Genomic DNA, 51,757 nt, shown 5'->3' on the forward strand with positions numbered 1-51,757 from the left:
GGGGGGGGGGGGGGGAGGGGGGGGGGGGGGGGGGGTGGGGGGGGGGGGGGGGGGGGGGGGGGGGGGGGGGGGGGGGGGGGGGGGGGGGGGGGGTGCGTGGGTGCGTGGGCGAGGGGATGAGGAAGGTGAGGGGGATGAATTTTGAATTTTGTTCGCGTAGCGTCTCCAGAGGAGAAATTTTGAACTACTGTCTTCTCCAGTTCCCCATTTCCTCATTTCCTCATCACTAGTTAAGAGCTGCGGGTCTACAGGGTTTCCGAGCACATCATCTAATCTGGTCAAATTCCCTTGCAGGGTTTGCAGGGTGCTGGCGAAGCGTACCAGATTGTTCACCGGGCGCTGGAAGCTGACCATGAGGAGTTGAAAGGCGACCAGCATGCCGATGGTGAGGTCGCCGTTGATGACGCGCCAGCCGCCTACGACGAGCAGAGCGAGGCTGGAGAGGGCCGAGAGCAAGCCGGGCAGCAGGCCGAGGGTTTGGTTGGTGAGGCCGAGGTCTTGCTGGGCGTTGATTGATTTGGCGTAGTAGCCGGCCCAGCGGGCAAAAAAGTCGGATTCTAGCCCCGAGGCTTTGAGGGTTTCGATGGTTTGCAGCCCGGCGATCGCGACCCCTGCAGCCTTGCCCGTCTCCTGGGACAGGCGCAAATTGGCATCGACTCGCTGGCGGGCAATCCACTGTAAGGTGGCGACGTTGACGGCGGCAAAACCGGCTGCGATCGCAGTCAGCAGCAGGTCGTACTGGGCCATGGCCAGGGCGTAGAACAGCACCAGCACCAGGCTAATCAGAGTGCTGGTGAGGCGACCCGAGAGCACGGTGGCGACTTCGTCGTTGAGGCGAATGCGGCTGGCAATTTCGCCCGCAAAGCGCTGGGCGTAGAAGCCCACGGGCAGCCGCAGCACGTGCCAGACAAAGCGGCTGGTGGTGCCCACGGCGAGTTTGATTTGCAGCGATCGCAAGTACCTGAGCTGCAGCGCCGTCAGCCAGCCCTGCACCACCGCCGTCAGCAGCAGTCCTACCAGCAGGTAGGGCAGCCAGTCGAGCCGTCCTTCCAGCAATACCGAATCGACAAAAATGCGGCTCAGGGCGGGCAGCACCAGGGCGGGCAGCACCAAAAACAAACCAGCGAGCAGGGCCAGCAGCAAAATGCCCCAGGAGCGGTGGAGGCGCTGCCAGAGCGATCGCGTTAAACTCGGCCGCCGCCCACCCCGCTCAAACTCTGGCCCTGGGGCAAAGGTGAGGGCAATGCCGGTATAGCCCTCGTCAAACTCAGCCGCCGTGGTGCGGCGCGGGCCAGTGGCCGGGTCGTTGAGGTAAACCCAGCGAGCGTCTCGGCCTTCCACCACCAAAAAATGGTTGAAGTGCCAGAACACAATGAAGGGTGGCTCCAGCTCCAGCACCCGCTCCAGGCTTTTTTTGAAGCCCTTGGCCACCATGCCGTAGCTGCGGGCCGCCTTGAGCAAACTGGCCGCCGTCACCCCATCACGCGAGACGCCGCAGGCCTGGCGCAGTTCGGCCAGAGGCACAATTTTGCCGTGATAGCCCAGCACTTTACCCAAAGCTGCTGCACCACATTCCACCGCCTCCATTTGCAGCACAGTGGGGGTTTTGACCCGTTTAAGCCGGGGCCGAGCTGGGGGAATGAGAAAAACCATTACCGATCCAAAAACGGCAGCACAAACACAATTGGCGGCTTTTGGGCCAGGGTGACGCGACCCTCGATCGCCACCCCCGGCACAATGGTGTTGGGCGGCATCGCCTGCACCATGGGGGCCAGGTGGGCCAATACCTCCAGTCCGCCCGCGTAGGGGTCCTCGCCCTGGCGCGCCTGGGTGAGGGTAAGGGGGCTGGGTTCGACTACCTCAACCACCTCGGCCAGCACCCCCGGCTCGCCGTAGGGCACCAGCGTTTCGGGCATCAGCACCACATCCATACCGGCTCGCAGCTGACCCCGGTAGCGGTTGTCGAAAATCAGCAGAGCGACCAGCTGGGGAGAATCGTCGGCCTGCACCAGCAGCCCTCGGCCATGGGTGGTAACGGGGATGCGCCCCAAAATACTCCAGCCCAGGCCCAGACCCAGCAGTGCGGCCAGGGTGCCCAGGGGCAGCCAGGTCTTGAGGGTGACCAGCTTCATCAGCTCGTCGAGCCGCTCGGGGGACGACAGCCGCTCGAGCGATTCCTGGCGAAACAGGTTTTCGCGCTCAGCCACGACCGTTCACCCCCAGCTGAGCCAGCATCCAGCTAAACTTTTTGGCCCCCTCAGAGACCTGATTCAGGTCGTCCATATCGAGTTCGTCGTCCAGGTTGGCTTCTGCACCGGGCTCCATCAGCCGCATACCCACGGTCTGCAGCTGCTCCATAATTTGCATGGCAACCACTCGGTAAAAGCGAGAGGCAAAGCTGTCGTCCACCTGAAGTTTGGTGGCCAGGGTGAAGCGGGGTACGGCAAACACCAGGGCTTCACCCAGCGATCGCACCGTCACGGGCAGAGGCCGAAAGTCTAGAAATGAAATAATCCCCGGCATGCTGCCCTGGGAGAGAGTGGCAAAGGCCGACTGGCCGCGCGTGCTGTGCTCTAGCCCCAAAAAGCACAGGGCCAGGGGGTTAAAGGTGTCCTGGGGGGCAGACATCGCCAGTTGACCATCCAGCAAAATGGTCAGCGACTCGACCGGACGCCCCGCCTGCAGCAGCACTCGCCCCGCCGGAATAGTCTCAATCTGGCCGAAGGAGGTGAGCCAGTCGATATCGCTGTCGCGCAGTTCGCCAAACACCGTCAGCACGTCATTGCCGGTGCGTTCGTTCGCCCACCGCACCCGGTCGGGCTGCTCAAAAATACGGCGCAGTCGGTCGGCCAGCTGCAGCGCGATCGCGTGGTAAAAATGGGCCGCAAACGCCACATCTTCCGCCAGCTTGAGCTGCACCTGGGCAATGGGCAGCGACAGCATCAGCGTCGATTTCAGCGCCTTAACCGCCGTCAGGTTGGGGGCATTGAGCAGCGGGCTAACGCCCACCAGTTCCCCCTGGCCCAGTTCATCGATTAGCACCGCCTCATCCACTGCGCCCTGGGTGGCAGCACTTTCGCCCAGGCTGCCGTCAATGACAAGAGAAATGCGATCGGGCACCCGGTGGGGATGCAGCACGCTCTGGCCCGTTGTCAGCGGCTGATGTTCTCCGTGGGCAATCATCCAGTCCAGGTCGGCATTACTGAGCACTCGCAGCAGGGTGTCTGTCATTGACCATATGGATGCAACAAACCCATCCTAGAGTTCGCTTAGACAGAGGTCATTACTTTACAAAAATAAAAGATTTTATCCGGCATTCCTAACCGTAAAACCCATTTTCTGCCGTTAGCATGCACTTCTTTGCCACCTCGTTCTTCTAAAGAGAAGCCACTGCTTGTTTAGATCAATCGTTCTTGAGAACGAAAGAATAATTTACGAACTTTTCTGAATTGAAAAGCACAAGAACAAAAATAATTGCAGTCATTAATGTGGCTTTAATTCGCCTCTCATGGGTTTCTCAGAAAGCGTTAAATCACTTCTTTTCTTAAGCGCCGATTTTTTCAGGCAGACAAATTGAGTTGGTGAGTTTTAGGATGGGTGTGCAAGCCAAACAGGAGAATTTCCAAATGCTTGAAGATACCAAAGTTGTTGCCGAAGATGAGTCACTGTCTGACGATCAGCTCAAAGAGGTTGCAGGCGGTGTTGACTTTGATCAACTACGCCAGGAGAACCTGGAAAAAGATGCCTCTCGCCTCGATGAAATTCGTCGCGAAAATCTAGAAAAAGATTGAGCATTCAGCGCCATAAAGCCCACGTTTAGTAAGCCCCATGGCCGAATGATTTATCCCAAAAAGCCTTTGCTTAACTCAGCAAAGGCTTTTTGTTATTGGGCTGCTTAAAACTGTAGCAGGTTTCACTCTGGTGAAGTATGTCGCGCTGTGCCCCCCTGCCAGGAGAGCAGGGGGGCACAGAGTGCAACTTAAACAGCTATGAACTGGGGAAATTTAGAACTCAGCAGTTCTGTGCCTCGCTCGGTTGAGAACCGCTATAACCGTTGGAGATAATTTATGGATAATCGGTATTCGTTTGTGGGCGGCGATCGCGGAACGTGGCGAGTAGCGGAAATCAGGGCCATTGTCGGTGACGGACTGGCGGCCGTCGATCGCGTCGACGTCGTCAATCAGGCTGTGGCAGAGGTGCCGCCTAACAGCCGCTGGGTGCTGCAAAGTTTTACCAGCAATATCCGCTACGCCAAGCGGGACGAAATTACCCAACTTCGAGCCGTGCAGCCCAGCTTGAATCGCAGCGAGGCGGCGATCGCAGTGCTGATTCCGATTAAGAAAAATGCCCAGTGGTGGGCGATGGCCCAGGATGAGCGCCGCGCTATTTTTGAAGAACAATCGCACCACACAGCGACGGGGCTGGAGTATCTGCCGCAGGTGGCTCGACAGCTGCACCACTGCCGCGATTTGGGCGAACCCTTTGACTTCCTCACCTGGTTTGAGTTTGCGCCAGAGCATACCCAAGCCTTTAACGAACTGCTGATGCGCATGCGCGACACCAAAGAATGGAACTACGTAGAGTGCGAAGTCGAGGTGTGGCTGCACAGAGCGCTAGAACGAAGTTTGTAAAGCAGTGCCCTTCGGTGACACTACACAACGTTGTCGGAAGCCTCAAGATCAACGGCCAGCATCGCGTCTTTCGCAAGGCATTGAAAAGATCTCAATTAAACAAGATTTAACGTTGTTTGGCGCAAGAGCACAACCGGCGACAAGTTCCTGTGCGAAACTGGCCCTATTTCTGGAAACGGGCGAACCAGAACGATTCGCCGTTAGTGGGACAGGTGGGTCTAGCTTCGGTAGTGGCGGCTGGTCGCGCTCCCCAAGGCTGTCGCGGTGGGTGGGGCTTTGGTAATCACCAGCCCGATAAAAGGAAACCCCGATCTGCACTGGCTGCGCTGGGGTGCCAGCCTGAGTTGCGATCGCATCGTTCGCCAACCCTAACGACTACCCCTGGCTGCCCCAGCTCGCCAGCATTAGCCTCACCAGAAACAGCAGGCTCCACAGGCTGTTCAAGCGATGACGCAGACGATTTGGCATTAAGATATACCCCCTATATACATAGCAAAGCAGTCAGTTGGGCCGATTCTACCGGAGCCTGACAACAGCTAAACCCCAGGGTTACCAAAGGATCTCAAGCAGGGCACCAGCTCGTTCTTCTCGGGAGTCACCTGTGCGGCGGCTATGACCCTAAAAAAACTCTAGCAACGCAGAGCGACCGCATTGCTAGAGAGGAAAGCATCAGTGAAGATTAGCGCGATCGCTCAGCCCTAGGCGGCGATGAAATCAGACGTGGGCACTACGTCTGTCGTATCTTGCACAATGCCAATCAGATCACCGCCAAAGAGGATTAGAGTATCGGTAGCTAGCCCGCCAGAAAGATCTTGGAACGCGATGCCGTAATTGCTAGCGCTACCCGTAACCTGAATTTTGTCACCCTCTAAATAGTTGAAGTCTGTAATAGTGGCATAACCATTGTCGAGATAGTAGGGGCTGTTGGCATCGCCGAGGGCAAATACATCGGCCCCCGAGCCGCCCTCGAGTACATCAAACTCGCTTAGAGTAAAGCCGTAGCCATTGAGAAAATCGTTGCCAGAGCCACCAATCAGCGTATCGCTGCCGCTGCCCCCCAGGACGATATCGTCACCGTCACCGCCACGAAGCAAGTCATCACCGCTCAGGCCATTGAGGATGTCGTTACCTCCTAAACCATTGATCACATCTTCTGATTCGTTGAATCCACTGGTAATGTTATCCAGCGCATTTAGAAAGGTGACAGTATTTTGGTTGAGAACCTGAGGCTTTTCCCAATCATCATCAAAAACGTCAAAAACATCTTCAAAAATACCTTCAAACTCAAAAAAGCTATTGGGTGCATCAAACCCTTGAGGAACAAATATCACGTTGCCCCGATTGCTAGTTGTTCCTGGACCCTGACCGATATTATCAAAATCTTCAATGGCGAAATCTTGTAATATAACGCTGACATCGGCGATTCCTTCAAACGTAACCACCAAATCTTCATCCTTTTGATTCAGCAGCATGTTGCGAGCGGTTAGCCCCTCTCCCTCGAACAAAAGTATGTCGGCTTCACTTAAAGTCGCAGCATCAGGACTCGTTTTGGTACCGATGCCATCGAAACCAATAATTCTTTCGATGCCATAACCTCGGCGAATAATAAAGTTATCATTGCTGCCAGTAGGAGAGTAGGAATCTGCTGCTGAAACGTTGACGACATAACCAAGATCTTCTAGGGAGGCAGTGGTAATACGGCTCAAGGGATTTAATCCAGCATTTAGGGAGCCTGTCATTAACTCGTTACTAAAGGATGTTTCTCGCCAGTGACTCAGAGCTGTTGCAGGCCCTCCTTTAGCCTCAACAGGTACAGAAGCTTCATTCAATCCAAAAATCTTGTTGTATTCAGATGTAGCTGATGCACCAGTGAACCGAGGATCGCTGGTGCTTGAAGTATCAAGCAAGCCTAGATTTTCCCATATAGTACCAATTCCGAGAACATGCCCCATCTCATGCAAAACGAGGTCAAATAAGCTACTATCTTCCAAATCAGCAATGTCAACTGTATCAAACCGCATCGAACCATAATATGGTAACCAAGATCCTGAACGGAACTCAATCGGCCCAGCCAAACCTCTAATGTTGCTTACGCCATCAATGAAGCCGGCACTGGCATCAATTAAGATATCGTCAACGTATCCATAACCTTCGAGGTTTTCGTCGGGAACATCACCGATAATTATTTCAGACCAGCGATCTGCAACTCTATGGAAAATAGATTTTTGGCTGTCGGTAAAGCTGTCATCAATAAAATTGACATCAATTTTAAAGGGTGCTTCATGCGAGTCGTCGACTTCGGCATTGTCAGCAATATTCAAACCACCTTGTCCGTCATTTAACAAAGCAGCTGTATTTGACTTCAAACTCATAATTTTATCTCCTGAAAATGTTCTAGCTAGTTAATATTGAGATTTGGCCCCGGTAGCACCGCCTCAATTACTTCAACCTTAAGCAAGACAATGGTTAGGCAGGCTATAAGCAGCGTTATAAACCAGGCTATGAATGGCAATATAGTGTGATGTTTTTGGGTAAAATTGGCTGCACACTTGCCATACTGAAGAGCGCAAAGGATAAACGCAGCGCGGCTTCTCAAGCCTATGGCTACTGATAACGAATGTTTCAAGCAGCACACACCTAATGGAAGCTGAAGAAGCTGCATTTCGGTTAAGCAATTGCCAAACTAGATATCGCTCCCCACAAGCGTCAGCATTCGCCCCTGCTACTGGGAAGTTGTCCTTTAACGCGGCATGGGTTATGCCCAATCCAGGCCCGCTTCGCCTATTCTGGACGAGACTGGTTACGGTCAGGTTCGACTCATGCGTCTTCCGTTTTTCAAAATTCCAAATCGGTTAGCGATCGCCTTTCTGGCCGGCTTACTCCTGGTGCAACTCCTGGGCTTGGCGGTTTGGTGGGCGAGCTGGCCTCCAGTAGTTCCGACAACGCTGTCGTTTGTGGTGCCGTCGGGTGAAGCGGCAACCTGGGAACCGCTAATTGCCAATTTTAGAGAACAAAACCCCGACATTCGCCTGGAGCTGGTCCAGGGGGATTACGATACTGACGAGGCCAAAGCGATTTATAGCGCCGATCTCAGGAGTCGTAGACCGAAGTTTGACCTGGTGTATATGGACGTAGTGTGGCTGCCCTGGTTTGCCAGCGAAGGGTGGCTGCAAGATTTGTCTGACTTGTTATCTGAAGAGGAGTTAGCGAAATTTCTACCGAGTGAACTGGCCGCAGGACGCTATCAGGACACCCTATATCGGCTCCCATTTCGAGCTGACTTGGGGCTGTTGTTCTACAACCAAGCGCTAATGGCAGACCTGGGAGTAGAACCCGCTCAAACATTCGAAGCATTGATGGCCCAATCTCAACGCGCGCAGGCCTTGGGCCTGGTGCCGTGGGGCTACCTCTGGCAAGGACGCAGCTATGAGGGGCTGGTGGTGAATTTTGTCGAAGTATTAGCGGGCTATGGCGGCTTTTGGATTGAGCCAAGCACGGGAGCCGTGGGGTTAGATCAGGCGGCGGCGATCGCCGCCGCCAACTTTTTAGCGGACACCATTCGTCAGGGCGTCTCCCCTCAGCTGGTGACCAGCTACGGCGAAACGGAGACCTTCAGTCAGTTTTTGGCGGAGCAAAGCCTATTTGTGCGAAACTGGCCCTATTTCTGGAAACGAGCGAACCAGAATGATTCGCCGTTAGCGGGACAGGTGGGTCTAGCTTCGGTGGTGGCGGCGGCTGGTCGCGCTCCCCAAGGCTGTCGCGGTGGGTGGGGCTTTGGCATTGCCCAAAATACTGCTCATCCCGAGGCCGCGAGACGGGCGATCGCATTTTTTACCAGTGCCGCTGCCCAACAGCATTTCGTCCTCGATTCGGCCTATCTGCCTAGTCGGACTGACCTATACACTGATCCCAAAATCGTTGCTCGGTATCCTTTCTTTCCTGAAGTTTTGGAGGCGCTGGAGAATGCTTCCGTCTTTCGTCCCTCAATTCCCCAATACGACAAGGCCGCTGAAATTCTGCGGAACCACCTCACGGAGGTCTTAGTGGGGGACATCACCGCCGAAAAGGCGATGCGGGCAGCGGCTGCGGAAACGCGAGAATTGTTGGCCGCTTCGTAGGGTCAGGCTGAGGGCGACTGCCCCACCACCTGACCTGTTTCTAGGAATGGTCGTGCGTCTTGCTGCTGTACCCAGCGCCAGCCCAGCACCCCGTGCAAGATCAGCAGGGCAATGTTGAGCCCGATTAGCCACTGTATCCAGTGTTGATCGGTATTTTGAGCGGGTCTGACGGGCTTGGCGTCGAGCCGTCGCAAAATCTCTTGGGCATTGAGCGGTCGCTGTCCGGGAAAGGGAGCCATCAGGTCGTCGATCAGTTCGGCGAACCAGTGATCGACGTAGGAGGCAGACTCGCGCCAGTTTAGGGCACCCGTCGCTGCATCGGTGTCTAAATCGACCGGGTGTTGCCCGGTCAGGAGGTGAACCAGCGATCGCCCCAGAGCATAAAAGTCTGACTGTGGTACGGCTTTGCCGTTAATCTGCTCCAGGGGGGTGTAGCCGGGGGAAACGATGCTGGTGATGTCTCGCTGACCGCCGATTTTCGCTAAGTAGGTATTCGACATCTGGCGGACGGAGCCGAAGTCGATCAGGGCCAGATGTCCCTGGGGTCGCAGCATCAGGTTGGAGAGTTTAATATCCCGATGGAACAGCTCCGTTTGGTGAATCAGGGCCAAAATTTCACTGGCCTGCCGTAGCCACTCCTGCGCCAGGGTTTGCTCCACAGGGCCATGCTTGGCCAACCACTGCTCCAGCGTCGGCCCCTCAATTTTTTCCATCACCAGGCAGGCTAGCGATTGGCCCTCAGCTATTGTGATGGTGAAGTAGCCGTCAGGCTCGACCCGAGGAATGCCGGGATTGTCGAGCCGCTGGAGGGTCTGGGCTTCCCGCTCAAATAGGGGTTGCCATTTAGGCTGCTTGAGCACCTTCATGACTTTGAGCCTGTCTTGATCCGCCACCTCAAAGACATCGGTTGGAAGCCAGTCATCCAGCTCTCGCAGGGGACGCAGCAGCCGATAGCGAGCGCACACGACCAGCTCAGTGCCGCAGGCCGCGCACTGGGTTAACGCGACGGACTGCTGCCGATCAGGGCATTTGGGGTTGATGCAGTAGCTCATGACTACGCCTCACGGGACATGCGATCGCGCACATACTCCATCACCACCGGCCGCAGGGTAAAGCCCGCCGCGCTTTTTTCGACCAGCGATCGCCGTACCAGCGATCCTAATGGCTGCAAGATATTTGGCGTGAGTTCCTGCTGCAATCGGCCCACATCAACGGGTTCTCGAATTTTGGCCAGGGTGTAGAGCAGCTCTTGCTCCGCCGCCGACAATCGCTGGAACTGCTGCTCAATCAAAAAGCTCACGTCGCTGGTAATCAGGGTAATCCGCTGCTTCAAAAAATTGCTAACGCTGCCGCTAAACAACTCGCGAATGTTGGAAGCGACAATCTTCAGCACCAGGGGATTGCCGCGATAGATGCGAATCAACTGTCCCCACTGCTTTTCGTCCGATAGATTGGCCTCCTGCAAAATGCCTTCAGCGGCGGGACCGAGGCCGGGCAGTTCGAGCGATCGCACCGGACGACTGGGCCCATCCATCATCACAATTTCTTTAGTTGACTCCCGGCTGGTGATCAAGATACAGCTCTGGTGCTGTTCTTCACCGAGCCGTCGCAGCAAATCCCCGTAGTCTTCGTAGCCGTTCCGGTAATGGCCGGCAAAGTCCCCTTCGCGCAAAATCGTGTCCAGGTTATCGAGCACAATCAGGCAGCGACGGGTGCGCAGATACTCCGTCAGGCCGCAAAGCTGATTGTGTACGTCCCCTGCGGGCACAGGTTGCAGATTGGGAAGCTGAGTTGACCAGTGGTGCAGCATTGTGGCCAGCAGCGGCGCGTGGCGCAGGGATTGCCAGATCAAGCAATCAAACTGGTGCTGAATCTGCTCTGCCAGTTTCACCAGCAGACTGGTTTTGCCAATGCCGCCTGGCCCCAGAACTATGACCATACGGCAGGCCTGCGGCTCACTGGTCCAGGTCTTAAGCGTCGTCAGTTCCTCTTCTCGCCCATAAAATACAGGCACATGCGGTACCTGCGACCAGTTGATTTCTAGCCGCGCCGACTCGTAGCCTGCCGCGGCTAACCAATCCGCCACATCCCGCCAGCTTTCCAGGGTACTCAGGCCGCGCTGGGTCAAGACTTCGACATAGCGGTAGAGGGTATTGCTCAGGCTGACTTCAACGGTTTTAGGCGCAGTAAAGCGCTGGGCCGCAATCTCGGTGGGGCTGTAGCGGCAAAGCAACCCTCGCAAGAGTTCCCGCTCGACCGGTGTTAAGGACGGCTGCTTGTGAGGGGCAATCTCTTGTTTGGCGATCGCTAAATCGGCGTACAGCTTCTCCAGGTCCCATTGGGTCTGCGCTTCCTGGAAGAGTTCATGATCAGCAGCCATGGGCTAGAGAACTAGTGTTTCTTTCACCGTTGATGCCTCTCAGCATAACAACTGCTGGGGAAATTTTAGTTTCAAAGAACAGTATCAAGCCGCAATTCATACCCCGTTTCATAGCGTGGCTTATAGTTTGCCTAACTTTTAACTCGCCTAAAGTTAAAGCAATTGAGGTGAAGCAACCAAATTAACAGCTTATATCAAACGGAATGAATCATGTTTAAATTCAAAACTATACCCCGTTGTTGGCGCTGGCTAGTCGTAGGTTTGTGCGCTTTTTTACTTAGTTTGGGTATCGGCTTAGCGCAAGCGGCCTCACCCTTTTACTGGGACTTTGTCAATGTCGATATCACCCTAGAATCAAACGGCGACATGGTGGTTGCCGAAACGCAAAAATACACCTTCACAGCAGACCACACGAATCAACGCTATCGATACATTCCCCTCCGTAACGTTGATCAAATTACGGATGTCACAGTATATGAAGGAGAAGAACAGATTCCGATACAGACTGGGATTGAGGACAATCAGTATTGGATTCGTTGGCGGCACGCTGTGAAAGCGCCAGAATCTCACATCTTTAAAGTGCAATATCGCGTCACTGGAGGCGTACAAATTCGGGGAGCAAATAGCCAAATCTATTGGCGGGCTCTCTTTTCAGAGCGCAATGCGGACATCAAGCAGGGCAAAGTTACCATTCACCTGCCGAATGAGTTGGCTGGTGAAGTAAGTCAGGTTATGAGTGAAGGAGTTACGGCCGTCAGCCAACAAGTAGGGCCGAATACGCTTGAATTTGTGGTTGATCAACCTCTGGCACCGCAGCAATTTTTAGATGTAAAGGTGCGTTTTCCGACAGGCCTTCTCACTATCGAAAACGCAGATGATGTGAGTGACACCACGATTGCCCCTCGAAACGCCTTCCCCTTCCAAAACCCTCTCTTTATGACTCTGCTATGGCTCGGGTTTATAGGGCTTGTGGTATGGGGAGGTTTGTACATTCGCTCTCACCACCAACCTTGCCCCATGTGTGGCAAACGAAGCCTCTACCGAGTGAATCGGGTCAGCCAACGGGCAACAACACAGCGTAAAGGAGAAAAGGTCGTAGGTCACGCCTGTAGCCATTGCCATTATCGCCAAACTCGGATTGAGAGCATTGCAAAGTTGCCAGATTCAGCTTCTACATCAGGCTCACCGGGTAGCTATTACGGTGGCGGCGGGTTTGGTGGTGGCGGTGGCGGGTTTGGTGGCGGCGGGGGTGGCGGTTAATCAACTATCTGTTGATGCGATCGCGTTGCCAAAACTGCTTGGGAATCCGTAAAACTAGGCATTTTAGCAATCTGAACAGCGAACTATCTAGCATCCATAAATCCATGATTTAACTCATGGGAGAAAACTTCAAATGTTGAACCCTAAAAGCTTTCAGACAATACAATCCCTTGCTGAAGTTTATCCTGACCTATCGACACAACCAAAAGGCTACGTCGAGCAGGCCATCAACCCGAACCGGCGGGGGCGTGTGCGCTACCGGGCGACCTACTGGTTTGGAATTTGTGACGATTCGCGATCGCTACCACCCGGCACAGAGGTTGCCGTCCTTGGTCGGCAAGGCAATACACTGCTTGTGCAACCCATCGTTTCTTAGCCCTTTGTACATTGGGGCATGACCCTCACGCTACTCCAGGTAAACGAGAAGCGGCCATCGATACTCCAGAAACCCAAAATCAAACCGACCTCCTGGCCGAGATAGAGCATTTGCTAGCCGAATTGACCGGCTTAACCCCTACCTTCCAAACAAAAATTTGACCAGGTTCATCCCATGCATACCCTTTATAAGCTCTCACTTTTGCCCCTGTTGCTAGCCAGCCATGGTCTAATCGCCAGCCCAGCCCTGGCTGATTCCCATCGGTTCAAACACCCTCAACAAGTCGCTCAGGCGTTTAATGATATTCGCCTGGTGCTCCCAAACATAACCGTTACAGACGGCTCCAGACCACGGCTGTCTGGCTCGCACGAAACCATATTTGCAGATGGCTCAGAATTTAATCTAGATCTCTCTGGTCGAGATGGCAGAGATGCTAGCCATGCCGATGTCAGTGGCTCAGCGGGGCAGTGTGGGGGCGATGGCGGCACCCTAACCGTGTATTACACCGACCTAGCCCACCTCCAGAACGTTTATGTCAATGCCTCTGGCGGCAGGGGGGGGACTGGGTCACCGGGTCGTACGACTTACCATTGCCCTCCCACGGACTCACATATGCCAGAGCTAGATATAGAAAACCTTCCGCTGCCCGAACTTCCGCAGCCTCAAGACCAGATCAAGCAGTTATCTACGGCACTTACAAAAGACTTTGACCTTAACGACTTCTCCAATCCCCAAACTCCCCACGACGGTTGTACACCGATAGTGGGCGTCCCAGGCCCAATGGGAGAAGATGGTCGCCCAGGACAGCTCAGAATTATTAACCGTGAGCAGCCTTTACCACCGGAAACACCTCAGGTAAGGGCAACCGTTGTCGAGCTAATGGAGCGGCCTGTTGACCTCTCTAAGCACCTCTGGCGTGAGCGGCAGGGCGCAGCGGACCTGTTGGCCCCAGGCTCAATCGTCGCAGACAACTATCAGGAATACGTCGAGCAGCTTGAGGTCACCGCCCAACTCCAATGGGAGGCCAGCCAGCCCCTCAGCGGTTTCGAGGCGTCGCACGCCACCCTTTACCTGCAGGAGGATGGGCGCGTGATGGTGGATGTAGGGAAGGAGATGTGGTCACTCTCGGAAAACCGCCAAAGGAATGACTTGACCGAAGTTGCCATCACGGCCCTGGTCCCTGAGGCTGAAGTGCTAGATCTGGTGGAAGGCGGGTTTCAAGCGTCGGGTGATGCCTTAAACCTGGTTGTGATTGACCTGGCGGGTCATTCTGGGGTCTTAGACACCATCTTTCATGTTTATTACCGTTCCACAGATCGCCACCATCTGGATACGCCCCGTGGAAACTGGCAGACCCGTTACCAGGGGGAGGTGCCTGCTGCCGCTATCACCCAAGATTACAACCGCTTTAGCCTGAATTTGAGCCAGCTGCCCGTTGAGCCCCAATATTTGCGTCCTGGGGTGCCGGTACGGATAGAGCTGGTTGTGACGCGATCGCTAGGCCAGCAATCGGTAACCAAAACCCTCAACTGGCAGGAGACCACTCGATAACGTTGGCCTTAGGGCTCCGGCCTAGACTACGTCTCGCCTGAGGACCAGATCGGCGTTGCCTAGATTGCCGATGGCACTTGGCGACTATCTACGTTCTGTTCTGGCTCAACCCCACATTCATACCCATAGGAGGCCCTGCGTGGGTGTGATAACTGTCCAGCGCGTTGAACAATTTGTGGAGCGTCTCACAAAAGAGCTGCTGAGAAAAGATTAAAGCTAAGAACGGGTGAGATAACAGTGACAGTCTGGCTTCTCAATGAGCGTTTCTACCAGGGCATTCAACGTCACTGACGCTAAGAGCCCCCCACCAAAGCTGCCTTGAATCGTGATGTGGGCAACTTTTGTTGCCGCCAGTCGCCGCTTTGCCGCCGGAGCGTGGCTAAACCCAATCGGCATGCCAATGACAAGGGCGGGCTCGATTTGCTGCTGCTCGATGAGCTGGCAGGTCGCAAGCAGCACCGAGGGGGCGTATCCGATGACCAGCACAGACCCCTTGGGCGTCTGCCGTAGCCGTTCTTGCCAAACCGGATGATTGTAAAACGTCTGCTCTGCTTCACTGACTCCCGTAATGTGAGGGTCATCCATCAGGGTTTCAACCGGACATCCCAAATGCGCTAGTCGAGTGTGATCGAGGGTGGCGGCGACGGTTGGCAAGTCTGTCACAATACAGCACTTCGCTTTAAGTGCTTCCCGTGAAGAGGCAACGGCACTGGGGCTCAAGCTGACAAAATCGATCAAGCTAACATCGCCGCAGGCCAGCACGAGCTGATGCAGTAAATGAGTTGTGATCTCGGAGTAATGGGACAAATCGGGCAGCAGGTGCTGTAGCGATTCTTGAAAGGCCTCTGGATGCGCAGCGGTCTCTGCGTCTAAACTGCTCCAGAGCTGTTCTAGCTGACCTAGCCCCTCCTGGGCATCTACGTCGAGCTGCTTGAGCTGGGCCAGTGCCTCGGCCTGGGTGCTCTGGCAATTGCGATCGCGCCCCAGCAGCCCCTCCAGCGCCGTCGCCGTCTGCCGCAGTCGGGTAATTTGCTGAATCACGGAGCGGTACTGCTGCTGTAGCTGAGCCATCAGCGTGGGACTGGCTGGTTCCTCAGACTGGCTGCCGAGTAGCTGGCGAATGTGCGAGAGCTGAAACCCCTGCTGCTTTAAAGCAATAACGCGCTGGAGGCGCTGTACGTCTTGCTGGGTGTAGAGGCGGTAGTTGCCCTCGGAGCGTTGTACGGGCGGCAGCAGCCCCAGGGTGTGGTAGTGCCGCACCATACGAGGCGTGACGCCGCCCACCGCGTCGGTGAGTTCTTTTATGGTGAGGTAGGGGGCTTTCATGCCTCTAGCTTACTCAAAACATTGACATTGACACTAATGTCAATGTTTAGGGTGAGGGGGTATCACCTTCACGGTCTCGGTATGGTTTTAGCAAACCCCTCTAAGCCTCGGTTCTCTAGCCTGTGGCAAGATCACCCGGATGCGATCGCAGCCTTTATCTGTGCCGTTCTCGTTCTCCTGGGCTGGCAGTCGCTCCATCTGGGCTGGGTGGGAGCGGCCATTTTGATTTTGACGGCGGCCTACGTGATCGGCGGCTTTGAGAGTGCGCGGGAGGGCTTGACGACTCTATTTGAGGAGAAAGAGCTAGACGTAGACCTGCTGATGATTGTGGCGGCGCTGGGAGCGGCCAGCCTGGGGTTGTGGCGGCGAGAGTATTTTCTGATCGTAGATGGGGCGGTTTTGATCCTGATCTTCGCCATCAGCGGGGCGCTGGAGGGGTACGCCATGCAGCGTACCGAGCGCAGTATTCAAGGGCTGATGAGCTTAACCACCGATACGGCGCGGGTGATCCAAGCCGGACAGGAGAAGGCTGTGCCAATTTCGGCGCTCGCTGTTGGCGATCAGGTGCTGGTCAAGCCGGGGGAACTGGTGCCAACCGACGGGCTGGTGATCGAGGGCGTGAGCACCCTGAACCAGGCACCGATTACCGGAGAGTCGATTCCGGTAGAGAAGGCTATTGGCGATGAGGTTTTTGCGGGCACTCTCAACGGCAGCGGCGCTCTGCGGCTAAAGATTCACCAGCCGCCCGAGAGCAGCCTGATTCAGCGGGTGATTCGCCTGGTGCAGCAGGCCCAAACCGAAGCGCCACCCTCGCAGCAATTCATCGAGCGCTTTGAGCGGGGCTATGCCAAGGTGATTGTGATTGTGGGGATTTTGCTGGGGGTGCTGCCGCCCTTTCTGCTGGGCTGGAGCTGGGAGCAAACGATCTATCGGGCCTTAATTTTTTTGGTGGTGGCGTCGCCCTGTGCGCTGATGGCCTCGATTATACCAGCGCTGCTTTCAGGTATTGCCAACGGGGCGCGACGGGGGATTCTGTTTAAGAATGGGGCGCAGCTAGAGCGGATGGGGCGGGTGCGTGCGATCGCATTCGACAAAACTGGAACGCTGACCACGGGCAGGCTTGAGGTGGTGGATGTGCTGGCGGTGGAGCAGTCTACGCAGCCGCTACTTCAGGTGGCAGCGGCCCTCGAAAGCCTTTCGGAGCATCCCATTGGTGAGGCAATTGTGCAGGCTGCCCGTCAGCAGAATCTTACTTGGGCGGAAGCGGTCAATGGTCAGGCCCAGGCTGGACAGGGCATTACCGGAGAGATCACCCATCAAACAGCGGTCGTGGGCAAAGCGGCCTTTGTTCAATCCCAAGTCAAGGGCGTTCCCCCAACCCTGATTCAGCACAGCCAGCAGTGGGAAGCCGAGGGCAAAACGGTGGTGTGGGTTGCCTACGCGGGTGAGGTGTTGGGCATCATTGCCGTTGCCGACACCGTGCGCCCGACCGCAGCGCGAGCGATCGCCCAACTCAAGCGACTGGGGGTTGAGCAGATTGTCATGCTGACTGGCGACAACGCCCGCACGGCCCAAAGCATTGCCGAGCAAATCGGGGTGGATCAGGTGCACGCCGAGCTATTGCCCGAAGACAAAGTAGACGTGATTCGGCGCTTGCAGCAGCAGTACCAGACGGTAGCGATGGTGGGAGACGGCATTAACGATGCGCCTGCCCTGGCTCAGGCCTCTGTCGGCATTGCCATGGGGGCCGCAGGCAGCGACGTGGCGCTGGAAACCGCCGACGTGGTGCTGATGGCCGACCGGCTGGAGCAGCTAGAGCACGCAATTCGCCTGGGCCGCCGCGCTCTGATCGTGGTCAAGCAAAACATTGTGTTTGCCCTGGGGTTTGTGGTGATTTTGCTGATTCTCAACTTTGCGGGCAGCATCACGTTACCCTTTGGCGTGTTGGGGCACGAAGGCTCAACGGTAATGGTGACGCTGAGCGGGCTGCGGCTACTGAGAAACTAGGGTGGAGTGGTCTTGCATAGTGGCCAGATCGAGGATGCGATCGCACAGCCGCCGCATCAACGGCCAGTCGTGGCTGACCACCAAAACCCCGATCTGGTGAGCGCGACTGTAGTCCAAAACGGCCCGCCAGATCAGCGCCTGGGTATTGGCATCGAGCATGGCCGTCATTTCGTCGGCGATCAGGTAGCGGGTTTGAGGGTTGAGGGTGCGTGCGATCGCAATTCGCTGCAGCTCACCGCCGCTCAGCTCGTGGGGGTAGCGAGTCAGCCAGCCGGGGTGAATGCCCAGGGCATCGAGCTGATGCATCTGGGGGGGATGGCCCTCGCGCAAAATTTGATCAACGCGCCAGCGCGGGTTGACCGCTAGCTCAGGGTTTTGAAACACGAGCTGCACCGGGCAGTACCGCCGTGCAGGAAGCGGCTGTTCGTCTACGCTCACCCTGCCTCGGGTGGGCATCAGATAGCCCGCCAGCAGTTTAGCCAGCGTCGTTTTACCAAAGCCTGAAGGGGCCATCAGCCCCACCACCTCGCCCGGCTCTACCGCGATCGACTGCGCCTGTACCACCCAGGGCAGCTGGGGCGCATAGCGAAACCAAAGTCCTTCACCTGTCAGCATGAATGCACCTCACTAAACCTCCTCGCACTGCCCGCAGCGCTGGCCGCTCTGGCAGACAGGCCTCTGTCATCCAGGGGCAGCGATCGCTAAACAGACAGCCCACGGGCAGCGCCTCTGGGCTAGGTTGGTTGCCCGGTACCGGAATGAAATCGTTTTGCGGCAGCGATCGCCAGAGCGCCTGGGTATAGGGATGGCGCAAGTTCCCGGTAGCAAAGTCCTGAGCTGAGGCAATCTCTGCGGTCGTGCCGGCATAGAACACCGCCACGCGATCGGCCACCATCAGCGCCGCTTCGATGTCGTGGGTAATGAGAATCACCCCGCGCCCTTCCTGGGCCAGCTCCCGCAGGTGGTTCAGCGTTTCAACCACCACGTCGGGGTGCAGACCGGGAGTGGGTTCGTCGGCAATTACCAGCTCGGCCTGACTCACCACCGCCGTAGACACCAGCACCCGCCGCGCCATGCCCCCCGATACCTGAAACGGGTAGCAGCGCGCGGCCTGAGGCGGTAGGTCGTAGCGCTGGAAGGTTCGCTTCACTGCCGTTTGCGCCGCTGACCTGGGTAGCCCGTTGAGCTGGGCCACCCGCTGCACCTGCTGCCCTACCCGCATTAAAGGATCCAGGTAGCCCACCGACTGAGGCACTAAAGCAATGGCCTTGCCGCGCAGCTGTTGGCAGCGCCCCGGCGTCAGCGGCTGACCCTGAAACAGCATCGTGCCGCCGACGGTGGCATTCTCCGGCAAAATGCCCAGAATGGCGTGGGCCAGCAGGCTTTTACCCGATCCGCTAGCACCTACCACCGCCACCACCTCTCCGGCTTTGACCTCCAGATCCAGGTCGGTGATGACCGTGAGCTGCTTACGGCGCAGCCCCTGCTCGTACTGGCTAAACGTAACGCTGAGATTAGAGACTGACAGCATGGCTACCCCTGACTCGTGCGCGGATCGAGCAAGGCCCGCAGGTTTTCGCCCAGCCAGTCAAAGGCTTTGACCGACAGCAGCAGCAGCACACCGGGCATCACCCCCAGCCACCAGTAGCCGGTAGATAGGTGCCGCATCGACTCGGCCAAGATAATGCCAATGGCGGGCAGGTGGGGCGAAATGCCAATGCCGATAAACGACAGCGCCGCCTCGTGCAAAATGGCGTGGGGAAACAGCAGAATCAGCCCCACCAGCAGCTGAGGAATGACGTGGGGCACCATGTGGTGGCGGGCAATCCAGGCGGGAGAACGACCCAGCCGATGGGAGAGCTGCACGTAGTCGGAGCTGTTCACCTGCAGCACCTCTGCCCGAATGACCCGGGCCAGGCTGGGCCAGTGGGTCAGCGCCACCGCAATAATCACGCCCCGCGTGCCGCCCCCGACTGCAAAGGCAATCAGAATCAGCAGCACCAGGTGGGGCAGGCTAAAGCACACGTCGATAATCCAGCAGATCAGGGCATCGACCCAGCCGCCCAGGGTGCCTGCGGCCAATCCTAAAAGAGCGGCAATTAGGGCGCTGATGGTAGCAGCCAGCAGCCCCACCCGCAAGCTGAGAGACATACCGTGGAGCGATCGCGTTAGCATGTCTCGCCCCAGCCAGTCGGTGCCAAAGGGATGGGCCAGTGAGGGGGGCTGGTTTCGCTGGGCCAGCACCGGGTTCAGTCCGGCATCGCCAATAAACCAAGTACTCAGGATAATAGCCGCCAAAAAGAGGACGCACAGCCCAATCGTCCAAAGGGTCTGCTGCCGCCGATTGCTCCGCTGCTTGGGAGCGCGAATCTGGGGAGGTGCGAGGGTGGTCATGCTGCCCTCCTGCCGCCAATGCGGATGCGCGGGTCAATCACCTGGTAAGACAAGTCGGCCAAGGTATTGCCGGTATAGACAAACAGGGCGCTGAAGAAAACGATGCCCACCAGCAGCGGCACATCGCTGCGCAGAGCCGCCTGCACCGTCGCCTGCCCCAGCCCCGGATAGGCAAACACCTGCTCCACCAGCACCGAGCCGCCAAACAGCTCACTGAGCGAGGCAAATTGCAGAGTCAGCGCCGGCAGCAGAATGTTGCGCAGGCCGTGGTGCTGCAAAATGCCCCACAGGCTCTCGCCTTGAGCGCGGGCAAACAGCACATAGTCGCTGTGCAGCACGTCGATCAGCTTTTGGCGTGTGTGTAGCGCAATACTGGCAATGCCGATGATGCTTAGGGTGAGGGCGGGCAGCAGCAGGTGGTGCAAATGCTGCCAGAAGGTAACATTTTGGGCCAGCACACCGGGCGGAGCCGCACAGCAAATCGGGGTGAGCCGCAGCGACACCGAAAAGAAAATCAGCAGCAGTAGCGCCACCCAAAATGTAGGTGACGAGGCCAGGGTGTAGGCGTAGAGGCGAATGCCCCGGTCAATCCAGGTGCCCTCAAAGGCCCCGGCCAGCACGCCCAGCACCAACCCCAGCAGGCCGGACAGGAGCCATGCGATCGCAAGCAGCTGCAGCGACACCAAAAACCGCTGACCAATCACCTGCAGCACCGGCTGGTTAAACACCATTGAGGTGCCCCAGTTGCCCTGAACAATCTGCCCAAACCAGTCCCAAAAGCGTACGATCATTGGCTGATCCAACCCCCAGCGCTCGGCAATCAGCTCTCGCTGGGCCGCACTGATCTGCAGCATGTCGGCCCCCACATAGGCCCGCACCGGGTCAATCGGTGAAAGGCTCATTAGCCCAAAGGTCAGCACCGCCACAGCGACCAGCAGCAGTGCCAGCCGCACCAGCTTGTAGCTGAAAAACAGCAGAATTGGCTTTAGTTGCATGTCCACGTCCAGCTATCGATGTTGGCAGTGATCGGCCAGCCGTGGCCGTGGGGCTCAACCTGGGGTTGGCCAATGTCCAGACACTCGTGGACGAAGTAGGTGTGGTCGAGGTTCACCAGCCAGGCCCAGGCGGCATCGCCCTTGGCCGTGAAACCTTCCTGGCCATCCCACTGGGCGGCTTTCCAAAATGCGATCGCTTCTGCCTCCGAAGGTGCCCCCATCGCCAGATCCAGCGTTTGGTCAATGGCCTGGTTAGCGTAGTAGCCTGCGTTGTAAAAATCGCCCTGGGCCGCCTTGCTGTGGTAGAGGTTGTACATTTCGGTCTGGTCGTGGCTGCCCCAGCCAAACAGCACCACGTTGCTGTGCGCTAGGGGAGTAATCTCATCCCAGCTCTTGCCCTCAACATTGGCCTGAATACCCACGGGCTTGAGCATTTCTGCAACCGATAGCGCCAGCGCCTGACGGGTGCTGTCACTAGCCGGATAAAGCAGAGTAAATTCAGCGTTTAGGCCGTCCTTCTCAACAATTCCATCGCCGTTGGTATCGCTCCAGCCCCCCTCCGCCAGGATCTGCTTAGCTTGCTCTGGGTCGGCATCCTCAATGTTGGCGCTCGGCTCCTCCCAAGCCAGGCCACTGACCGGGCCGTAGGCGGGCGATCCGTAACCCTCCAGTACCCCGTCCACCAGCGCCTGTCGATCCACGGCGTAGTTCACGGCCTGCCGAATTGCCCGATCTGAAGTGACGGCGTTGCCCACGGGTTTACCGTCTGGTGTAGTCTTACTCCCCTCGTCAGGAAAGGGAAACATCAGCCCTCGGTTGTCCACACTGGCGACGTCGTATAGCTTCATGCCCTCAATGGTCTGCACCGCCAGCGACTGGGGCACGCTGACCACCTGAGCTTGTCCAGCTTGGGCGGCCGCAAAGGCCGCATCTTCTTCAGTAAACAGGAAAACGAGCCGCTCAATCCCGGGAGCTTCGCCGTAGTAGTTAGGGTTAGCTTCTACGATTAGCTGCTGTCCCTCATCCCACTGGACGAGTTGATAGGGGCCAGAGCCAACGGGGTTGCGCGCATAGTCAGGACCATGAGCGTGCTCCGGCACAATGCCCACGGTGATCAAGCGGTTAACGAAGGTACTTTGGGGCTGCTTCAGCCGCAGCTCCACCGTGTAGTCGTCGGTGGCGACAGCTTCTTCTAGCACCGTCACATCGGTCAGGCCGCCGCTCTCTGCCGCCTTACTGAAGGTATAGGCGACATCGGCTGCTGTTAGCGGTTCCCCATCAGAAAATTGAGCATCTTCGCGAATTGTGACAGTCCAGGTTCTGCCGTCCTCACTGACACTGTAGTCTGTCGCTAAATCATTGACGATTTCAAGATTTTCATCGCGCCGCAGCAACGTGCTCTGAAACAGCGGCGAACCGTAGCGACCCCAGCCCAAGGTGGGGTCATACCCTTCCTCGCTCTCTCCTCCAATCGCCAAGACTATCTGTTCTGCAGAACCATTGGAGGCTGGCGCAGAAGCCCTCGGCTCAGTTGAGTTTGAAGCACATCCGTTCAGAACTTGCCCCAGGAGTAGCAACCCTACAGACCAGACGGGCACTTTGAGACTTAATGCCATAGCTGCACCTTCAATTATTTTGCAGAATGAATTGCCCTCTTTGCTTAATCAAGCATCCTGAGTCGCAGGAGGAATTTCACGACTTTTGAGGCTATCACCGCCTGCTCCAATCAACAATCCGGGGGTAAGGGATACAAAGCAAAAGAGATTTTAGGCTTATAAGCTCGTTTAGACAGGTCTATATCGATTTGAAACCCTAATTCTTTCGTTGACTGGTTGCCTGCGCGCAACTAGCTCAGTGCGTACAGAGCCGCTAACCAGGGCATTGGACTGAGGGCAAGGGCTGTCTTAAGGTGCGATCGCGGTCATTGCAGCGACGCGATGTGGTGGGCGGATTGCTAGGGAGCGGGCTGGTAGGTGCTCACTTACGGCGTTGATGGTGTAAGCAACTCCACAAACGGGCACCATAGGCCCAGCCGCGAGAGCGTAGCTGCAACTTGGTTTACTTAACCCCCTAGCTAATGCTGCGGCTAAGGAGGGTGTTTGGGGTGAAAGCAACGTTGCCAATGTTAAGGAAAAATTTTGCTTCTACATATCTAAAGAACTTCATTGAATATGGCTGTTCGCAAAAGGGAAAATAGGTAATGCTTTGAAGAATGCAAATTCTTTTGCGAAAAATACGGCAGTCTAATAAAGTTTTCACTGTTTTGGGGCATTGCAGCTTCCAAAGTTGCATAACCGAAAGCTATCAAAGGGAAATAGATCATTGGGCACTGGGGATTCTGCCTGCCCTATATTTCTACAGAACACGGGATTTTATATGATTTTGGTAATTTTGAAAGCGATCGCCTTAAAATCTGCTGATTATGGCGCAGCTACAATGGCTGGGTATATAGCCAATAGAAAAAAAACCAGGGGCAATGACAAGCGAGCCCAAAACCGCCATGGGACTGCTACAGCTTTAGAAGAACGACGGGACGAGGTTAACCATCAGGCTAAAGAAGACGGTGAACTTCAGCTCAGCATTCTTCAAGAGACAGGGTGCATCCCTGTCTCGCAAGATTTATTTTGAGACGTAGCTAGCACCCAACCAAGCTACCTGGCTGATCGTCCCATCCTCTGAGGAATTATACCCTTTAGAAAAAACTACGAAGGGTGAGGTGCTCTGCGCCGGTGGGATGGGGGCGGATACAAATTCTTCCATTCCGAATAGGGGGGTGCGGGGGGATGAGTCCTCTTTTCCACAGGATGCCGAGCCAGCAGCTTACGACCTAGACCTACACGAGCAGATTCAACACCAGATTCGGAGCCTGGGGTGGTCTGGCGAGGTGATCCGCCAGTTCATGGCCGACCGATTTGAGGGCAAGCGCTGGGCCGCGCTGACGGAAGATGAGCGACTACTGCTGCTCTATCACCTGCGGGGCTAGCTCACTCTTCAACCGCCTCATTCCCCTCCGACAGCTCACTCACCACTGCGTTTAGCTCTGTTTCTAGCTGCTCGATGGTGGGCAGATTGGCCTTGAGCTGGTCTGGTAGGCTGTGGGTCGTGACGGCGATCGGGGTGTTGACGTTGCGTAGGGCGTATTCAGCAATCGTTTTGTCCTTTGACTTACACAGCACGATGCCGATGGTGGGCTGATCATCGGGGTGGCGCAGCAGGTCGTCTACCGCTGCGACGTAGAAATTCATCTTGCCGGTGTACTCAGGGCGAAATTCGGTCACCTTCAAGTCAATGACCACATAGCACCGCAGTTTGAGGTGGTAAAACAGCATATCCATGAAGTACTCATTCCCTGAGACTTCCAAGCGATACTGGCTGCCGACGAAGGAAAAACCAACGCCCAACTCCAGCAGGAAATCCCTAATTCTTTCAACCAGAGCCTTTTCCAGCTCTCGCTCTTGGGTGACGGATGTCAGATTGAGAAAATCGAAGTTGTATGGGTCTTTGAGCAGTTGTTGAGCGAGATCGGACTGTTTGGGCGGTAGGGTGCGCTCAAAATTGGTAACTGCTCCGCCCTGGCGCTGGAATAGGTTGGATTCTATTTGCATGACCAGAATATTCCGACTCCAGCCGTTCTCAAGGGTGCCTTGGGCATACCAGAGTCGTTCATCGGGGGCTTTCAGCTTATCCAAGAGGGCCTGATTGTGATACCAGGGAATTTGTGCAAGCACCTCCTGCACAATTGCCTGATCTGGGTAAGCTTCGGCAAAGGCTCGCATGTATTTGAGGTTGCGCGGTGAAAACCCCTTCATGTCGGGGAACTCCCGCTTGAGATCTTTAGCGAGGCGGTCAATAACCTTTGCCCCCCATCCTTCCTGCTGCTGGCGGGCGAGAATTTCCTGCCCAATCTGCCAGTACAGGATGATTAGCTCTTTGTTGACGGCTAGAGCCGCTTTTACCTGCGCCCGGCGGATACGCGTTTTGAGGTCTTTGAGGAAGACGTCATAATTGTCGGCAGGGGATAGGGAATTGTCGGGCGGCACGAGACTTTTCCTTCGTTTGCAGGCATTTTATTATCAGGCTAAGACGGCAATGAGCCATAGGGCTGATCGAGGCGGTGGAGTTTATGACCCAGCCAAGCTATAACCCAGACCAATGGCAGGAGCTGTTTTGGCAACGGGGCGATCGCTATTACTGGTGTGCCCTACGCCAGAACCTATTTGGTGAGTGGGTCTTGCTGCGCAAGTGGGGTGGCCGCCGAACGGGCAAGGGTGGGCAGCGTGAAACCTTGTGCACCGATTTCGAGGAGGGCAAGCGGCTAATTCAGGATGTTCTCAAACGCCGTCGCTATCGAGGGTATTTGCTGATTGACAACGCGGCTCAAATTCGATCCTTTATGGCTTAAAAAGCTTGCTACGTAAGGAATTCAGTGAGTCGAACTTTGGCAAAAACAATGGTCAAAAGTTCTAGACATAATTGTGCACAGGTATCCAGACACATTTAAGTCCAGACATATAGACATATTGATGTCCTGATGTCTAGGCGCTATTCTCAAAGCGCTGTTGTGGAATGGGCCTGTGAAAATCTGTTCGGCAATTTCCTTGTCTGGGGGGCAGGGAAAGACAACAACGGTATTTTTTACTGCGCTGCTGCTGGCTCGGCAGGGGCAAAAGGTGCTGGCAGTGGATGCCGACCCCCAGGCAAACCTAACCTTTTACCTGGGCCATGAGGTGCAGCCGGATGAGCCGAGCCTGTTTGAGGTGCTGACAAAGCAGGTGGAGGTTGAGGATGGGATATACGGCACTCAGTATGAGAACCTGTTCGTAATGCCTGCCGATCGCGGCCTGTTTAAGGTAAGCGACTTTCTTAGCAGCAGTGGGGCAGGAGCCTTTATCTTGAAGCAGCGGCTGCGCAAGATAAGCGATATGTTCGATGTGGTACTGATTGACGTGCAGCCGTCGCGATCGCAGATTTGCCTCTCCGCTGTCGGAGCCTCCAATCACGTGCTAATTCCGGTAGAGGCCAATGTGAAGGGGGTGAACTCTTTGGTGGATACCCTGGATTTTTTGAACGAGCAGGCTGAGCTAGAAGCCTTCACCGGCTCAGTGTTGGGGATAATTCCCTTTCGCGATCGCTGGGTAGGCAATACTCAGACCCTAGAGGGGCGGCAAAACATCGCTGCCATGAAGGAGTTCGCTGGGGAGGTTCCTATTTTGGCCTCAATCCGTGAGTCGGAGAAGTTTAAGAGCGCTATCCGTCAGGGACATCTGCTCAGCGACCTGGGCCAGCCCGACCTGCAATATCCCTTCGAGCAAATTGTGGAGGCCCTTATTCATGAGTGATGCCCTAGACCGACTCAAGCAGCGGCAGCGCCCCAAGGTTGCCCCCCGCGATGCTTCTCTGGCATCAAGACCTCAAGACACCCAGCTACCTAGACATACAGATATCCAGGCATCCAGACATATAGACACACAGACGTTTGGGCATACGGAAGCTGCAGGGGTTGAGGATGCCTCCCTAGCGGGGCTTTTGGGAGTGGCCAAGTCTAGACATACAGATATGCAGATGTCTGTAGCTTCTGGAAACCAGGAAGTGAATATGTCTAGACATGCAGATATCCCGATGGCTAAACCCCTAGAGGATGAGCCGACGATCAAGCGCAGCACTTTTCGTCTGGAGGCTGATCTGATCGACCGGCTCCACACCTTTTGTCGGCAACAGGGTCTCAGCCGCGAAGTGCTGATCGAGGCGATGTACGAGTACATGGAGGCCCACCCAGGGGCGCTGACCCAGGTGGTTGAGCAGGCTAGCCAGAAGCATGACCACCGGCAGCAGTTGGCCAACCGCAAGCGAGCCGAGGCCATGTTCAGCAAGTTTGGCCGCGATGCTTGATGCCGGTCGGCACTGGGTGGGGGGGACAACGCGATCGCCTCGGCCCTGTTGGCGGAGTTGCTCTATAAATAGCCGTCTCTGGCCCCTTTGGGGCGGCTGAGTGCCCAGCACTCGCTTCGCGAACACCAACGACTTCGCTCAGGGACCGGCTATGGCTGTTTTCATCGTGCGGGGTGCCGCGCTAGCGGCATGGACGATTGGTATCAGACTGTGCAGAGGTGTGTTGAGGCTTTAGCAGCGTGAAGAGGGGATGGTAGCGAGAGATTCCGTTCGCGCGCAAGCCTGCACAGACATCTTTAGGACTGTGAGAACTGTGCTTCGACTGATAATTCTTTATAGGTGAAATATTGGATCCAAAATTCTGAAAACTTTGTTGTCAACAATAAGCCTTCATTCTCAATAAGCATTAGCGATTTGCCCCAATTTCACGCCAAACCGCTGAAACCCTAGCTATTCCGATAAACTAGACTTGCTGAAATGCTGAAAAGAGCAAGCTAGAGTTTACAAGGCTAGTTGGATCCAATTTTGAGGTGTTCCCATGCCGAAGCAAAATCGCCACGACCAGGCGGAGATTTGGTCAGCAGATCAGTTTGAGCAGGTGATGGGGGAGCTAAGCCCGAAGATGCGATCGCTGTTCTCCATCTGCTACTACACGGGCTGCCGGGTCAGTGAGGCGCGGCAGCTGCGGGCGGAGGATGTGGTGGGAAATACGCTGGTGCTGCGGAAGGCGACGACGAAGACGAAGCGGACGCGGGCCGTGCCGATCCATCCTAAGCTCAAGGCGGTGCTGGCGGCGGCAGATTTACCTGGTCGAGGGTATTTGTTTCCCGGTCGCAGTGGGGACAAGCCGATTACGCGGCAAGCTTGTGATTTGGCGCTGAGGAAGGCGTGCGATCGCCTAGGCCTGCGGGGCTACAGTACCCACAGCAATCGGCGCACCTGGGCGACGCGGCTCGATAAGGCGGGGGTGCGGCTGAAGGCGATTCAGGACTTGGGCGGGTGGTCGTCGATGGCGGCGCTGCAGCGATATCTGGAGGTGTCGGAGGAGGAAAAGGTGGAGGCGATCGCCCAGTTGTGAGTTTTGCTGGCCACCCATCTCTATGATGCGGGGGGTGTCCCTGCGGCAGATTATGGCGATTACTGGCCAAGCTAGCATGGCCTCGCTAACCAGCTGCCTAAACCTGGAGCAGCGGGCGGCGGGGGATGCGTTGTTGGGGTTCTTTACAGAGTAGGGATGGTTTAGCGTAGGCTACTGCATGGGGGATGGCAGCACCGGCACCATACTCCTAGCATGGTGCCGTGGGAGTGGCAGTAGCGATGAGCCCAACCGTTGTTAGCGCTTTTTAATTACTTTGGCTATCTGTTTGCCGATCCTGATCCACTGACGAATTTCATGGGAGAGTTTCAGGAAATCACGGTGGTTCATCTTATTGCTCCAACTGCTGCTAGCTGACAGGCCAAAAAGTTTCGAGTTGAGGGTTCAGCACTAGCATTCCCACGCTGGTGCTGATTTTCTCACTCAGAGGCTTATAACCTCTACTTTGCTTAGTTAGACGGCGATCGCGCCCTGCTCCAATGCATCTCTATTCCCCGGTTAGCAGCAGGGTCTTTGCCTGCTGCTCCAACTAGGCAACCCGTGGGCTCATCTTCTCTACCGACTCCGGCTCGGTCTATTCCATGTAGGCAGCGATCGCCAGGGTCTGCGCAGCTACAGCACCCACAGCAACCGGCCTACCTGGACGACTTGGTTGGATTAGGCGAGGGTAAGGTTCAGGGCGACCAAGACCGGGGGCGTTGATGGCGGCGCTACAGGGGTATCTGGAGGTGTCGGAGGATGAGAGGGTGAGGAGATAGCAACCCTATGATTGCTATCTCCTAAAAGATGCTGAAGCTGATGTTCCAGGCTACGCCGTCGCCTGATCGCTGGAAAAGGTAGCCCCTACCGTGGCATTAAACGCTTCCACGATGGAGATGATTTTGTCTACATCGTCGTCGTCAAATAGCCCCTCAACCCCCTCTTGGTGGAGCCCCGTAAATGGGTCTTCGTAGAGCAGACCGGGGTCCATAATGCCGTGCTGAGTCAGGGTGTCGATGATTTCTTCAATAAAGCGAATCTGGGTGGCGCTAAGGGTTTCACCTTGTAGGTAGCGGGAGAAAGCTTCTTTTGCAGAACCCCGATCGAGGCCAACGATCTCGCGGATCAGGCGTTTGAGGCTCTTGTTCTTGCCAAAGACTTCTTCGAACCGTTCTCGACTTTCGACTTCTTCGGCTCGAAACAGCATATCTTCCAAAGCGGTCAGGTCTGTTTCAGTCAGCGGCAGGTTGCGGCGCAGTTTGGCGATCGCCACGTGGTTTTCCTGGGCTTGGATAAACGCCCTCACCTTTTTCTCGTACTGGTAGCGGCTAAAGCCGGTCTGGTAGGTGGGCACGCTGGTCTCTTGAACCACACCCATTTCATCGACGAAGTCGGTATAGACGACCTGGCACTGGTCGCGGTCCACAAACTTCATCAGGTCGCGTAGGGCCAGGCGAATGGTTTCGACCATCTCAGGGGTGACATCGGCCCACCAGCTTTCGTCTTGAAGGGCTGCGATCAGCGGCAGGTGGGGGGTCACCATGGGGATGTCGCGCTTTTCCTCCAGTTGAGCGGCAGCGTCTCGCAGCTTGTCTCGCAGGCTGACAAACTCGCCACTCTGCTTCAAGATCGCCAGCTGTAGTTTCAGGCAGAGCAGGTCAAACCGCTTGGCCAGGGTGTCTTCGTTGGGAAGACCGTTGGGCAGCGAGGCGAGTTGCTCGGCAATGGTGGCTCGGTCGTCTTCAGAGAGCTGGTTCCACCGCTCCCGCTGGGCAAACTCCTCGACCTGGCGCAGGTGTTTGCGCACCAGGAAGTTGTCTTGGGGCATGGTGGCCACGTGCTGATGTAGGTCGTCGAGCAGGGCCGCTTGGAGATTAGCCCGGTCGGGGCTGCTAGGGGTATCGCTGGCGGCGGCGGTGAGCAGGGCCGCTAGCTCAAGCCGCTGTTTGACTAGGCGGGTGGTCAGGCTATCGGGCAGGCGCTGGCTGACCTCGGCCACCTCTTGGTTGAAATAGTCAAAGTTGCCGCACAGGTCGAACACCAGGAAGTTTTCTTTGGGCTGGCCGGGGCCAAACAGGTCGGGGCAGAGGCGAGTGCCACGGCCAATCATTTGGTTGAATTTGACGCGGGAGAAGACGGGCTTGAAGAACACCAGGTTGACCACCTCGGGCACATCGACGCCGGTGTCGAGCATATCGACGGAGACGGCGATGGTGGGATCTTTTGGCAGGTCGCCGAAGTCGTCGAGCAGGCTCTGGGCGTAGCTGTTTTTGCTGTCGATGATTTGGGCGAACTTGCCTTTGTAGTGGGGGTAGTTGGCGTCGAAGCGGTCAACGATGAACTGGGCGTGGGCGTGGTTGCGGGCAAAGATGATGGTCTTGCCCAGGCGATCGCCCCCATCGACCTTTAGCCCTCGCTGCATCAACAACTCTAGGGCCTGGTCCACGGTGCTGATATTGAATAGCCAGGCGTTGAGGGCGGCGGCATTGACCTGGGCGGGCAGCTCGCCAGTGTCTTCGTCGCGGAATTTTTCTTCATACTCGGCCTGCTCGGCGGGGCTGAGGTCGCTGTATTTGACGCCGGTGCGGAGAAATTTGAAAGGTACCTCTACCCCCAGGGGCGGCACCAGGTAGCCATCCTGCACGGCGTCGTCGAGTTCGTAGGCGAAGGTGGGTACGCCCTGCTGAAGCTCGAAAATGCGGTAGGTGTCGCGATCGACTTCGTCGCGGGGGGTGGCGGTGAGGCCCACCAGCAGCCCGTCGAAGTAGTCGAACAGGGCACCGTATTTCTGGTAGATCGAGCGGTGGGCTTCATCCACCAAGATCAGGTCAAAGGCACCGGGGCCAAACAGGCGCTGGCCACCACCGGGGCCGTTGAGGCTGCGGTTAATAGCGTTGAGCATGGTGGGGTAGGTGGAGAGCACCACCTTGGCGCTGTCGGCGGCTTTGTCACGAGTGAGGTCGATGGCGGTAACGGCGGGCAGATGCCGCTGAAAGGCGCGAAAGGCCTGGGTGAGTAGGGCATTGCGATCGGCTAAAAACAACACGCGGTTGACCCAGTTGGCCCGCATCAGCAGGTCGATCAGGGCGATCGCCGTTCTGGTCTTCCCCGTCCCGGTGGCCATCACCAGCAGCGACTTGCGCTCTTTGCGCTGGTCAAAGGCTTCGGTAATGCGGCGAATGGCTTCTTTTTGGTAGCTGCGGTTCACAATGCCATCGGCGACGGCGACCAGGTGCAGCCGCTTGCGATTCCGGCGGCGAAAGATCAGCCGCTCTAGCTCGTCTTTTTTGAGAAAGCCTTGAATCTGGCGGGGTGGATAGCTGACATCATCCCAAATCCAGGTGTCGTAGCCGTTGGTGTAGAAGATGGCGGGGCGCTGCTGGTAGCGCTGCTCCAGGCAATTGGCGTAGAGTTCAGCCTGGTGCTTGCCCTGAGCGGCATCGGCGGTGGTGCGTTTGGCTTCGACCAGGGCCAGGGGTTTGCCGTCATCGCCCCACAGCACGTAGTCCACATAGCCGGTGCCGCTGGCGTTGGGCATGCCGGTGACTTCCACTTCGGTCCAGCCGGGCTGGTGGATGTTCCACCCGGCTTCTTTGAGCAGCACGTCGATCAGGGTGCGGTGGGTGTCGGCTTCGTGGTAGTCGTGGCGGTCTTCGGCGGCTTCGTTCTGTGCTTTGAGGGCGTTGATTTCGGCCCGCAGGGTTTCGAGTTCGGCTTCGGTCTGCTGTTTGCGCGCTTCGGCTAAGCGGCGCATTTCATCGGCCTGGCTGAGCTTTTGCTCTAGGGCTTGCAGCTGGGGCAGGCTGAGGTCGGGGGCGGCCTCGGCGGGGCGGGGCACCAGCTGGCGCTGAAAGGTGAGGTCGGGCAGGGTGCGGCCACTAGGGCCGTAGTAGCGGGCCAGCCAGTAGAGGACGTGAAACAGCTCTTGCACCAGGCTGAGGGCATCGCGATCGCCGATCGCTGTGGCATCGTGCACGGCCAGGTTGCCCAGTTTGTGGATGGCGCGAATCTTGGGAAACAGGCCGGGTTTGAGGTTGTCTTTGAAGCTCTGCTCGTGGATTAGGCTGCCCAGGTTGGTGTCGTAGGGCAGCCGCAGGTAGGGGTCGTTGGCGTAGAGCCACTGCACCGTTTGCTCTAGGGCAAAGCGGGCGTAGAAGCAGCTGGCACGCGGAGCGGAAAACACCAGGCTCTCGGCCTGCACGGCGTGGGTGTGGAGGTCGGGAAACGCCGATCGCAGAAAGTCGAAGTTGGAGGGCATGGGGGCTTGCCGGTGAAAGCTTGTTATTTCAGTCTTCCCCAAGAATTTCCGTAATCCGACCAATTAAAGACACTTGCTGAGATGTCCGCTGAGATAGTAAGGAGATGCTCCCTGATTTCAGCTAAGGGTAGGACACTACCTACCTAGATCGATCGGCTTCTTCTGTAAGAACCTTTTGAAGTGCTTCCCGATGTTCAGGCGCTACGTCATCGACAAAACCTGGCGACTCCAGGAATAACTGGACCATTTCCCTTTTGTAAAGGGCGTTACAGTCCCCTTCAATCAATTTAATTGCGATGCCAGTAGCAGTGCGACTGAGATTGTCCTGCTTTGTTACAGGGCCTATAGGCCGCTTCATTCTGTTATTTCGACGAATGCCAAACATAAGACCTACCTTAATGGTACATATGCACTATCGCATATCTGTGGGTTTTTGCACCTTGATTTTTCGAGCCGTAATATTATTGTCCTGTTAGGCAGTCTTTCCTGGAAACGTCTCATGGTGCAGTCTATTGCTGATTGGTCTGCTCTGATCGGTTGTGGCGTTGGGGTGTTGGGCATCTCGACAGCCCTCAGCAAGAGCGCAGTTGATAACAGAGACTCACTAATTCGTTACCTGGAGAGGCAAAATAAAGATTTGGAATCAAGTCTAGAGAAAGAGCGAGACAAGGCTAATGATGCCCTTGAACGCCTGAACAAGGCTCTCGAAAATCCATCATTAGAAAAGTTTGCTGTTGATTTCCCATCTCAATACGCTGAAATTCTTGAACTTGCTCAGTCACTGAACAATCTTGCAGGTGATTTTGAGGACTGTCAGCGTGCTGCGGAGTGGCTACAAACCAAAAAAGAGATTTGGGTAGAGAAGGCAACACAGCAAGTGTGGGTAAACCACAGAGGGCTACTCTTCCCTTTCTTCAAAAAAGACAGCTTTAAGCGTGATTTAAGTGGATATCTGGATTGGGCCTACGCTTGCCTGTCCCGTCACGGTGGGAGCATTTCGCCGAAAAGGCCCGTATCGCAGTTTGTTCCAGAACCAGCCTTTTCATCCTCAAAACACTATGTCGAGGCAATTGAATATCTCCTAGAACGTAATGAATGGGGCGACCTGGGGAAGAAACCCCAGGCTTATTTACAGGAAATGTTGTTGCGCTTAAGGGATCAACTCAACGCTTAGTTTAACGGGCTATTACGGGCAATAGCGCGAAATCACAATATCTAAAGCTTGGATAATCGTTTGTTTCTCATATGGAGAGAGATCAGTGCTATTTATAACGTTTTTCAGTTGCTGAGCATAGGTACAGGCTTTATCGCCAGGCATCAAAATTCTTTGAGTCATCGTTTTCTTCTTATAGCTGGGCGGTGGTAGCGCTCACCTAAACCCCTCTTCTGAAAAAAAGATCACCATCAGGACAAAAGACTTGGATTCCAAAATTTTTAGTTTGAAGAACTAGGTGACCGGCAGCTCTATAGAATATTGATTTAATACAGTCCCTCAGGGGAAAAGCTCTGTAACAGAGAGCTAAACAGTTACCCGTCTGAAGCATCTGGTTCTCCGATCGCCCGCTGGGCCGCATTTCTGATGTGCAAAATTCGCACGGTGGGGGTGGGCTGGTCGTCGAGCACGGTGAAGAGAATGCGGTAGGTGCGTTGGCCCTGCCCATAGAGGAGCTGGCGGATTTCCTGGCTAAAGAATGCGCTTTCGCGGGCGGTGGGGCAGCGGCGGGGCATGGTTTCGAGCGTGGCGATCGCCTTGATCAGCCCTTGGTACCACTCCTGGGCGCGATTGCTGGTGGTGTATTGAGCAAAGCTAAGGAAGGCTGCGTCGGCGTCGGATTTGGCGACGCTGGACAGGTCGATCCGGTAGGTCATGCTTCCAGGGTCAGGCCGTGCTTTTCGTTTTGCTCGGCAATAAAGTCGGCCAAGCTAGAAAATTTCCCTTGCTCGAAGTCATTGAGGCCGCGCTGTATGCCCTCTAGAGCGGCAAAGAAGTCGTCGTCGTTGAGGCTGAGGCCCAGGGCGAGAACGGCGATGGCAATGTGTTGAATGTCTTGCCCGGTGGCTTCGGCCCGCTCGCGCAGCAGGGTTTCGACTTGGGGTGGAAGATCTAAGGTAATGGACATGGCGACTTAGGGAGTGGGGGTGGCGGGTAGGGGTGGTTTTGATGGGGCTGTTTTAATGGTAAGGCACCCCACCCCTGGCTCCTCTGAGAGAGAACCCGCCGTTGGCCTCTCTGAGGAGGGGAATGCCGCAACTTCCCCTCCTCAGAGGGGTGCCCGAAGGGCGAGGTGGGTCTCCCAGTGCCCGCAATGCAAAGCGCGCTCTACAACTCTCCCCGGAAGGCGCGTTGCAGTAGGGAGTTGAAGAGGCTGTCGTTTTCATAACTCGCCTTATTCAACTTAGATTTTTGAGAATTCAGCATAGTAAAAATATTTTTGAACTTGTTCTGCAAATCAATCGGAGGCAAACAAATTTCAAAGCTTTTCACCATATTCAAATTCAAATTCGGTTGATTTCCACCTCTCCCTAGATCTCTTAGACGCTCATAGGAAAACATTAGCAATGACCAAAGATATACCGATGAATATGAGTAGGCATTTGGCAGAATGACAGCACAAGCCTGATTCGTTGTACAATCACATCCTAAAAGGGCTGTTCTCCCGCGAGTAGCACCCTGCCCATACATCGCAATCAAAATAGAATCTTTAGGAAAAATCTTCATCTGAGAAGCACCTTTCTCGGTCAGATGCTCTTCTGTTTCATAGATGACTCGATCCTTGACTTCAGTAGTTTTCACCCATCGAACTTTTCCGCCATAGTTTTCTGGCACTTCACGACTGGGTGTTTTACCTGTTTTTACGCCAGTAATATCTCCAATGTTAACAACCTTCCAGCCTTTGGGGTTGGTGACGGGGTCGCCGAACATGTCGAGGAAGGTGGCGCGCAGCAACTCCTCGGTGTATTGGATGGCCTGCTTGCGCTTGCGGCGAATGGCATCGGCCTTGTCCAGAATAGCGGCAATGCGGCGTTGTTCTGCGATCGGCGGCAGCGGAATTTTATATTCCGGCGTTGCTGAATCAAGAGATGAACCTTGACGGGACTGGCACATCGCCGAACTTGAGGTAGTGAAGTAACAAGCGAACAGAGTGAGCCAGCATTTCTACGGTCTTGGAGTAGCAGAGCGTTTTGCGGTGCAGACGGGCTAGATAGTGCCGTAATCGAGTGTTCTCTCCTTCAACCCGAGTCATATAGGTTTTGCTGACAATCTGATCGCCTGCTGGAATAAAGCTGGGATACACCGTCCATCCATCGGTGACATAGAAGTAACACTGCCAGCTGCCAACCAGGGTCCAAAGCGGTTGAAACGTCTCGGCACTATGGTCGCCTAAGACCCAACCCAAGATTCCTTTTTTGAAGTGGTCAACGGCTGTCCACAGCCAAATCTTGTTTTTTTGAGCCTACAAAGGTTTCCAACTCGTCGAGTTCGCCGACCTCTGGCGTCGTTTCAGGGGCGTAAGCATCGGGGAGGCGTTCGCCCACTTGCTTCACCCAAGTAATGACCGTCGTATGGTGCACCCCTTTGACTCGCTCTATCGCTCGAAACCCAGCGCCGTTAACGTACATCTTGAGGCATTCGCGTCTGACCTCATCCGAGTACCCTCGGTGAGGCTCATAGGCCTCAATAAACTGACGACCGCAGGCTACACAGATGTGGTTTTGTTTACCTTTCCGCTTGCCATTCTTACGGATGTGAGTGGCTCCACATTCTGGACATTGCATCGCAGATCACCCTAACTCATCTCTCAATTATGCAACGCCTATATTCCTTTAATTTTGCTATAGGCAAAGCCTTATAAGCAGAGCCAGAGGAAAGATTTTGTAATTCACTAATGAGCGAAGATAAAAGATATCTTAGAAAATATGGATCGACATCATCGAATCCCTTCAGCCATAAAATATTTCCGTCTTTGAAATAGAATTCTTTTTCATCTTCAACGACATAAATTTCGCCAACTGTTCCTATTGCAGTAATCAAAATATCCCCGGTTTTTGGGACTCCAAATTTTTCTTTTATTTCTTTGTACCTTTCTCTTGATATAAAAAGTTCGCTAGAGACAGGCTCTTTATTGGCTAATTCTTTAACTTCTTTTGTTCTAAAGAAGGGGATACCACTACCAACGTATTCTCGTTGGAAAATTCGTTTGCTGGATGTAATCTCTCCTAGTTCCCCTAGAAAACAAGATTTCCACTTCGTCATCCCAGCATTTCCTCTAACGCATCTAAATCTTGGCGGATATCATCTTCCAAATCCCGCAATCGCTGCAAAATTACCTTCGGCGGGTCGTACTGCACCTCCGCATACTCCGTTTCCTTGTAGCGGTTAATCGACAGGTCATAGCCATTCGCTGCAATCTCCTCACGCGACACAAAAAACGCCTTTGCCGTGCGGTCCGTATCCTTTGCCGCATCTCGCCCCTGCCAGCACCGCAGCAGATCTGGAATATCGTTCGCCTCCACCGGCTGGCGCTTGTCATCCAGCGACAGACCATCCGCCACCATGTCATAAAACCAGACAAAATCCGTTCCCGCCTGGGGCACCCCCACCTTGGTAAAGATCAAAATCGCCGTCGAGACCCCCGCATAGGGCTTAAACACCCCCGACGGCATCGAGATCACCCCATCCAGCTTGTGGTTCTCCACCAAAATCTGGCGCATCTCCTTGTGGGCCTTCGACGAGCCAAACAGCACCCCATCCGGCACAATCACCGCCCCGCGTCCGCCCTTCTTTAGCAGCCGCAAAAACAGCGCCACAAACAGCAGCTCCGTTTTGGTGGTGGAGATGATTTTGCTCAGGTCTTTGGCAATGGTCGACTTCTCCACCGACCCCTTAAACGGCGGATTCGCCAAAATCATCGTGAAGGCTTCCTCCACCCCCGCGTGGTCCTCCGAGAGCGAGTCCCGCGCCTCAATCTTGGGGTCTTCAATGCCGTGCAGCATCAGGTTCATGCTGCCAATCCGCAGCATGGTGGCATCAAAGTCAAAGCCGTGGAACATCTCACTGTTGAAATGCTCGCGGTTGCCAGGGGCATTTAGCACCAGGTTACCGTCGCTGTCGGTCAGTTCCCGCAGGTACTCTGCCGCCGCCACCAAAAAGCCCCCCGTGCCACAGGCCGGGTCGCAGATAATCTCTCGGGGGCCAGGGGCCAGCAGCTGCACCATCATCTTGATAATGTGGCGCGGAGTACGGAACTGCCCGTTAGTGCCCGCCGTGCTCAGCTTAGAGAGCATGTACTCGTAGAGGTCGCCCTTGGTGTCGCGATCCTCCATCGGAATCTGCTCGATCTGCTTCACCACGCTGTCGAGCAGCGCCGGAGAGGCGATTAGAAACACCGCATCCTTCATGTGGCGGGCATAGGCACTCTGGTTCGAGAACCGGCCCATATCTTTGATAAAGGGAAACGCCTCATCGCGAATAATCCGCAGCATTTCCTCCGAATCATCCAGGTTTTTGAACTGCGACCAGCGGATGTGCTGCTGCCCAGGGCCAAAGGTGGGGTTCGCCACCGGGCGATTGAGCCGCTGGGCCTTCTTCTCCTTCACCAGCTCCAGGTCGTCCAGGCGCTTGATAAACAGCAGGTACGAAATCTGCTCAATCACCGAGAGGGGGTTGCTGATGCCGTTGTTCCAAAACGTGGTCCAGAGCTTGTCGACTTTGGATTTCAGGTCACCGGTGATCATACGGGGCGGGCTCTCTCGGGTTGGGTATCAGTCAGGATAGCGGAGTTGGCTGCCTGTAGGGTTCCCACCACGGCGAAACTTGATGGGTTCATTGTCAATGTCTAGACCCAAGCAAAACTGTTGCTTGCTTGATTTAGGGTAGGGTGGCCAATGAGCTGTTTGTTATGCCAAGAGTCGTGCAGGGCATTCTGGAGTTAGCTCGATGCAATCACATTCCCTGCTTCGCTACACCAATACTTCAGATTTTTCACAGCATGAAACTGCACTCAACTATGACCTGCTTTTTAGCGGGTATATTTTTGATCATCCAATTGTGGATGCCTGCATCGGCCAACGCTATGCCGTTAAATAGGCTGTCAGATGTAGCCCACCAGGTCACTCAAGGTTTACCTGAGAAGTTACCGGATGTCTCAGCCATGGCTGAGACTATGCAAGATAGTTTGACAGGGCTAGCAGACAAAGTTGAAGGGTCTAAGGAGACAGTTTCTAAGGTTGGTGGAAAGCTAACCCGTGCAGCAGTCGAAACCGGCAAGCAAGTATCCTCAACAGCTATAAGTTACGGTAAGGAGTTGGGCAGTACGACCCTTGAGACAGGGGCAGTACTGGGTAGCAAAGCCCTGGCAGCGGGTTCGGTTATCGGAGAAACAGCAAAATCCGCAGGCTCAGCAGGTCTCGAAGTAGGGCAATCAGTTCTAAATAGCGCAGTTAGCCTGGGGCACTCCGCGAAAGATGGCACTGTTTTGCTAATTCAACAAGGCGCTCACACAACATCTTACGCAGCCAGTGAGCTAGCATCCCTAGCTGCCCAAACCTTCAAAAACGATGCAGAGCCATTTTTAATAGATGCATTAGAGGAAATCAATCTTGCAGTCATAGAGCCTACCATTCAAACCTTTAGGCAGCAAAACCCGGATCTTGATACCGAAGCACTTGCCCGTAAGTTTATTGGCAGCGAACGTAGCAGCTCTATGACAACTGGAGACTGGCATGTCGTTGCTAACTCACTGGCCGAGATGATTTATGAGATTGCAGGGATTTACGGCTTTCCGCTACAAGACCTTGCCAGAAAGCAGGAGGTTCTGACAATAACGGCATTGGGACTTGGCAGTGCCCACACGGTTTCTCAAGGTCTGGAGTTAGCGAGCTTTGCTGCTGGATTCACCCTAATGCCTAGCCACGTGATTGAGGCCAGCCGAGAAAGTTCTAATGCGATCGCCAAGGCCATTATGTTCTGGCGCGTTGGACAGGCTGCCTGTGATTACTACGCATCACAGCTAACTAATCCAGCTTCTACATAAACCTGCATAGTGTCTTCTCAGCGCTCCTCTTGCATCCCCGCCGTTACCAGCGGGGATTTTTATTACTACTAAGTATTAACCGATCAAGCGATTAACTTCCCAAGCAGTAGCTCTGTACCCTTCTCCCAGGCTCGCTTTGCAACAGCATCGGTAAATTCAAAATAGGGCTTAGAGGTCTCAAAGGGTTTGACTCCAAGCTCTGCAACGCTATATTTTTGCTCTAGCTCTGGATTCATAGGCAGGGTTTGAATGCCCAACGCTGCCGCAGGAATGTTCTTAATCCAAAATTCATTGCAAAAGAAAGGGGGAGTATCAAACAGAGCCGCATAGAGCCGACCCTCTTGACGAAAAAACTTGATTTCGTGAACGTAGGCCATAACAACCAGCACCTAGTAGAGGGAAAAATACTAAATTAGTGAAACCGCTCCTGAATATAATTGCTGACTTCAGATAGAGATAGTTCAATGGATGAGTTACCGCTACGAACGTAGAATTTTTGGGCCTTTCCACCGCTGGTCTTATCTTTCACCTCTAGGTATTGGGGGTGTAGTGCCCGCTTGATATCGATTTGGCAAACTTCTTTTTCACTAGAGGCGGGGAATGTGATAGTGAGATTACTGGCGGCAAAGCTAGCTCCAAAGGCCTTATTCACCAGATTGCGTAGATGTACTTCAAATTTGTCGCGGGTGCCATTGAGGCTGTTATAGTCATTCTCTAGCCCCAAAACTTCGCCATCATCATTTACACCAATGAGTAGAGTGCCGCCGTCACTATTACTAAAGGCCGCGATAGACTTCATAATCACATCTTCTAAGGCTGGAGTTATTGCACCCTGCTGATAACCCCAACGAAGAGAGGATTTAAATTCTAAGTCAGAGCTTTCGCCTGACTGAATCAGGTCTTCGAGCGAGGTTTCAACTTGGGTATCGCTAGTCTCAGTAATATTTTTGAGGAACGCGGTTAATTCAGTAGCCAGCATCTTACGCCGTTCGACAAGAAACTGTTCGTAGTTTTCGATCTTCCACAGTTCTGGATCGAGAGGAATAGATTGGCGCTTAAGGGCGTCAGGGAAATGTTCCTGAACCTCGGCTAGGTAGCCTTTGGCTTCCCGATTAGACTTTGTACGATTGGCTGTTTGGGTCAGCACCGCCCGGTTGGTGATTTCTTGAGCTAAGGCATATTTCATCCAATTCCTGCGGCTATAGCCTGCCTCTTTTAGCAAGGAGTAGGGAAAAACGTGATCCCACTCCAGCACATATCTACCGCCCATGTTCTGGCGAATGCCTACGCCTGTGGTGAAGCAAACAGCGTTGCGGCTCTTAAAGTACCAGCGCATGAGACCCCATAAGGCGTTGCGAGTATCTACGCCAACAAACTCATCGGTAGAAATTTCGAGGGGACGTTCAACTTTGATGATGTTGAGCAACTCATCAAAGGGGTTCTCGTGTTTGGTGACAATACCGTTGTCCTTATCAAGTTTCTGCTGCAGCTGGCTGATGTAGCGCTGGCGAATTTGAGAGTAGTAGAACCATTTGACAATTTTTTTGATCTCCTGCTGGGAGAGGGGCTGTTTGCCTTTGTTGAAGCAGTAGACAATGATAGGCACCAAGGCGTAGTAGGAGTTGATTTCCTTAGTGTGGTCTACATAGGCATGCGTTTTGAGGATGTTGATAACGTAATCGAGAGTATAGTTATCCAGCAGTTCCCAAGCGTCTTTAATGCGGGGATAGTTGTCTGGAGTGTGGAGCTTGCGCATTTCTGAGCCGCTCTGGTGCAGTACACCCAGAATGACGTAGACCAAAAAGTCGAGCTTAAAGACAAAACCATGCTCTGCCATAGCCTTGAGCTTGGCCTTAAAGAGTTCGCGGGCATTGGGCCAGTAGCCACTGATTTGGGCTAGGGCGAGTTCGGCATCGGTAAGGTTAACACCGCTGGCGTTAACCACGTAGAAGATATCTATAGCTTCTTTAATAGAGGCGCGAACAGGAATAGTTTGTTCAACAAATTCGCGGTCAGGGATGCGATCGACGAGTTTGAAGTTGTCGTCTATTAGGTCATCGCGTTCTTCGGTGACTGTTTCACCTTTTTCTTTGAGCGCCCGCACTACATTTTTGGCACGAACTTTGTCTTTAAAGATATCGGTGAGGTTAACCCACAGGGGGTTATTTTCCATCAAGTTCTGCTTGTAGTACTGAAGATCGAGGGTTTCAACGTTGATATAGAGGTTGCGGGTGTCGTGGGTGATCTCTTCAAGCTTGTAGTAAGGGGGAATTTCGCCCCGAATGAGCATGTAGAGGGTGGTGATACGCTGCTGCCCATCAAGGATAAGTTTGACAGCACCCTGACTAGGGCTATATTCCCAGCTGCCTTTGAGCTCGGGAGGGTTGTTCGTTTCCCAGGTGAGCATGGTACCGGTAGGGTATTCCTTCAGCAGAGAAGCGATGAGTTCTTTGGCATCGTTGGTTTTCCACACGTACTCTCGCTGAAAAGCAGGCACAAACAGCTGGTTTTCGTCAATTTTGTCGAGAATCTGGGAAATTTTCATAGAGCTTTGCTTGATGGATGCTAGGGCGGGGCCGCCACTCGAACTAACGCAAAGAAAACGGTTCTAAGTTAAGGCAAGCACGTCTTAAGGGTGCCCGTGATTAGGGTATATGTTTCTATAGCACTGCTTTGGGTGAGGTCTGGGCGGTGCAATCCGTCGAAAGTGAAGGGGGCTTGGGGATAAGCCATGTTTACCGCTGACTCATTCACACTGCGATCGGTCGAGTTACCCGAGGCCTGCAAAGTAGTTTCTACAGGCGAAACTATAGCTATCTCGCTTCATCGGCTGTAAGCATATATGCTCTGTGCCAGTAGCCCTGCAAAATGGACTCAATTTGGCCTGCCCTGCTGTGTGCCAGTTGTCTCAAAGCCTGATTTTACCGTTCTACCTAAAGGTCGCAGCCAAATCTCTCGGTTGGCCGGAATGCCTTGTTTAGAGAGGGTTTCCGTAAAATGTTCAACTGCGGAGGGGTTGCGGCGCGGGCAACTATGCCGCTAGATTGGGGGCTCATCCCATGCGCTGGAGCCTCAGCTTTCCTTGGGAAAGGAGCACTCTACCGTGATCTTGAGATTCGCATCAGTTGTGCCCTTAGTGACGTAGGGCACCCCGGCTTCTCCAGCTACTTTTACCCCAAATTCGAGCGTTACTTTATCGACGTTAGCTCCGGCCATCTGCTTGAACGCATTGAGGGTGTAGCTGGTGTAGGCGCGAATGGTGCCCTGCATAGCCTGAAAACTTCGCGCGACTTGCTCGCTGGCTCCTTTGGCGGTGCGGGTGGTTTCTCCAGAGAAACTAGAGGTGCCTGCGGGAACCTCGTCTACATTGCCGGTTGCCTCGATGTAAATGATGGTGCCATCATCGAGAGTTAGCGGGGCCAGTTGAGTCATGGGGGTGTTTGATAGTTAGCTTATTAGCAGCGAGAAAGGCCATACTGGAGGCGAATCTGCTGTTTAGAATACTGGCTAACGCATGAGTCGGGATGCTCTGATTATTGGAATCAACCAGTACCGACACAACAAACTGAGCAATCTAATCTCCCCAGCCGCCGATGCAGAAGCTATTGCTCAGATTCTAGAAAAGCATGGTCATTTCACCACGGTGCGCCGCTTGCCGGAGGCGTTTAAGGATGGTGCTCCTCAAGTCAGCTCTAGCGGTCAGGTGACGCGCAAGCAGATGCGAGAGGCGATCGCCCAGCTATTCAACCCCAAAACCAAAACCCAAGTGCCCGACACTGCCCTGCTGTATTTCTCTGGGCACGGCTGGCAGAGCAGCTTGAGTGCTACCGACGGCTACCTGGCCCCCAGCGATGCTGATCCCGACGAAGACCTGGGCGTCGAGCTGCAATGGCTAAGAACTCAGCTGGAGCAAAGCGAAGTCAAGCAGCAAATCATCTGGCTCGACTGCTGCAACAGCGGTAGTTTGCTCAACTTTGACTCGGTGATTTTGACCCCAACGGGCAAAGTAAGGGATCGCTACTTCATCACCTCGTCTCGCGATTTTGAAGCCTCGTACCAGAACCCAGAGGCTGCCTACAGCGTGTTTACGGAGGCCCTACTGACCGGGCTTGACCCCGACAACTCGACCACGAGGGAGGTTACCAACCATTCGCTAACGGCTCGTTTAGAGCAGGCACTGAAGGGACAGATCCAGGGCTTTCGCTGTCACAGTACGAGTGGTTCTATTTTGCTTACCAGCGGTGGAACCGGGCGCACTGTCTCCAATCCGCCACCCAGAAAGCGGTACGACATACCCCTCCAGATGCCGCCCTTGCCGGAGCACTTTGTGGAAAGGCCCCAGTATCAGCAGGCGGTGAGAGACTGCCTGCTCTCCACTGACCCAAAGGTGTTTGGCACCCTGGTGGTCAGCGCCATCTATGGGCTGGGGGGCATTGGTAAATCGGTGCTGGCGGCGAAACTGGCCCATGAAGACGCTATTCAAGCCCGGTTCTCCGACGGCATCCTCTGGGCCACCCTGGGCCAAAGCCCCGACATCCTGCCCCTGCTGAGCGGCTGGATTCAGGCCCTAGGCGACACCGACTACAAACCCACGGCGATCGAGTCGGCCTCGGCCCACCTGCGTACCCTGCTGTACAACAAAAAGGCCCTGCTGGTGGTGGATGATGTCTGGCACCCGGAGCATCTAGAGCCCTTTCGGGTGGGCGGCAACGACTGCTGTGTGCTGGCCACCACCCGCGAGGCTCGGATCCCCGATGTCCACCGTTACGACCTGGATATTATGGATCCAGAGCAGGCACTGGCCTTGATGACTCAAAAACTATCTGAGCCCTTGCGAGAAACAGAAACCCAGCAAGCCCTGGCCTTTGCGGAACGGGTGGGCTACCTCCCCTTGGCCCTAGAGCTGGCCGCCACTCAGATTGAAGAGGGGGTGACATGGGCCGACCTGTTAGAGGACTTTCAAGATGAGGTAGTGCGACTAGAAACCCTGGATGTTTACAGCCAAGAGGATATCCCCAACGATGCTAAGCGGCGTAAGTACAGCCTGCTGGCCTGCTTTAACCTCAGCCTGAAGCAGCTTTCCACTGAGCAGTTGCGTCAGTTTGCCTGGCTAGGCATTGTGCCAGAAGACGTTAACCTGACCCAGGAGATGGCGACTACCCTGTGGCAAGTAACCCCTCGCCAGGCTGGAGCGATTCTGCGGCTCTTCAGTGCTAAGGCATTGATGCTGCCAGGGGCGAAACAATCGGGTAACCAACGCACCTACCGCCTGCACGACCTAATGCATGACCTGGCACAACGCCTTCTAACTAGCCCGCCCCACCCCACCCAAGACGGAGACCTACCTGGGTTAGGGCTAACCAAAGCCGAAGCCCACGACCAGCTGCTGGAGCGCTATCGAGCTAAGACCCAAAACGGCCATTGGCATACCCTAACCGACGATGGCTATATCTATGCCTTCCTCACCTGGCACATGGAGCAGGCTAAGCGCCCTGATGCGGTTCACCAGCTGCTGCGGGAGACTAATGCGGCCGGTCGTAATGGCTGGTACGACGCCTGTAATGCCATTGGCAAACCGGCAAGCTTTGTGAATGACTTGGCTCGGGCCTGGGGAGCCGCTGAGAGGCGCTACGAGGCCGACCCAGAGACAACGTTGGCCCTGCTCTTTTGCTACGCCCTCATTCGCACCTCACTCAACAGTTTGGCCAGCAACGTGCCCGCAGAATTGCTGGGTGCCCTAGTGAAGCATGAAATCTGGCAGCCGGCCCAGGGGCTAGCCTATGCGCAGCAGACTCAGGATCCTTGGCGGCGAGCTGAGTGTATTGCTGCGCTAGTGCCTCATCTACCCGAGGCTTTGCTGCCTGAGGTGCTGAAGACAATTCATCAGATTCATGACGCGGCCTATCGATCATTTGTGCTGAGTAAACTAGCTGCACAGTTCCCGACTCATTGGCCAGAGGTGCTGTCAGCAATTCACCAGATTCAGGATCGCTACGGTGACGACAGGTATCGTAAAGGAGGATTCTTGTTCCGTGCCAGGGCCGTGTGGGAGCTGGCGCAGCAGTTGCCGGAGGAGCTGCTACCGGAACTGCTGGAGATAACGCGACAGATTAATTCTGAATCGGACCGCGCCCTTGCCCTGAGTGGGTTGGCGCGGCATCTACCGGAGGAGCTGCTGCCGGAGGCGTTGGAGGTGACGCGACAGATTAGCTCTGAATCGAATCGCTCTAGGGCCCTACGTGAGTTGGCGAAACGGTTGCCGGAGCTGCTGCCAGAGGTGCTGGAGGTGACGCGGCAGATTGGCTCTGAATCAAACCGCGCTTGGGCCATGCGTGAGCTGGCGCAGCAGTTGCCGGAGGAGCTGCTACCGGAGCTGCTGGAGATGACGCGACAAATCAGTGCTGAATTGGACCGCGCCTGGACCTTGAGTAAGTTGGCGCAGCAGTTGCCAGAGGAGCTGCTGCCAGAGGTGCTGGAGGTGACGCGGCAGATTAATAATGAATTGGACCGCGCTCGAGCCTTGAGTGAGCTGGCGAAACAGCTGCCGGAGCTGTTGCCGGAGGTGCTGGAGATGACGCGACAGATTAGCTCTGAGTTGGACCGCGCTCGAGCCTTGAGTGAGCTAGCGAAACGGCTGCCGGAGCTGTTGCCGGAGGCGCTGGAGATGACGCGACAGATTAGCTCTGAGTCGAACCGCGCTATAGCCCTAGGTGAGCTAGTGCAGCAGTTGCCAGAGGATCTGCTGCCGGAGGCGCTGGAAGTGACGCGACAAATTAGCTCTGAATCGGACCGCGCTAGGGCCTTGAGTGAGCTAGCGCAGCAGTTGCCGGAGGATCTGCTGCCGGAGGTGTTGGAGATGACCCGACAAATTAGCTCTGAATGGAACCGCGCCAGGGTCTTGGGTGAGCTGGCGAAACGGTTGCCGGAGCTACTGCCGGAGGCGCTAGAAGTGATCTTTGAATCAGGCCGCGCTGAGGCTCTGAGTGAACTGGCGCAGCATCTGTCGGCGGAACTGCTGCTGAAGACCCTTAGGATAACGCGGCGGATTAGCTCTGAATCGGACTGCGTTTGGATCCTGAGTGAGCTGGCGAAACGGCTGCCGGAGCTGCTGCCGGAGGCGTTGGAAGTGACGCGACAAATTAGCTCTGAATGGGACCGCGCTTGGGCCTTGAGTGAGCTGGCGGAACAGCTGCCGGAGGAGCTGCTGCCGGAGGCGCTGGAAGTGACGCGACAGATCAGCTCTGAATCGGACCGAGCTAGGGCCCTGCGTGAGCTGACGAAACGGCTGCCGGAGCTGCTGCCGGAGGCGCTGGAAGTGACGCGACAGATCAGCTCTGAATCGGACCGAGCTAGGGCCTTGAGTGAGCTGGCGAAACAGCTGCCGGAGGAGCTGCTGCCGGAGGCGCTGGAAGTGACGCGACAAATTGGCTTTGAATCGGACCGCGCTAGGGCCCTGCGTGAGCTGGCGAAACGGCTGCCGGAGCTGCTACCGGAGGCGCTGGAAGTGACGCGACAAATTAGCTCTGAATCGGACCGCGCTAGGGCCTTGAGTGAGCTGGCGGAACAGTTGCCGCAGCTACTGGCGGAGGCACTGGAGGTGACACAACGGATTAATTCTGAATTAGTCCGCGCTGGGGCCTTGCGTGAGCTGGCGCGGCATCTGCTGCCGGAGCATTTACCAGAAGTGCTGGAGGTAACACGACAGATTGGCTCTGAATGGCATCGCGCCAACGTACTCAGGGTTCTGGCGAAACAGCTGCCGGAGGAGCTGCTGTTGGAGCTGCTGGAGATGACGCGACAGATTAGCTCTGAATCGAACCGCGCCATTGCTCTGAGTGAGTTGGCGCAGCATCTGCCGCCGGAGCTGCTGCAAGATGCTTTCAACTTAATAAGACTGTTTGAAGATAATTACCACAGTGCTTCAGCCTGGCAAGGCTTTCTATCGCGATTAGAAGAACTGCAAGTTAATGTGGCTGGCTTTGCGAAAGGATTGGACACCTTGGCGCATAAAGACCGTAAAGATTTCCTCCGCAGTTTGCCACACTTTGCGGACACGCTCACTCGATTGGGGGGGAAGAATACGCTAATGTTATGCCTCGAGGCGATGCGAGAGGTTTGTGCCCAATGGCCTTAAATGCATTAAAGCTGTGGATTGAATAGTTGCCTGCGCGCGCAGCTATTCAGATAATACAAAGGAGCTAAATAGCCCCAAATTGTAGCTTCGCTACTTTGGGGTCAATAAAGAGACGTGACCAGCACAAAATTTCTAAATGTAATTGCTCAACTGGGTTGACGGGTACCGGGTAATGAGCAAGGGCGCAGGCTATCAAACTTGCTCTATCTCTGCGATCGCCTCCAGCAATCGTTTTTAGGCAAACGCATATCCTGCCCCCTCCGCGCCGATAAATTTTCCTATCCCTCAGCCCTCAGCTTTTCCGGATTGAGCTGAAATTGAATCGTTGCTAACTTCTTTTTCCCTGGCAGCTCCCGTGCTCCTAGGATGTAACCCTCATTGCTCAACTCCTCCACCGTGCGCCAAAAAATTTGGTTGTTGCGAGAGATGTTACTGCCCAATAGGTCCAGATTCTTAAATAGGTACCGCTTTGAAATACTGAGGTATTGACCATCCTCAGGCCGATCCCACTTCATCCGACTAGCCAGGTAGATGAGCAGTTTGGTCTTGTAGTCGTGCTTGGCACTACCTCCTAACCGCTGACGGATATCGAGGCTATCGGCAAAGAGTACGTAGTCTCCGTTCCGAGCCGGGCCGTCAAAGAACTCCAGGGAGATGGTATAAGCATCGGCCAGTTCATACGTGTAGTCGGCGGCTTTGGCCAGGTCAAAGTCTCGGGGCACGTTATCAATTTCATAATCCCTGATTCGCAGAACGCTTTTGATGGTGACCTTAGCCCCCAGGTTGTCGCCCTTGCGAAGCGACTGAGCAAACACCAGTTCAGTGCGGTGCAGAGCCACCAGGTCTCGATGGAGTTGAGATCTGAGTTTCGAGGCAAACCCCCCATCCCTGGTTTTGGTGTAGCCTAAGGCCTCCAGTAAATTATTAGAGCGGAACGACACCAGCGGCCCCTGCTCCTGTTGGGCCGCTAGACGGTACAAATGCAGCACGATGGAAACCTGACGCGGGTTGAGGAAGGTGAGCAGGGCGGCCAGCAATCGCTCGATGCGGCGGTCTTGAATCTTCTCTAACCCCTTACTGACCCCCATACCAATACAGGATTCAATGTCCAGGCTGGCATATTGGGCCTGCACCTCTTCCCACTCTTCAACAGTTAAGTCTTCAAGGGAGACGCGGCGAGTAACGGCTACTTCCGTGGAGTCTATCGAATCAGCCTCCACGCGCATTTCAAGGTAGTAGCCGTCGCCATCTGACCGCAGAATAGGCAACTGCACATCTGGATTTTTTACCGATGCTCCAGCCCGTGGCAACACCATGAGCAGCTGCCCATCGACCGGGAATGTGTCTGATTCAGTTGTTAGCGTCTCAGGGGTACTCACGGCGAATTCTCATCTTCTCAAGCACGGTATTGAGCCACATTTTAGGGAAAGAACCGCTGGTAAAAACACTCTGTAACGTTTGTAGGCAAAGCTTTTTGAGCTACCTGTAACTTTGGCGTATGATTTTTGCCTCTCCGCCTGTAACTTTGGCGTATGGTTTCGCCTGTAACTTTGGCGTATGGTCGTTTTCTGACCTGTAACTTTGGCGTATGGTTTCGCCTGTAACTTTGGCGTATGGTTTTTGGTCGAGACTGTTCCCAAAGCTCTCAGAAGCAAGCTTTTTCAGAGATAACCTGTAACTTTGGCGTATGGTTTCGCCTGTAACTTTGGCGTATGGTCGTTTTCTGACCTGTAACTTTGGCGTATGGTTTCGCCTGTAACTTTGGCGTATGAGTGCCCTGTAACTCTGGCGTATGGGCCTATAGAGGACTGTTGAGAATCAAGATTTTCAGTGCTAACCTTTGGCAGTGTTTCAGCCTGAGAACGTTTGAACTAACTCGCAGGATGTGAAGGAGGTAGTACGACTCATTCAGTAATGACTAGTGCTCAGCTGAACTGAACCATTCAGTCTGAGCCTCGATCAGTATTAAGCGTCCTGACCAGACCCTTGATACACAAAAAGAACCGGCAGCAAATGCCGCCGGCTCTTTAAAGAGCGAAAACCCAAGAGAACCAGTCCTGAGTTACGCCGCTATCGAATACTTGCGGCTATGGTAACACCGGATCTCTCTCGGGGCAATACCCATTGCTCTTTTTAGGAGAGAAGCCCCCATGACCGCATCTACTGGGTGGGGCGAGGAGTCGCATAAGGCTCTCCGTTCCGAACCCCTCCCCGCCGACCCCACCGGCCAGCGGCTGTGTGAAATCTTCGGCCACTACCCGTGGAACTTCATCCGCGCCGACCTGCCGGATGACGCCACCACCAAAGCCGCCTGGACCACCGTCAGCACCTATCCGCTGCGGCCCCGGGTGCTGTGGAACCACTGGCAAGATGCCAACCAACTGATCGGCGTCCGCTTCACCCACGATACCCGCTACGCCCTGCTCGACCTCGATGCTGGCGGCGACTACTGCAGTGCCGAAGGCGTCGCCCAGATTCGCGCTGCCCTAGAGACCATCGGCATCACCCGCACCTTGCTGCTGCGCTCCAGCTGGAACGGGGGCCTGCACCTCTACCTCCCCTTTGCCGAGCTGGTCAACACCTTTAACCTGGCCGTTGCCCTCAAGGAATGCCTCAAAGCCCAGGGGTTCCGGCTCCAGGCCGGGCAGCTTGAAATCTTCCCCAACGTCAAAGCCTACGGCGTTGAGACCTTCATCGAATACATGGGCCACCGACTGCCCCTACAGCCTGGCAGCGGCTCCTGCCTGCTCGACGATGCCCTCAACCCCATCGGCAGCAGCCTGGCTCGCTTCTTCTGGCTCTGGGATGGCGCTGCCAGCCATCAGGACATGGACACTCTGCGTCATGCCATGAAACTTGGCCGGGATAACCACCGCAAGCGACCCAAGCGCCGCCACCACCCCGTCGACAGTTGGCGACACGACCTCGACCTCGAAATCACCGAAGGCTGGACTGCCCACGGCCAGACCAACCACCTACTCAAAACCATCGCCTGTTATGGCCGCGTCTTTGAAGGCCACGAGGGCCAATCCCTGATTGACTACACCCTGCGCATCGCCCTCCACTGCCCCGGCTACGAGCAGTACTGCCGCCACCAGCACGACATCGAGCGCAAAGTCACCGCCTGGGCCAGAGCCGTCGAAGGCTACTACTGGCCCCTGGGCAGCACCCCCACCCGCGACACCAGCCACCCCAAGAACACCCTGGTGCCCTTCAACCAACGGCAGTCTGAAGATGCCCAGCACCGCATCCGTACCGCCTACACCGAGCTAGAGCAGGCTGGAGAGCTGCCTGAGCAGATCACGGCAAGAGCAAAGGCGATCGCCCAAGCGGCCAAAGTCAGCCAGCAGACCCTCTACAAGCACCTCAGCCTCTGGCACCCCGAGCACCGAGAGGGTGTAATAGAGCCAGCAGCAGGCTTTCTAGCCCTTGAGGAGGCGAGCTCTGAAGCGATCCCAAAATCGCTAGAACCCTTTGAAGTCAAAGAATTACACCCCTTGGAGAGAAATATGAAGGGTTGGGCGCGCTGCGCCGGTGATTTGGGGTCGGATCGAACCTCTTTTTCTCCGGAAAGGGGGGTGCGGGGGGATGGCCCTGCTTTTCCACAAGATGCCGAGCCTGCGATTTATGACCCAGCTTTGCATGAGCAGATTCAGCACGAGATTAGGAGCCTGGGGTGGTCTGGCGAGGTGATTTGCCAGTTCATTGCCGACCAGTTTGAGGGCAAACGCTGGTCTGAGCTGAATGAGGATGAGCGGTTGCTCCTGCTCTATCACCTGCGTGTGCTTGATTCTCTCAATGCAGGTGAGCTTCTGACGTGAATACCCAGAAATTCTCACCCGTCACCCGATAGACACTTACTTAGAAGCATTGCTATGCCTGAATTCTGCACCAGTGAATCACTGTGGGTTTTCAAGCGATGGATCGCTATATAGGCGTACCCCACAACACTCATTGATAGGGTGAGCGACATTGAGAGGTTCGGTAACCTAAGTACTTGTTTACGGTACCTTACAGCCAACAAGACTAGTGCTCAAGTGAAATCTCTTGCAGACCATGGCAGTACCTGATGTCAGCGTTGCTCTAGCTGACAGTAACCAGGTTGCTTTAACTAAAAATTACTGGGACAGCACTGCCACAACAAGGACGAAATTTATCTTGTCAACCCGGTTGACACCGCAATAAATCTGGCTTATATTAGCAAAGCGCCTGAGAAAAGCGGTTTTAGCGAACTGCCTTGTTGAGGGTTAGCAGCGAACCTCGACAACTACATAGTCTAGAAACAAAGCCAAGGTTCCTGTCAAGGATTAAATTGGTTCAACGATAGCA

General features: G+C 55.1%; 41 protein-coding genes. 17 read left to right on the forward strand and 24 right to left on the reverse strand.

Annotated elements, in window-relative coordinates:
• From IQ265_RS26480 to IQ265_RS26490, 3 genes are all read right to left on the reverse strand, one after another.
• Positions 1-1,653 (reverse strand): cysteine peptidase family C39 domain-containing protein (locus tag IQ265_RS26480; RefSeq protein WP_194059236.1); only part of this gene is annotated, 1,653 nt, incomplete at its 3' end.
• The gene (locus IQ265_RS26485; RefSeq protein WP_194059238.1) at positions 1,653-2,207 is read right to left on the reverse strand and encodes a hypothetical protein; all 555 of its coding nucleotides are present in this window, start codon (positions 2,205-2,207) and stop codon (positions 1,653-1,655) included. The genes IQ265_RS26485 and IQ265_RS26480, both read right to left, overlap by 1 nt.
• Positions 2,200-3,231 carry a cyclic nucleotide-binding domain-containing protein gene (locus tag IQ265_RS26490; protein ID WP_194059240.1) on the reverse strand — a complete coding sequence of 344 codons (1,032 nt, stop codon included), beginning with the start codon at positions 3,229-3,231 and terminating at the stop codon, positions 2,200-2,202. The genes IQ265_RS26485 and IQ265_RS26490 overlap by 8 nt, the downstream gene beginning before the upstream one ends.
• Before the next feature lie 395 nt (positions 3,232-3,626).
• Between IQ265_RS26490 and IQ265_RS26495 the strand changes: the two genes are divergently transcribed.
• Together IQ265_RS26495 and IQ265_RS26500 are read left to right on the forward strand one after the other, a co-directional pair.
• Positions 3,627-3,791 carry a hypothetical protein gene (locus IQ265_RS26495; protein WP_194059242.1) on the forward strand — a complete coding sequence of 55 codons (165 nt, stop codon included), beginning with the start codon at positions 3,627-3,629 and terminating at the stop codon, positions 3,789-3,791.
• A 276-nt stretch (positions 3,792-4,067) separates the two neighbouring features.
• Positions 4,068-4,631 carry a chlorite dismutase family protein gene (locus IQ265_RS26500; RefSeq protein WP_194059244.1) on the forward strand — a complete coding sequence of 188 codons (564 nt, stop codon included), beginning with the start codon at positions 4,068-4,070 and terminating at the stop codon, positions 4,629-4,631.
• Positions 4,632-5,329: 698 nt separating this feature from the next.
• On the opposite strand, the gene IQ265_RS26505 is transcribed toward IQ265_RS26500, so the two are convergent.
• Positions 5,330-7,003 carry a calcium-binding protein gene (locus tag IQ265_RS26505; RefSeq protein WP_194059246.1) on the reverse strand — a complete coding sequence of 558 codons (1,674 nt, stop codon included), beginning with the start codon at positions 7,001-7,003 and terminating at the stop codon, positions 5,330-5,332.
• 447 nt (positions 7,004-7,450) lie between these two features.
• On the opposite strand from IQ265_RS26505, the gene IQ265_RS26510 reads away from it, so the two are divergent.
• Positions 7,451-8,749, forward strand: coding sequence for an ABC transporter substrate-binding protein (locus IQ265_RS26510; RefSeq protein ID WP_194059248.1), 1,299 nt, complete (start codon positions 7,451-7,453; stop codon positions 8,747-8,749).
• A gap of 2 nt (positions 8,750-8,751) precedes the next feature.
• On the opposite strand, the gene IQ265_RS26515 is transcribed toward IQ265_RS26510, so the two are convergent.
• Positions 8,752-9,801, reverse strand: a complete 1,050-nt coding sequence (locus IQ265_RS26515; RefSeq protein ID WP_194059250.1) for a serine/threonine-protein kinase — start codon at positions 9,799-9,801, stop codon at positions 8,752-8,754.
• Positions 9,802-9,803: 2 nt separating this feature from the next.
• Positions 9,804-11,129: an AAA family ATPase gene (locus IQ265_RS26520; RefSeq protein WP_194059252.1), complete on the reverse strand. Its 1,326-nt coding sequence runs from the start codon at positions 11,127-11,129 to the stop codon at positions 9,804-9,806.
• 210 nt (positions 11,130-11,339) lie between these two features.
• Between IQ265_RS26520 and IQ265_RS26525 the strand changes: the two genes are divergently transcribed.
• Positions 11,340-12,389 (forward strand): DUF2207 domain-containing protein, encoded by a 1,050-nt coding sequence (locus IQ265_RS26525; RefSeq protein WP_194059254.1) that lies wholly within the window; start codon positions 11,340-11,342, stop codon positions 12,387-12,389.
• Between the two features lie 988 nt (positions 12,390-13,377).
• Complete coding sequence (locus IQ265_RS26535; protein ID WP_194059258.1) at positions 13,378-14,316, forward strand: hypothetical protein; 939 nt, start codon at positions 13,378-13,380, stop codon at positions 14,314-14,316.
• A 216-nt stretch (positions 14,317-14,532) separates the two neighbouring features.
• On the opposite strand, the gene IQ265_RS26540 is transcribed toward IQ265_RS26535, so the two are convergent.
• Positions 14,533-15,642 (reverse strand): precorrin-8X methylmutase, encoded by a 1,110-nt coding sequence (locus IQ265_RS26540; RefSeq protein ID WP_194059267.1) that lies wholly within the window; start codon positions 15,640-15,642, stop codon positions 14,533-14,535.
• Between the two features lie 81 nt (positions 15,643-15,723).
• Here IQ265_RS26540 and IQ265_RS26545 point away from each other — a divergent pair, with 81 nt between their 5' ends.
• Positions 15,724-17,649 carry a heavy metal translocating P-type ATPase gene (locus tag IQ265_RS26545; RefSeq protein WP_194059269.1) on the forward strand — a complete coding sequence of 642 codons (1,926 nt, stop codon included), beginning with the start codon at positions 15,724-15,726 and terminating at the stop codon, positions 17,647-17,649.
• On the opposite strand, the gene IQ265_RS26550 is transcribed toward IQ265_RS26545, so the two are convergent.
• From IQ265_RS26550 to IQ265_RS26570, 5 genes are read right to left on the reverse strand one after another with little or no spacing between them, the layout of a single operon-like run.
• Entirely contained in the window at positions 17,635-18,264 is a 630-nt protein-coding gene (locus tag IQ265_RS26550; RefSeq protein ID WP_194059277.1) for an ATP-binding cassette domain-containing protein, read from the reverse strand. The genes IQ265_RS26545 and IQ265_RS26550 overlap by 15 nt on opposite strands.
• Complete coding sequence (locus tag IQ265_RS26555) at positions 18,251-19,180, reverse strand: ABC transporter ATP-binding protein (RefSeq protein WP_194059279.1); 930 nt, start codon at positions 19,178-19,180, stop codon at positions 18,251-18,253. The genes IQ265_RS26550 and IQ265_RS26555 overlap by 14 nt, the downstream gene beginning before the upstream one ends.
• Before the next feature lie 2 nt (positions 19,181-19,182).
• Complete coding sequence (locus tag IQ265_RS26560) at positions 19,183-20,043, reverse strand: ABC transporter permease (RefSeq protein WP_194059281.1); 861 nt, start codon at positions 20,041-20,043, stop codon at positions 19,183-19,185.
• The gene (locus IQ265_RS26565; protein WP_194059283.1) at positions 20,040-21,038 is read right to left on the reverse strand and encodes an ABC transporter permease; all 999 of its coding nucleotides are present in this window, start codon (positions 21,036-21,038) and stop codon (positions 20,040-20,042) included. The genes IQ265_RS26560 and IQ265_RS26565 overlap by 4 nt, the downstream gene beginning before the upstream one ends.
• Positions 21,029-22,654 (reverse strand): ABC transporter substrate-binding protein, encoded by a 1,626-nt coding sequence (locus IQ265_RS26570; protein WP_194059285.1) that lies wholly within the window; start codon positions 22,652-22,654, stop codon positions 21,029-21,031. The genes IQ265_RS26565 and IQ265_RS26570 overlap by 10 nt, the downstream gene beginning before the upstream one ends.
• Positions 22,655-23,414: 760 nt before the next feature.
• Here IQ265_RS26570 and IQ265_RS26575 point away from each other — a divergent pair.
• Both IQ265_RS26575 and IQ265_RS26580 read left to right on the forward strand, forming a co-directional pair.
• Positions 23,415-23,666: a hypothetical protein gene (locus IQ265_RS26575; protein ID WP_194059287.1), complete on the forward strand. Its 252-nt coding sequence runs from the start codon at positions 23,415-23,417 to the stop codon at positions 23,664-23,666.
• A 106-nt stretch (positions 23,667-23,772) separates the two neighbouring features.
• A complete protein-coding gene (locus tag IQ265_RS26580; protein ID WP_194059289.1) occupies positions 23,773-24,021 on the forward strand; it encodes a hypothetical protein in 249 nt (82 codons plus the stop codon).
• A 1-nt stretch (position 24,022) separates the two neighbouring features.
• On the opposite strand, the gene IQ265_RS26585 is transcribed toward IQ265_RS26580, so the two are convergent.
• On the reverse strand, positions 24,023-25,078 hold the full coding sequence (locus IQ265_RS26585) for a PDDEXK nuclease domain-containing protein (protein WP_194059298.1): 1,056 nt from the start codon (positions 25,076-25,078) through the stop codon (positions 24,023-24,025).
• A gap of 83 nt (positions 25,079-25,161) precedes the next feature.
• Here IQ265_RS26585 and IQ265_RS26590 point away from each other — a divergent pair, with 83 nt between their 5' ends.
• From IQ265_RS26590 to IQ265_RS29765, 5 genes are all read left to right on the forward strand, one after another.
• Positions 25,162-25,440 carry a WGR domain-containing protein gene (locus IQ265_RS26590; protein ID WP_194059300.1) on the forward strand — a complete coding sequence of 93 codons (279 nt, stop codon included), beginning with the start codon at positions 25,162-25,164 and terminating at the stop codon, positions 25,438-25,440.
• Positions 25,441-25,612: 172 nt separating this feature from the next.
• On the forward strand, positions 25,613-26,377 hold the full coding sequence (locus tag IQ265_RS26595; protein WP_194059302.1) for an AAA family ATPase: 765 nt from the start codon (positions 25,613-25,615) through the stop codon (positions 26,375-26,377).
• A gap of 256 nt (positions 26,378-26,633) precedes the next feature.
• On the forward strand, positions 26,634-26,927 hold the full coding sequence (locus IQ265_RS26600) for a CopG family transcriptional regulator (protein ID WP_194059304.1): 294 nt from the start codon (positions 26,634-26,636) through the stop codon (positions 26,925-26,927).
• 538 nt (positions 26,928-27,465) lie between these two features.
• The gene (locus IQ265_RS26605) at positions 27,466-28,005 is read left to right on the forward strand and encodes a site-specific integrase (protein ID WP_194059306.1); all 540 of its coding nucleotides are present in this window, start codon (positions 27,466-27,468) and stop codon (positions 28,003-28,005) included.
• Between the two features lie 25 nt (positions 28,006-28,030).
• On the forward strand, positions 28,031-28,159 hold the full coding sequence (locus IQ265_RS29765; protein ID WP_255524035.1) for a hypothetical protein: 129 nt from the start codon (positions 28,031-28,033) through the stop codon (positions 28,157-28,159).
• Between the two features lie 672 nt (positions 28,160-28,831).
• On the opposite strand, the gene IQ265_RS26610 is transcribed toward IQ265_RS29765, so the two are convergent.
• The gene (locus tag IQ265_RS26610; RefSeq protein ID WP_194059308.1) at positions 28,832-32,260 is read right to left on the reverse strand and encodes a DEAD/DEAH box helicase family protein; all 3,429 of its coding nucleotides are present in this window, start codon (positions 32,258-32,260) and stop codon (positions 28,832-28,834) included.
• A gap of 499 nt (positions 32,261-32,759) precedes the next feature.
• On the opposite strand from IQ265_RS26610, the gene IQ265_RS26615 reads away from it, so the two are divergent.
• Entirely contained in the window at positions 32,760-33,434 is a 675-nt protein-coding gene (locus IQ265_RS26615; protein ID WP_194059310.1) for a hypothetical protein, read from the forward strand.
• 353 nt (positions 33,435-33,787) lie between these two features.
• Here the strand turns inward: IQ265_RS26615 and IQ265_RS26620 are convergent, their stop codons facing one another.
• The 6 genes from IQ265_RS26620 to IQ265_RS26645 form a co-directional block, all read right to left on the reverse strand.
• Positions 33,788-34,129, reverse strand: a complete 342-nt coding sequence (locus IQ265_RS26620; RefSeq protein WP_194059313.1) for a type II toxin-antitoxin system RelE/ParE family toxin — start codon at positions 34,127-34,129, stop codon at positions 33,788-33,790.
• A complete protein-coding gene (locus IQ265_RS26625; protein WP_194059315.1) occupies positions 34,126-34,380 on the reverse strand; it encodes a hypothetical protein in 255 nt (84 codons plus the stop codon). Before IQ265_RS26625 ends, IQ265_RS26620 begins: the two co-directional genes overlap by 4 nt.
• 200 nt (positions 34,381-34,580) lie before the next feature.
• Positions 34,581-35,366, reverse strand: a complete 786-nt coding sequence (locus IQ265_RS26630) for a restriction endonuclease subunit S (protein WP_194059317.1) — start codon at positions 35,364-35,366, stop codon at positions 34,581-34,583.
• A protein-coding gene (locus IQ265_RS26635) for an IS1 family transposase (RefSeq protein WP_194052070.1) occupies positions 35,335-36,037 on the reverse strand; the annotation gives its coding sequence in 2 pieces (ribosomal slippage) (positions 35,335-35,703 and positions 35,705-36,037; 702 coding nt in all). The genes IQ265_RS26630 and IQ265_RS26635 overlap by 32 nt, the downstream gene beginning before the upstream one ends.
• 16 nt (positions 36,038-36,053) lie before the next feature.
• Positions 36,054-36,515 (reverse strand): restriction endonuclease subunit S, encoded by a 462-nt coding sequence (locus IQ265_RS26640; RefSeq protein ID WP_194059326.1) that lies wholly within the window; start codon positions 36,513-36,515, stop codon positions 36,054-36,056.
• The gene (locus IQ265_RS26645; RefSeq protein ID WP_194059329.1) at positions 36,512-37,996 is read right to left on the reverse strand and encodes a class I SAM-dependent DNA methyltransferase; all 1,485 of its coding nucleotides are present in this window, start codon (positions 37,994-37,996) and stop codon (positions 36,512-36,514) included. Before IQ265_RS26645 ends, IQ265_RS26640 begins: the two co-directional genes overlap by 4 nt.
• 272 nt (positions 37,997-38,268) lie before the next feature.
• Between IQ265_RS26645 and IQ265_RS26650 the strand changes: the two genes are divergently transcribed.
• On the forward strand, positions 38,269-39,294 hold the full coding sequence (locus IQ265_RS26650; protein WP_194059331.1) for a hypothetical protein: 1,026 nt from the start codon (positions 38,269-38,271) through the stop codon (positions 39,292-39,294).
• 83 nt (positions 39,295-39,377) lie between these two features.
• On the opposite strand, the gene IQ265_RS26655 is transcribed toward IQ265_RS26650, so the two are convergent.
• From IQ265_RS26655 to IQ265_RS26665, 3 genes are all read right to left on the reverse strand, one after another.
• Positions 39,378-39,671 carry a hypothetical protein gene (locus IQ265_RS26655; protein ID WP_194059333.1) on the reverse strand — a complete coding sequence of 98 codons (294 nt, stop codon included), beginning with the start codon at positions 39,669-39,671 and terminating at the stop codon, positions 39,378-39,380.
• Positions 39,672-39,706: 35 nt separating this feature from the next.
• Entirely contained in the window at positions 39,707-41,839 is a 2,133-nt protein-coding gene (locus IQ265_RS26660) for a DUF262 domain-containing protein (RefSeq protein ID WP_194059335.1), read from the reverse strand.
• A gap of 527 nt (positions 41,840-42,366) precedes the next feature.
• The gene (locus IQ265_RS26665) at positions 42,367-42,726 is read right to left on the reverse strand and encodes a CU044_2847 family protein (RefSeq protein ID WP_194059337.1); all 360 of its coding nucleotides are present in this window, start codon (positions 42,724-42,726) and stop codon (positions 42,367-42,369) included.
• An 82-nt stretch (positions 42,727-42,808) separates the two neighbouring features.
• On the opposite strand from IQ265_RS26665, the gene IQ265_RS26670 reads away from it, so the two are divergent.
• A complete protein-coding gene (locus IQ265_RS26670) occupies positions 42,809-47,428 on the forward strand; it encodes a caspase family protein (protein ID WP_194059346.1) in 4,620 nt (1,539 codons plus the stop codon).
• Between the two features lie 278 nt (positions 47,429-47,706).
• Here the strand turns inward: IQ265_RS26670 and IQ265_RS26675 are convergent, their stop codons facing one another.
• A complete protein-coding gene (locus IQ265_RS26675) occupies positions 47,707-48,744 on the reverse strand; it encodes a hypothetical protein (protein WP_194059350.1) in 1,038 nt (345 codons plus the stop codon).
• Between the two features lie 834 nt (positions 48,745-49,578).
• Between IQ265_RS26675 and IQ265_RS26680 the strand changes: the two genes are divergently transcribed.
• Complete coding sequence (locus tag IQ265_RS26680) at positions 49,579-51,249, forward strand: hypothetical protein (RefSeq protein WP_194059348.1); 1,671 nt, start codon at positions 49,579-49,581, stop codon at positions 51,247-51,249.
• The last annotated feature ends 508 nt before the right edge of the window (positions 51,250-51,757 follow it).

The sequence above is a fragment of the Nodosilinea sp. LEGE 06152 genome, assembly GCF_015207525.1.
In the GTDB taxonomy this organism is placed as follows: domain Bacteria; phylum Cyanobacteriota; class Cyanobacteriia; order Phormidesmidales; family Phormidesmidaceae; genus Nodosilinea.

Bases quoted from the DNA above. Each gene is read 5' to 3' on its own strand.
- IQ265_RS26680 (WP_194059348.1), top strand. From the start codon at position 49,579: ATGACCGCATCTACTGGGTGGGGCGAGGAGTCGCATAAGGCTCTCCGT.
- IQ265_RS26500 (WP_194059244.1), top strand. From the start codon at position 4,068: ATGGATAATCGGTATTCGTTTGTGGGCGGCGATCGCGGAACGTGGCGA.
- IQ265_RS26670 (WP_194059346.1), top strand. From the start codon at position 42,809: ATGAGTCGGGATGCTCTGATTATTGGAATCAACCAGTACCGACACAAC.
- IQ265_RS26675 (WP_194059350.1), bottom strand. From the start codon at position 48,744: ATGGTGTTGCCACGGGCTGGAGCATCGGTAAAAAATCCAGATGTGCAG.
- IQ265_RS26495 (WP_194059242.1), top strand. From the start codon at position 3,627: ATGCTTGAAGATACCAAAGTTGTTGCCGAAGATGAGTCACTGTCTGAC.
- IQ265_RS26610 (WP_194059308.1), bottom strand. From the start codon at position 32,260: ATGCCCTCCAACTTCGACTTTCTGCGATCGGCGTTTCCCGACCTCCAC.
- IQ265_RS26520 (WP_194059252.1), bottom strand. From the start codon at position 11,129: ATGGCTGCTGATCATGAACTCTTCCAGGAAGCGCAGACCCAATGGGAC.
- IQ265_RS26590 (WP_194059300.1), top strand. From the start codon at position 25,162: ATGACCCAGCCAAGCTATAACCCAGACCAATGGCAGGAGCTGTTTTGG.
- IQ265_RS26525 (WP_194059254.1), top strand. From the start codon at position 11,340: ATGTTTAAATTCAAAACTATACCCCGTTGTTGGCGCTGGCTAGTCGTA.
- IQ265_RS26545 (WP_194059269.1), top strand. From the start codon at position 15,724: ATGGTTTTAGCAAACCCCTCTAAGCCTCGGTTCTCTAGCCTGTGGCAA.
- IQ265_RS26540 (WP_194059267.1), bottom strand. From the start codon at position 15,642: ATGAAAGCCCCCTACCTCACCATAAAAGAACTCACCGACGCGGTGGGC.
- IQ265_RS26555 (WP_194059279.1), bottom strand. From the start codon at position 19,180: ATGCTGTCAGTCTCTAATCTCAGCGTTACGTTTAGCCAGTACGAGCAG.
- IQ265_RS26490 (WP_194059240.1), bottom strand. From the start codon at position 3,231: ATGACAGACACCCTGCTGCGAGTGCTCAGTAATGCCGACCTGGACTGG.
- IQ265_RS26650 (WP_194059331.1), top strand. From the start codon at position 38,269: ATGACCTGCTTTTTAGCGGGTATATTTTTGATCATCCAATTGTGGATG.
- IQ265_RS26565 (WP_194059283.1), bottom strand. From the start codon at position 21,038: ATGCAACTAAAGCCAATTCTGCTGTTTTTCAGCTACAAGCTGGTGCGG.
- IQ265_RS26560 (WP_194059281.1), bottom strand. From the start codon at position 20,043: ATGACCACCCTCGCACCTCCCCAGATTCGCGCTCCCAAGCAGCGGAGC.
- IQ265_RS29765 (WP_255524035.1), top strand. From the start codon at position 28,031: ATGCGGGGGGTGTCCCTGCGGCAGATTATGGCGATTACTGGCCAAGCT.
- IQ265_RS26600 (WP_194059304.1), top strand. From the start codon at position 26,634: ATGTCTAGACATGCAGATATCCCGATGGCTAAACCCCTAGAGGATGAG.
- IQ265_RS26655 (WP_194059333.1), bottom strand. From the start codon at position 39,671: ATGGCCTACGTTCACGAAATCAAGTTTTTTCGTCAAGAGGGTCGGCTC.
- IQ265_RS26515 (WP_194059250.1), bottom strand. From the start codon at position 9,801: ATGAGCTACTGCATCAACCCCAAATGCCCTGATCGGCAGCAGTCCGTC.
- IQ265_RS26660 (WP_194059335.1), bottom strand. From the start codon at position 41,839: ATGAAAATTTCCCAGATTCTCGACAAAATTGACGAAAACCAGCTGTTT.
- IQ265_RS26580 (WP_194059289.1), top strand. From the start codon at position 23,773: ATGGGGGCGGATACAAATTCTTCCATTCCGAATAGGGGGGTGCGGGGG.
- IQ265_RS26510 (WP_194059248.1), top strand. From the start codon at position 7,451: ATGCGTCTTCCGTTTTTCAAAATTCCAAATCGGTTAGCGATCGCCTTT.
- IQ265_RS26630 (WP_194059317.1), bottom strand. From the start codon at position 35,366: ATGTGCCAGTCCCGTCAAGGTTCATCTCTTGATTCAGCAACGCCGGAA.
- IQ265_RS26640 (WP_194059326.1), bottom strand. From the start codon at position 36,515: ATGACGAAGTGGAAATCTTGTTTTCTAGGGGAACTAGGAGAGATTACA.
- IQ265_RS26570 (WP_194059285.1), bottom strand. From the start codon at position 22,654: ATGGCATTAAGTCTCAAAGTGCCCGTCTGGTCTGTAGGGTTGCTACTC.
- IQ265_RS26605 (WP_194059306.1), top strand. From the start codon at position 27,466: ATGCCGAAGCAAAATCGCCACGACCAGGCGGAGATTTGGTCAGCAGAT.
- IQ265_RS26550 (WP_194059277.1), bottom strand. From the start codon at position 18,264: ATGCTGACAGGTGAAGGACTTTGGTTTCGCTATGCGCCCCAGCTGCCC.
- IQ265_RS26645 (WP_194059329.1), bottom strand. From the start codon at position 37,996: ATGATCACCGGTGACCTGAAATCCAAAGTCGACAAGCTCTGGACCACG.
- IQ265_RS26665 (WP_194059337.1), bottom strand. From the start codon at position 42,726: ATGACTCAACTGGCCCCGCTAACTCTCGATGATGGCACCATCATTTAC.
- IQ265_RS26505 (WP_194059246.1), bottom strand. From the start codon at position 7,003: ATGAGTTTGAAGTCAAATACAGCTGCTTTGTTAAATGACGGACAAGGT.
- IQ265_RS26575 (WP_194059287.1), top strand. From the start codon at position 23,415: ATGATTTTGGTAATTTTGAAAGCGATCGCCTTAAAATCTGCTGATTAT.
- IQ265_RS26535 (WP_194059258.1), top strand. From the start codon at position 13,378: ATGCCAGAGCTAGATATAGAAAACCTTCCGCTGCCCGAACTTCCGCAG.
- IQ265_RS26625 (WP_194059315.1), bottom strand. From the start codon at position 34,380: ATGTCCATTACCTTAGATCTTCCACCCCAAGTCGAAACCCTGCTGCGC.
- IQ265_RS26620 (WP_194059313.1), bottom strand. From the start codon at position 34,129: ATGACCTACCGGATCGACCTGTCCAGCGTCGCCAAATCCGACGCCGAC.
- IQ265_RS26615 (WP_194059310.1), top strand. From the start codon at position 32,760: ATGGTGCAGTCTATTGCTGATTGGTCTGCTCTGATCGGTTGTGGCGTT.